The organism is Parazoarcus communis, from assembly GCF_003111665.1.
GTDB lineage: Bacteria > Pseudomonadota > Gammaproteobacteria > Burkholderiales > Rhodocyclaceae > Parazoarcus > Parazoarcus communis_B.
The window spans coordinates 4,746,723-4,800,736 of sequence record NZ_CP022188.1 but is presented as its reverse complement, the minus strand read 5'-3'; the positions used below and the strand labels follow the sequence as shown (position 1 = coordinate 4,800,736).

Below are 54,014 nucleotides of genomic sequence, written 5' to 3'. Positions count from 1 at the left end.
TCGAGCTCGCCTTGCTGTTGCCGCACCTCGCTGTTCTGGCGCTGGTGGCATTCATGTTCTACCGCCGGATGGTGGTGACTCCTTTCTGGCGGTCGCGCTCATGAGCAGGATTCTGACCCGATACCTGGCGCGCGAGATCTATGGCGCCACGGCGATGGTGCTGGTTGCCTTTCTCGGCCTGTTCGCCTTTTTCGATTTCGTAAACGAGCTCGATAGCGTCGGCAAGGACGGCTACATGCTCCATCACGCCATGATCTATGTGGCGATGATTCTTCCCGGGCGGGTGTATGAGCTGCTCCCGGTGGCGGTGCTGATCGGGTCTCTCTATGCGCTGACCACGCTTGCCCGCCATTCGGAAATCACGGTGATGCGTGCGTCGGGCTTGTCGACCTGGCGGATGCTGCGGGTGCTGGGGCTGATCGGAAGCGTATTCGTCGTGCTGACCTTCGTTTTCGGAGAGTACATTGCGCCGCCCGCCGAGAGTGCCGCCCAGCAGTGGCGGCTGACGGCGACCAACTCGACGGTGTCGCAGCAACTGCGCTCGGGCTTGTGGGTCAAGGATGGGCGGCTCGTGGTCAATGTACGCACGCTGCAGCCCGATCGCACGATGGAGAAGGTGCGCATCTATACCTTCGACGACAATACCGCGCTGGCTTCGATCAGCGAGGCGGAGCGGGGTGAGTACACTCAGGACGGATTCTGGCGCCTCACCGGCGTGGTGCAGACCAACTTTCATGCTGACCGTACCGATGTTGAAACCCTGCCCGAATTCATCTGGCACTCGGAGCTGACGCCGGAGGTGCTCAGTGTGCTGATGGTGGTCCCGGAGCGCATGTCGGTCGGCAACCTGTGGGCCTTCATCCGTCACCTGCGCGATAACCAGCAAAGTGCCGAGCGTTACGAAATCGCGCTGTGGAAGAAACTGATCTATCCGTTTGCGGCGCTGGTGATGATTGCGCTGGCGCTGCCTTTCGCCTTCACCCATGACCGTATGGGCGGCGTCAGCGTCAAGGTGTTCCTCGGCGTGATGCTCGGTGTCGGCTTTCATCTTCTCAACGGGCTGTTCTCCAATCTCGGCGTTATCAACGCCTGGTCGCCGGCGATGGCCGCACTGACTCCGAGCATGCTGTTCCTGCTTGCTGCGGCAGTGATGCTCTATATGGTCGAGCGCCGCTGACGCCTTCGGGTTCTCGTCGGGGCTCGGTGGCAAGGAGTTGCGCACAAGCGGGCGGTGTGCGCCGGCTTGCGGAGTTGAAAAGACCCGCCGGACGCGCTGCACAGACATAAAAAAACGGACCCGAGGGTCCGTTTTTTGCGATTCCGAGACTGGTAATCAGCCTTGCTGCTTCTTTGCTGCCGCCGACTTGTAGTCCAGCTTTTCCTTGATCCGTGCCGACTTGCCCGAGCGCTGGCGCAGGTAGTACAGCTTGGCACGACGTACGTCACCGCGGCGCTTCACCTCGATAGAGGCGACCAGCGGGGAGTAGGTCTGGAACGTACGCTCGACACCCTCGCCGGAGGAGATCTTGCGGACGATGAAGGCAGAGTTGAGGCCGCGGTTACGCTTTGCGATCACGACGCCTTCATAAGCCTGAAGGCGCTCGCGCGTACCTTCCTTGACCTTTACCTGCACGACCACGGTGTCACCCGGGGCAAATGAGGGGAAAGTCTTGCCTTCGGAAAGGCGGGCGACTTCTTCCTGTTCGAGTTGCTGAATCAGGTTCATGTGTTTGACTCCATCTCGTCTAATGGCCTTTGGCCTGACATGCAGAGCAGGTCGCCACCTGATGCATGCGGTTTGTCATCGAAGCGTCAGTCGGCGGTGCCGTCCTTCGCTTCAGCTTGCTCCCGCTTGAATTCCTCAAGCAGGCGCAATTCTTCCTTGTTCATCACCCTGTCGGCGAGCAGTTCCGGGCGACGCAACCAGGTGCGTCCGAGTGACTGCTTCAAGCGCCAGCGGCGGATCAAGGCATGGTTGCCGGACAACAGTACGTCCGGCACCCGTTCATTCTCATATACTTCCGGCCGCGTATAGTGCGGACAGTCCAGCAAGCCATCGGCGAAGGAGTCCTCCACCGCCGAATCGGCATCGTTCAGTGCGCCGGGCAGTTGTCGCACGATGGCATCGAGCAGCACCATCGCAGGCAGTTCGCCGCCCGAGAGGACGAAGTCGCCAAGCGAGACTTCTTCATCCACGCAACGGTCGATCACACGCTGATCGACTCCTTCATAGCGCCCGCACAGCAGGATCAGGCCTGGCGCCTGAGCCAGTTCCATCACCCGTTCGTGCTGCAGCGTGCGGCCTTGCGGTGAAAGATAGATCACCGGTCCGGCACTGCCCACCGCGTCCCGCTGCTGTTGCCGGGCCCGTGCGATGCTCTGCTCCAGAGGAGAGGGCATCATGACCATTCCCGGGCCGCCGCCATAAGGCCTGTCGTCCACCGTGCGATGTGCGTCGGTGGCGAAATCGCGCGGGCTGTGAAAGGCGATCCGGTAGAGATCGCGGTCCAGTGCCCGACGGGTAATGCCGCTGCCGGTGAGGGCTGCGAACATTTCCGGGAACAGGGTGATCACGTCATAGCGGCGCGGATCGCCGTATGCCTGAATCACCAATCTTTTTCCCAGGCAACCCGGATTGTCCGGCCTGCCAGGTCTACATCAAGGACATAGGCGGCAACAAAGGGCACGAGCCGTTCGGTGTCTCCGTCCTGAATCTGCAGCACGTCGTGTGCGCCGGTAGAGATCAGTCCGCTGACGGTGCCCAGGGCCTCGCCGGCTTCATTGCTCACTTCCAGACCGACCAGGTCGCCCCAGTAGTATTCATCGGCGGCAGGCTTCGGCAGGGCCTCGCGGGGCGCGCCGATGTACCAGCCTTCGATGGCTTCTGCAGCGTTGCGGTCGGGTACGCCTTCGAGCGTCGCAACCAGCCCCTTGCCATGGGCACGGCAGCCGCGCAATTCGCGCTGCGACCATGCTTCTGCAGGGGCGTCGGGATCGTTCGAAACCCACCAGTTCGGCATGTTCCGCCACGTAAGCGGATCATCACCGAAAGGGTGGATCTTGAGCCAGCCCTGAACGCCGAAAGGGGCGACAATGCGCCCCAGTACGATCATGCTTTAAGCTTCCTGAAAATCAGGCAGCCTTGGCGGACTGCTTCACCAGACGGGCAACCGTCGGGGAAAGCTGGGCGCCGTTTTGCTCCCAGTAGGCCAGGCGCTCGGTATTGATGACCAGCGCGTTTTCGGCGCCGGAGGCAACCGGATTGTAGAAACCGACGCGCTCGATAAAGCGACCGTCACGACGGTTACGCGAATCGGCAGCAACGATGTTGTAGAACGGGCGCTTTTTGGCGCCACCACGGGCAAGGCGAATGACGACCATCTGAGTATCCTGAGATCGGTAGAGACGAAAAGCGCACGATTGTAGGGCAGATAGCGTTATTCGGCAAGGTGCTTGTATGTTTTTCAGGCTTTCCCGGATTCGGTTGCGGGCGCGATGTGCTCGTCCTCTGTGTACAGGGCGGTGCACTGTTCCAAAGTTGAATAGAATGGTAGGCCACATAACCCATAGCGACAGTCGATGTCAGAGCCCGATCAACCCTCCGCAATCCATGAAGCCGCGCTGGCCTGGCTGAACGGCGAGCCGGATGACGACCCGGTTGCCGACCTCGCCGCACTGCGTCATCACGAACCCGTGGCGGGCGACAGTACGCTCACGGTGGCGCAGCGCGAGGAATTGCTCGCGCTGCTGCGGACACGCGCAAAAGACATCTGCGGACGTTTCCGGCCGCGCCTGCTGACCGCAAGCCTGCCACTGAGCCGGGATGTTCATCGTCCCGCAATGGCGCTGATCGATAGTCTGATTGCCATTTCCGATCACTACCGCGTGCTGGCGGCGGAGTTGCAGCGGCGCTGGCTGTGGGCACGCAGGCAGGAACTGGTGGATCTGAGTACGCAGGCGCTCGAACTCATCGGCGAGGCCTGCATTCTTGGCAGCATGGCTGGTGCGGTGGTCCCGTTTGGCTTGTGGCAGCATGCACATGTTCTGTGGCTTGCGGCCGGCATGCGCGAACAGCTGGCGGGTGGCGCAGGCGCTGACGCGGGGGTGGCTGCACTGTGTGTGCAGTACCGGCGTGTGATGACCATTGCCGTGAGCCAGCCCGAGAGCCTCACTGCGCGTGAATTGCAATGGCTCTTCGATTATCTCGATACGGCAGCGTGCGACGCAGACCTGTCGACCGAGCCGCTGCAGCCGGAAACCACGTCCTACTGGATCGACCTGGCGCAGGACAATCCGCCAATTCCGGTGTCGCGGCACAAGCCGCAGGCAGGGCGCGACATCATCTATTTCAGTCCGCAAGGGATTTGCCGGCGTATCAGTGAGCAGATCACGTGGCTGGAGGAGCGGGTTCTTGAGGCCGAGGTCGTCGGGCTTGAGCGCGACGGCGAGTTGCTCGATCCGGAAACGTCCGGTCTCCCCGAAGGGCTGACGCCGGTCGAGGTGCTTTCGCTGCTGCGTCGTCTGCGCGACCGCTGGGCCGCACCGCCGCAGCGGGCGCAGCCTCGGCGCAAGCATCAGTACTCGGTGCAGGTCTGTGCCGGTCTGAAGGCGATCTGGGATATCGGTCGTGGCACCGGCACCGAGGTGGCGGAGTGGATGGTCTTCAACGAGAGCCCCGGGGGGTATGCCATCCTGTGCGTGGGGGGCGTTGATTCCGCGCTGTCGGCAGGCATGCTGCTGGCGCTGCGTCGTGAGTCCTCTCTGGGCTGGTCAGTCTGCGTGGTGCGCTGGATTCGCAGCGACAACCCGGATCAGGTCGAGCTCGGTCTGCAGGTGGTCTCCCAGGGCTTCAGCGCGGTCCAGGTGGGCTTTCGTGGCAGCGATGTGCGCAAGATGACACCCGCGCTGATGCTGCCCCCCCTGGCGGCCGTCAGGCAGCACCAGGCACTGGTGGCGCCGGCCGGGACCTATGTGTCGCGACGTTTTGCGCTGGTCAACGACGGTGAGCACCTTTACGTTGCACAGGGGCGGGTACTCGGGCTGGATATGCAGACGGCCAGCATCGAGCTCTTCCGCTACGAAATCGATCCCTATCCGATCTGATCTGTGCGCTGGCCGGGCGGTACTTGGTCCGGTGCGCCGGTTTCCTGTGCCGAGATCAGGCTGGCGATCGTTTCTCCTTCCATCCGGAGGCTGTGCCCGAGGCGCTGCGCAAGGGCCGAGATGCTCCCCTCCGACGCGGCTTGCCACGCGACATCGTCGAGAGCGAAGCGGCGAATGACCTCGCTCAACGGAATACGCTCCGGCGCCTGGGTCAGCACCCATTCGCCACTTTCGGCGCGTGTCGTCCATCCGGTTTCGCCAAGTTTTCCCAGCAGCGTTTCAGCCTCGGGTTCGGAGAGCCCGGTGTGGTCACGGAGTTGGCTGAACGGTGTGGTTCTGCCGGCCTGCTGGGCCCGTGCGAGTTCGAGCAGCACGCTGACCGCAGCCCAGGCGTCGCTGCCGGGAAAGCATGGCGCGTGCAGACGTCGCTCCAGAAAGGCGGGCAGGGTGGCTGTCACCAGGGCGCCAAGCAGGATCACGATCCACGACAGATAGAGCCACACCAGAAAGATCGGCAGCACGGCGAAGGTCCCGTAGATCAGCGTGTAGGTGGGGAACTGGGCGAGGAACATGCCGAAGGCCCGCTGCATCAGGAAGAACACGACCGCAGCCGAAAGCCCACCGGTAATTGCGTGCAGCGGGCGGATCGGGTGATTGGGTACGGCGTAGTAGAGAAAACTGAACAGGGCCCCCAGTAGCAGCGGTGGCAGTGTGCGTGCCGAAAGCTCGCTGATCCAGGGCAGATGGGCGGACCACTCCATTGAGGAGCTGACCAGGTAGCCGGTGGCGAAGACGCTGCCGCCCAGGATGACAGGGCCGAGAGTGAGCATGAACCAGTAGACAGTGATCCGCAGCAGCATCGGCCGGGGTTTGCGCACGCCCCAGATGTGATTGAACACGCGTTCGATCGTGGCCAGCAGCATCAGCGCCGTCACCGCGAGCAGGCCGGTGCCGATCAGGGTCATGCGGGCCGCTTTCTGCGAAAACTGGATCGCGTAGGTGGTGATGATCTTGCCCGCGCGGTCTGGAAGCAGGTTCTCGAGCAGGAAGATCTTGAGCGAGATGCCCAGCTGATCCATGCCCGGCAGGTTGCTGAACACCGAAAGTGTGACCGTGATCAGCGGCACCAGGGCAAGCAGGGTGGTGAAAGCCAGGCTGCTTGCAACCTGCGGGCAGCGGGTCGCATTGAAGCGCGCCGAGAAGAGCTCGGCGAAATCGCGGAGTGACTGCAGCGACATGTGGATTGAGCGGTCGGGGCCGGCAGGGAGGGCAGGTATAATCCGCGCATTCTATCCACTTCGGTTCGTCATGCAGGAAATCCTCGTGCTGTATTACAGCCACCGCGGCTCGGTTCGCGCGCTGGCCGAGCAAATCGTCCGTGGTATCCATCAGGTTCCGGGCGTTGCAGCGCGTGTGCGCACGGTGCCCAAGGTGTCGGCCGTGTGTGAGGCGGTAGAGGCGGACATTCCGGCCGACGGCCCGCCCTATGTAGAGGCGCGCGATCTCGAAGAGTGCATCGGGCTGGCACTCGGCAGTCCGACCCGCTTCGGCAATATGGCGGCGCCGGTAAAGTATTTCGTGGATGGCCTTGCGGGCGCATGGGTCAATGGCACGCTCGCAGGCAAGCCTGCCTGCGTGTTCTCATCGAGCGCGAGCCAGCACGGCGGCCAGGAGTCGACGCTGCTGTCCATGATGCTGCCGCTGATGCATCACGGCATGGTGCTGGTGGGGCTGCCTTACACTGAACCCGCGCTCAATGCGACGCGTAGCGGTGGTACGCCCTACGGGGTCACCCATGTCGCCGGTGCGGACGGGTTTTCGCAGCTGAGTGAAGAGGAAATCGTGCTGGCGCAGGCTCAGGGGCGTCGCCTTGCGGAGATTGCATTGAAGCTGGGAGGTGCGCGATGAGCCCACGTCTACTGTCGTTGATATCGAGCGTCACGCTCCTGTCGCTGATCGCGCTGTGCGTGCTGTGGGAGGTGTGGCTCGCGCCCCTGCGTCCGGGCGGTTCGTGGATGATGCTCAAGGTCCTGCCGCTGATGCTTGCCGTATTCGGCATCCTGCGTGGCAAGCGTTATACCTACCAGTGGATGTCGATGCTGGTGTTGCTCTACCTCACCGAGGGCGTGCTGCGCACGAACGATGCCGGGCTCAGCGGCACGCTGGCCTATATCGAGGTGGCGCTGTCCATCGTGCTGTTCCTCAGCACCATGTTCTACGCACGCAATACGGCGCCGTCGCGCCAACCGCAGGACTGAAGACTGAACCTGCAGCTGGCGCGGGCCTGGCTTACACCTGCGGATTGAGCTTCTCGCTGCCGGCGTGCAGTTTGTTCAGCGCGTTCAGATAGGCTTTCGCCGAGGCGACGATGATGTCGGTGTCTGAGCCCTGTCCATTGACGATGCGCCCGTCGCGCGCGAGACGCACGGTCACTTCGCCCTGGGCATCGGTGCCGGTGGTGATGGCGTTCACCGAGTACAGCAGCAGTTCGGTGCCGCTGGCTGCGACTGATTCGATGGCCTTGAAGGCGGCGTCGACCGGGCCCGAGCCGCTCGACTTGCTGTGGGTTTCACGGCCACCCGCGGTCAGAGTGATCTCGGCCAGCGGCGTCTCGCCCGTCTCGGAGTGGAAGCGGGTGGATACCAGACGGTAGTGCTCGAACTCGGGGGTGATTGCTTCGTCGCTGGCGAGTGCGTGCAGGTCCTGGTCGAAGATTTCATGCTTCTTGTCCGCCAGTTCCTTGAAGCGGGCAAAGGCGAGGTTGAGCTGTTCTTCGGAACCGATCTCGATGCCGAGTTCCAGCAGGCGTGCGCGGAAGGCGTTGCGCCCAGAGTGCTTGCCGAGCACGAGCTTGTTTGCGCCCCAGCCCACATCCTCGGCACGCATGATCTCGTAGGTTTCGCGATGCTTGAGCACGCCGTCCTGGTGAATGCCGGATTCGTGCGCGAAGGCGTTTGCGCCGACGATGGCCTTGTTCGGCTGCACCGGGTAGCCGGTGATCTGCGACACCAGGCGCGACGCAGGCACGATCTGGGTGGTGTCGATGCGGGACTCGACCGGAAACACGTCGGCCCGGGTGCGCACGGCCATGACGATCTCTTCGAGCGAGGCGTTGCCTGCACGCTCGCCGAGGCCGTTGATGGTGCATTCCACCTGACGCGCACCGGCCATGACTGCAGCCAGCGAGTTGGAGACCGCAAGGCCGAGGTCGTTGTGGCAGTGCACCGACCAGATCACCTTGTCCGAGTTCGGCACGCGCTCGATCAGCGTGCGGATGGTGGCGGCATATTGTTCCGGGACGTTGTAGCCGACGGTGTCGGGTACGTTGATGGTCTTCGCGCCGGCCTTGATCACCTCGTCGAAAATCCGCACCAGGAAATCGATTTCCGAGCGGCCGGCATCTTCAGCGGAGAACTCGACGTCGTCGGTGTATTCGCGGGCCCAGCCGATGGCCTTCACTGCCTGCTCCACCACCTGATCCGGCGTCATGCGCAGCTTCTTCTCCATGTGGATCGGGCTGGTCGCGATGAAGGTGTGGATGCGGCCGCGGGCGGCGGGGCGGATGGCTTCGCCAGAGCGCCGGATATCGTTCTCGTTGGCGCGTGCGAGCGAGCACACGGTGGATTCCTTGATCGCCTCGGCAATGGTTCGAACGGCTTCGAAGTCACCGTTCGAGGCCGCCGCAAAGCCGGCCTCGATCACGTCAACACGCATGCGCTCGAGTTGGCGGGCAATGCGCAGCTTTTCGTCACGGGTCATCGAAGCGCCCGGGCTTTGTTCGCCATCGCGCAAGGTGGTATCGAAAATGATCAAGGCGTCTTTCATGGTCGGCTCCGGCTAAGGTCTGATTGCGTATACGGCTCGACTGCCTGCATGGGTGCGCGGGCAGTGGGGTGTGGCACGAAGGGAGGGGGGAATGTATTCAGCGCGCGGGGCGCAGCAGTCGGGCGTGCAGCAGCACACCCGCCGGCAGGAGGCGAAGCGACGGAGAGGGGCGGTCGCGTTCGGGTTTCATGTGCCGCACTATAAGGCAGCGATTTGCGTCATGGCAAGTCGCAACGCATGGACGGCCGCGATCATCGCCTTCGATCACGCTCGCCCATGCGGTTTCGGCGTCGTTACCGCATCTCGAATGCTTCCTGGTGAAAGCGTACGCCTCGCATCCCGAGGCGGATGACGCCCGTGCGCAGAGCTTCTCCGAATGCGCGCGGACCGCAGAACCAGAGCTCGGTGCGCTTTGCCGAGCCGTGCTGCCGCTGCAGCAACTCGGCGTTCAGCACCGGGTCGCGGTCGGTGCTGACGACATGCAGCCTGACCGACGCGAGGCCCGCGCACAGCGATTCCAGGCGGCTGACGAAGGGATCGTCGTCGCGGCACCGGGTGCTGTAGTAGAGATCGACCTCGGGCGCACTGCCGGGCGCGTCCTGCAGCGATTCGAGCCAGGCGATGAAAGGCGTGACGCCAATGCCACCGGCAATCCAGATCTGCGCTGCCTTGCGTGACGCGCGGCGGAAGTCGAAGCGGCCGTAAGGGCCTTCGACCTGAACCGGCTGTCCGGCTCGCAGCTTTCGCTCCAGACCACGGGTGTAGTCGCCCAGCGCCTTGATCTTGAAATGGACATGATGATCGCCACGGTCGGCGCTGGCGATGGTGAAGGGGTGGGCGCCTTCGATGGCATCGAAGGTCACGAATGCAAACTGTCCGGCGCGATGACCTTTCCATTGCGGGTCCAGCAGACAGTCGAGTTCGCAGATGCCATCGGCCGTGGCATGCACCGACTCGATCGTACCGGCGACGCGGCGGCGTCTGCCGATGCGCCCTGTCAGCGACACCACGCTTGCCGCAACGCCCACCGTGATGAGCACTGCGAGCATCCACCCGACCGGTTGCGACCACCACACCGTGGGTGCAAGAAAGGCGACATGGATTGCCAGCATCAGGTAGAGCACAGGCATCACATGATGCAGATAGCGCCAGAGATGGTAGGGGAATTTGCGCCACAGGGTGATGAGCAGCATGGCCAGCAAGGCATAGATTGCCCATTCGCCAAGATCCTCGCCGACATCCTGCATCAAGGCGACAAAGCCGCCGTCGTGGTTCCCTGGTATGCGGCCTTCGCGGCCGAAGAGGGCCTTGATCACGTCGTCCGCCATCTCGATCAGCCAGTGCGCGGCGGCGAAGAGCACGGCGAGGATGCCTGCCCATTTATGGATGCGATAGATGCGGTCCATGCCGCCCAGTGGCGCTTCAAGCCAGGTGGGCCGTGTTGCCAGCACCATGATCAGCGACATCAGCGTGAAGGACCACAGGCCCGTGAGATAAAGCGCCTGCTGCCGGAACGCCCAGGGCAGCGCGGTACCGGCTGGCGCCGTTTCGACGAGCAAGGCGCCAAACCAGGCGAGTGTGACGGCGCAGAGGAAGGGGAGCAGAACGCGTTTCATGGGTATTGTCCTGGAGAATGAAACGTCACGACCGGAGGCGATCAGTCGTCATCAAAGTAGCCTTGGGTAGCGCCCTCGTGGCAGGCGGCGCAGTTGGCTTTCGATTTCACCTTCGGGTCGGCCCACTCGGCCGCGCGGATCTTGCGGTGCTCGCGCTTCCAGCGTGGGAGATCGGTGATGCGCAGCGGGGCAGCGCCGGGGGGGAGGTCGCGCAGCAGTTTGCCGCTGAAGCGCAGCCCGCTGCTGTCGCCCGCGTTGGAGGTCAGATAGCGGGTGATGATGTCGACGCTTGCGGCGTCGATGCTTGCATCGTCGCCGAAATGCTGGTCGAGTTGTCCCATCATCTTGCGCCACGATGCTGCAGGCAGCATGGAGGGCGGGAAAGCGAGATGGCAGCTGCCGCATTCGTCCGCAGTGGTCTTGTCTGCGACCGGCGGGAAGTAATGCCCGCCGTCGGCAACCGCACCCGCGAGGACGAAAGCGCTGACGGCAAGAATGAGTGAGGCGGATACGAGGGGGCGGACGGGGACGTTCATGGTGGTCTCCTGCAGATTATTGGCTGATCATCCAGGTGAGCCAGTCACCCTTTTCGAGCGGGGTGCATTGGCGGCCGAGGACTTCGTTGCAATTGCGCCTGAACCATTTCTCCACCTTTGCCGGGTCGGTATACCGATCCGGACTGGCCGATAACGCGACAGGGTCGATGGCCTTTCCGGTCGGGGTCTGGCCGGGCGTGCGTGGGTCCTTGGCATGGCACGATGTGCACGCAGGGGTGTCCGGTTTGCCGCCGGCATGGCGGTCGCGATAGAGCGCCTCGCCACGCGCAGCGGAAAACCCGCTGAAACTGGCATCGGCAGTGCGCGCCTCGGCCTTGTAGCGGCTGAGAAGTTCATCGCGCGGGCCTGCCACGGCAAGTGCGGGAAGGGCGAGTGCAAGAAGAAGGGCAGAGATGAAACGATGGCCTGACATGTTTGCTCCCGATGAGCGTGACAAGGAAGATGGCGTCATGGTGGGCTTGGCTGGCTGAACGCATGCTGAAGCCCCCGTTCATGGAGGGTTCAGGCGGTCGCGGCTATAAGTGAGCGAGCTTCCCTCCGGGCAGTCGCCTGCTCGGTCGGTATCATTCGAGCCTTGCCCTGAAAGGAGACCTTCGCAATGAGATCCTTTGCTGCACGCCTTGTCGCCATCCTGCTCGTAGCCGGTGCACTTTTGCCGGCTTCCGGCGGCGCGCCTGCGCTGGCTTCCGACGCGCATGACCACGACCGCGCGCGGCGCGCGCTGGAGGCCGGAGAGGTGATGCCGCTGCGCGACATCATCGACAGTGTGGAACAGTCGCATCCCGGCCAGATCATCGAGATCGAGCTTGAGCGGGACGACGGACGCTGGCTGTACGAGCTGAAGCTTCTGCGTGCCGACGGCAGCATGGCCAAGTTGCTCGTCGATGCGAGAGACGGTCGCGTGCTGTCTGTGACCGGTCGCAGGACCGACGACGAGCGACGTATGGAAGGACGACGCTGATGCGTATTCTTGTGGTGGAAGACGAGCCGACGCTCGCCCGGCAGCTGAAGCAGGCGCTCGATGCGGCGGGCTATGCGGTTGTCACCGCTGACAACGGTGAGGATGGGCACTATCTGGGGGCCGTGGAAACCTTCGATGCGGTCGTGCTCGATCTCGGCTTGCCGCGTATGGACGGGCTCACGGTGCTGGGAAAATGGCGCGCTGACAAGATGACCGTGCCGGTGCTGATCCTGACCGCACGTGACGGCTGGCACGAGAAGGTGGCAGGCATCGATGCGGGTGCTGACGATTACCTGACCAAACCATTTCACATGGAAGAGCTGCTCGCCCGGGTGCGGGCGCTGATTCGGCGCGCGGGCGGGCATGCGAGTGCAAGCCTTGTGTGCGGTCCGATCGTACTCGACACGCGTGCTGGCAGGGTCAGTCTGAATGGTCAGCCGGTGAGTCTGACGAGCCACGAGTTCAGGGTGCTTGCCTATCTGATGCATCACCAGGGCGAGGTCGTGTCGCGCACCGACCTGAACGAACACATCTATGCGCAGGACTACGACCGCGACTCCAACACCATCGAAGTGTTCATCGGGCGGCTGCGGAAGAAGTTGCCGGCGGGCCTGATCGAGACGGTTCGCGGACTGGGCTATCGGCTCGTGACGCCAGAATGAGATCGGTGCTGTCGCGTGTCGGCTCGCTCCGGTTTCGGCTCCTTGCCGGCAGTCTCGTATGGATTCTCGCAGCGCTTACGCTGTCGGGTTTCTTTCTCGCCGACCTTTTCCGGGAGCATGTCGCCGCCCGTGTGCATGCAGAGTTGCGGGTACAGCTCGACCAGCTCACGGCCAATGTGGAGGTTGGGGATGAGCTGCGTCCCAAACTCCTGTCTGCGTTGAGCGATCCGCGCCTGCAGAAGCCGTACTCGGGACTCTACTGGCAGGTCGATGGCGAAGGCGCTAACGGTGTCGGACTGCTGCGCTCGCGCTCGCTGTGGGACACGGTGCTGACCGTGCCGGCTGACCACCTTGATGACGGGCAACTGCACAGACACCTTATCGGCGGTCCGGGTGGCGCCATGCTGGTCATGATGGAGCGCGTGGTCAGGCCGGCCGATCACCCGGATCTGCCCTTGCGCCTCATCGTGGCGGTGGATGAGCAGACGATGGAAGGCCCCGTGCGCGAATTCGTCGGCTTGCTCGTGCTGGCTTTGTGCATTCTTGCCGCCGGCCTGGCCGCCGCGGTCTTCATTCAGGTGTGGGCAGGCCTGGCTCCGTTGCGCCGTTTGCGCAGCGCTCTCGCCGACGTGCGGGACGGTCGTGCCCGCGCGCTGGAGGGGCGCTTTCCGGATGAGGTCCATCCGCTGGTCGACGAATTCAATGCGGTGCTGGGGCGCGACGCCGAGGTCGTCATGCGGGCGCGCACCCAGGCGGGAAACCTGGCGCATGCGGTCAAGACCCCGCTGGCCATCCTTGCCAATGCGGCCGCAGCGGAGGACAGCGCCCTTGCACGCCTCGTCGCTGAACAGGTCGGTGCCGCACGTCGTCAGGTGGATTACCACCTCGCCCGCGCGCGCGCCGCTGCGGCGGTGCAAGTGCCAGGGGTGCGCACCCCCTTGCGACCGGCGCTCGAGGCGCTGCTCAGGGTCATGCGGCGCCTGCATCCGGATCAGGCGCTGTCGGTCGAGTGGCGCGGTGCGGCGGGCGACGCGGTGTTCCGCGGAGAGGAGCAGGATCTGCAGGAAATGCTCGGCAACCTGCTCGATAACGCCTGCAAGTGGGCCGCTTCACGGGTTGACGTCAAGGTGTCGGTAATCGGGCAGGGGCTTGTCGTGAGTATCGATGACGATGGTCCCGGCCTGGCGCCGGAGGCGAGGCAGGCCGTATTCGAGCGTGGGGTGCGCACCGACGAACTGGTGCCGGGATCCGGTCTCGGCCTGGGTATCGTGGATGATCTCGCCCGGCTGTACGGTGGGGCCGTTGTGCTCGAAGCATCGCCCGGTGGCGGGCTGCGCGCGGTCCTGAGCCTGCCAGCCGGATGAGTATTGCGCCCCGGGTCGCGATTTCCGCACGGGGCGCAAGCGGTTCAGGCTTCGATACGCTCGAACAGCGCGAGATGCAGGGTGTGAATGAAGGGGCTGCGGGCGAAGTCCTTTACCAGACGGAAGCCTGCGCGTGCAAAGTAGGTTTCTACCTCACGCAGCGAGGTCGCATGTTTCTCCGAGGCGCGTCCGCCACGAAGCACGCGGATCCGGCGCTTGATTGAAGTAACTGAGTACGGGCTGAAATAGGACATCGCCACATACCTGCCCGAAATCCGGCACAGCTCGCTGACCGCACGCTGGCGAATGTCGGCGTTGGGGAAGTGATGGAAGAGGCGGAAGGAGAACACCGTGTCGAAGGCCCGGTCGGCGTAGGTGGTGTGCTCGATGTCCTGCTTGTCGACATCTTGCGTCAGGCCGTGTGCGTGCAGCGTGCTGCCCGCGATGGCGATCATGGCATCCGACAGGTCCGCCGCGGTGACCTGGTAGCCACGCTGGCTCACATGAAGGCTCAGGCGGCCGCCACCGCAAGGCAGATCCAGCACGCGGTGGGCGGGCGGCACCATCGACAGGGCCTTGTCCACCAGGCGCATTTCAGCCTGATGCTTGTCCGGATCCACCTGCTGGTAAGCAGTCGCGGTGCGGCTGTCGTACTTGAAGCGTCCGCGGTAACCGGCGGTGAGGCTGTGCATGGTGCTGTTCCCTGAGTGGTGAAGGTGTCAGGGAGTCTGAGCTGGCGATCGTCAGCGAAGTGTGTCGCCGCTGTGAAGAAAAGCTCAAATGCCGGTGTTTTCGACCAGGGCCTGCCGATGCGACGCAAGCATCATTTCCCACTGAGCAGGGGTCAGAATTGACTGGTGGCGTTGCAACTGGTCAAGGTCGCGCTTTGCCGCGGCATCCGCACTGAAGCGGCGGCGCATTTTCTCCAGGTCGAGCAGGGCCACGTCGGGTTGCTCGCCCTGCCAGCGGACCATGACGTGCTTGTCATAGAGGCAGCCGTGCTGAAGGCGCGCGCGATGAAGCACGCCGAGCACGCGGCCGAGCTCGGTTGCCAGCGTCTCGCGTTGCGCTTCGCTCAATCCTGTGTGCTCGGACAGCGCGGTAAAACCATCAAGCGCACGGGTGGCGAGAACGGCTTCGGTTCCGCGTGAATACTTGCGCACCCCGTGGTAAACCGTTTCCGGCACTCTCAAGCCGAGGTTGCGCACCGCGTCGAGAAAGTGCGCTTCCCTGCTCGCCGTCGGCCAGCCCAGCGGGTGGCTCAGCGTGCGGCACAGGTGGTTGCGCTGGCGCTTGACGTAACACAGGGTGTGATCGGTGAGGGCGCGAATCACGCCGCTCCAGCCGTCACGCCTTTCATTGGGTGTTTCCACCCATTCGCCCGGCAGTGTCCACCAGTGCTCGAAGTCGTCCTGCTTTCCGGTTGTGGCAGACAGTGAGGGTGCGAGTCTGTTCATCTATCGATCCTGCGCAGTACATAGGTCCGCCACATAGCATACAGCGGCAGAAAGTCGTAGTGGCCAAGAATCTCGAAACCGTTACTGCGAAACTCGCTTTCGATCTGTTTTGCCGGGATCACGAAACGGTTCTGGGGGCCGCGCTCTTCCCTGCGATCGCGCTTGTGCTCGAGCCGTGCGCGCTTCCATGCCTTGTAGTTGCCGTCCACCCACAGGGACAGAATGACGGTGTCGCGGGTGACACGATGGAACTCTCTCAGCATCTCCAGACGGTGCTCGGCTTCGCCGATGTGGTGCATCAGGCGCATGCAGAAGATGCTGTCCACAGCGCGATCCGGGAGATCGATGTCGAATGCCGAGGTCTGGAAAGTCTTTACCCGCTTGACGATCTCCGGTGCCTGAGACTGAGTTGCGATAGTGAGCATGTCCGGCGAGTTGTCTGCGGCAAGAATCACCCGGTTTGGCTGTTCCGCCAGCAGTGGCCAGAATCGTCCGGCACCGCAGGGCAGATCCAGCACCAGGGTCGGATCGCCTGCGAGGTGCAGGGCCTGACGGGCGACCTGGATGTCACGATTGTGCGAAAGGCGGCGTGCAAGGCCGTCCTGATGCTTCTCGAAGTAGGCCGCTGCGTGGCGGAGGTCGTACTTTTCCGAGAAGGGCAACTGGGTCGGTGACTGGTTTGACGTATGCACGGGCGGGCTCCGCAGTGATTCAAAATGCGGAGTCTGGCGGCGCGGCTGTGACCCCGCCGTCGTTCATGCGTCAAATTTTCGTGAAGTTCGCCAGGTCGACTTCAAATACGCAACCGCCACCGGCAGCGTCAGAGAGTTCGATCTTCCAGCCCTGTTGGGTGCAGATGCGCTGAACGAGCGAGAGGCCGATGCCGATGCCGTCTCCGCGCGTGCGCCCCCCGCGCACGAAGGGGCGGAAAACGCTCAGCCGCTCCGAGACCGGAATGCCGGCTCCACTGTCGATGACCCGGAAGCGCTTGCCCTGCAGCACGAGCTGAACGCCGCCCTTGTCGGTGTAGTGCAGGGCGTTGCGCAGCAGGTTGGCAATGACTGCGCGCAGCATCGGGGTTGGGTAGGGCGTTTCGTCGGGTACTTCCACCGTCAGCTGCAAGGTGAGGTTGCGCTGCACGGCTTCGGGGCGCCAGCGCCGGAACTGCTCCTCGGCGATGTGCTGCAGTGTGTTCATCGACGCGGGTTGTCGCGTGGCCTGTTCGCCACGGGCGAGCCACATGAAGGTTTCGACGAGCTCCCGCATCTCCTCGCTGGCATGCTGGATGCGTTTGATCTGCTTTCTTTCGCGGGCTTCTGCCGGCAGGGTTTCGAGCAGTAGTTCGCAGGAGCTGGCGATGACCATCAGTGGCGTGCGCAGTTCGTGGCTGACGTCGCTGGTGAACAGGCGTTCGCGGTCGAGCGCTTCGCGCAACTGGTTCAGGGTGTCGTCGAAGGCCGCCGCCAGTTGTCCCACCTCGTCCGCCGGATAGTCGGCTGCAAGTGGTGGCGCCAGCGACAGCAACTGGTCGCGATGTCGCACCTGGCCAGACAGGCGGATGACCGGGGCGATGACCTTGCCTGCGGTCAGCGTGCCGATGATGAATGCGGCCAGCAGGCTCAGCGCGAAGCCGGAGACGGCCGCAATGTAAAGGCGGTTTTCACGCTCTTCGAACTCAACCTGGTCGAGAACCAGGATGAACCGCTTCCCGGCCTCGTCGCGGGCCAGCACATGCCAGTCGACGTCGTCGTGTTCGATCTCGCTGAAACCGGGCGTCAGGCTGCGCAGCCAGTCGGGCAGGGTCGCGTCGTCTGCCGAGGGCGCGCGGTACAGCGTCAGCTCCGGCCCCAGATAGGGTTTCTCTCCTTCGCTGACGGTGGAGATGATGACATCGAGCTGGCGGTTCAGGCCTTCTGCTACCAGCTGTACCTCAGCCTGGTTGATGAAGATCACGATGGCCAGCGCGAACAGGCCGGCGACGACCGTCGTCATCAGCGTAAACGCCGTGACGATGCGCCCGGAAAGGCTTCTCTCAGCCATCGCCTGCAAGTGCAGCGAGACGGAAGCCCACACCATGAACAGTCTGCAGCAGGGGGGAGGGGAAGGGTTTGTCGAGTTGCTGGCGCAGGGCGTGAATGTGGCTGCGCAGGCTGTCGCTGTCGGGGGGCTCATCTCCCCAGAGCGCGGTTTCGAGCACTTCGCGGCGCACCACTGCAGGGCTCTTCTGCATCAGCACGGCGAGCAGCTTGAGGCCGATCGGCCCCAGATGGAGCATCTGGCCGCCACGGGTGACTTCGAGTGTGTCGAGGTCGTAGCTGAGGTCGGCGACCTTCAGCATTCGCCTGCCGCCGCCGCGGCTGCGCTTGAGCACCGCCTCAATGCGGGCGGCAAGTTCGGACAGTGCAAAGGGCTTGGTCAGGTAATCGTCGGCTCCGGCGCGAAAGCCGGTCAGGCGGTCGTCGAGTGCGTCGCGTGCGGTGAGCATGATGACTGGCGTGTCACTGCGCTCGCTTTCGCGCAGGCGCTGGCACAGGGTAAAGCCATCCATCCCGGGCAGCATCACGTCGAGCACGATGAGTTCGTAGTGATTGACTGCGGCAAGGTGCAGGCCTGTCAGCCCGTCCTGGGCGCAGTCTACCTCGTAGCCCTTGAGCGTGAGGTAGTCGGCAAGGTTTGCGAGGATGTCACGGTTGTCCTCGATCAGTAGCAGCCGCATGGTCATGCCTTCATTGCCGCGCTTCAGCCCGGCGCACGTGTGAAACGTGTGAGTGTATCCATGATTTCGACCATCGGCTTGCGGATCGCCATTCGTGCGACATCGCCGTCGGCGAGCGGGTTGTCGTCACCGTCGGTGATCTCATTGCGCGCAGCGCCTACGGCATTGATCGGGAAGGTGACCTTGTAGTTGTTTCCGATATAGGCGATCCGGTTCCAGTCTGCGGCTACGGCGTAGTCGCGGTGAAAGTCGCTCGAAAGGAGGTTGTGGCCGTTGGAGTAGTCCTCGGGCGGGTTGCTCACGCCGAGCAGCGGCAGCAGCGTGGCAGGAATGTCGAGGTGGCTGCTGATGCCGGTGATCACGCGCGGTGCCGCGCCGGGCACGTAAATGACCCCGGGCGTGCTGGTCTGGAAGCGGTTGAACTCGGCACTGTGGCCCCAGCGCTTGCGCTCCATGAACTCCTCGCCGTGATCACCGAGTACGATCACCACGGTGTGCTCGAGCAGGCCCTTGTCCTTCAGGTGCTTGATTACGCGACCGACCTGCGAGTCGACGTGATGTGCGGCGTTGATGTAGCGGTTCTTGATGGAGCCGATCTGCTCCGACAGATTGGTGGTGATGTAGTTGAAGTCCTCGAGATATGGACTCGCGATCACCGCCTCTTCCGGGAAGTCGTAGTTGGCATGCGTCGATTCGAAGAACATGTAGGTCATGAAGGGCCGGGCCGTATCCCGTCCGTCAATGAAGCCGAGCATGTTGTCGATGTTCTGCACGTCGCGCTGCCAGGGCGGCGCGCCGTTTTCGATGGGGTGGAGGTCTTCGGCGCGCATGTTGGCGAAGACGGTCTTGTCGAAGGCGGGATAGGTGAAGCGCTGGCTGGTGTGAAGGCTGAACTGGTAGTTCTGCTGCTGCATCACGTCCATCAGCACCGGTGCGCGGCGGGCGGCGAGCATCGGGAACCAGTTGTTTCCGTACAGCCCGTAGAACATTGAAAACACGCCCATCTGGGTCATGTTGCCGCCGCTGAAATGCTTCTCCAGACGTAGCGCCTCGTTCGAGAACTGCCACGTTTCAGGCATGATCTTCGGGTCGAGCATGTCGAAGCGCAGCGACTCCGCAACCAGCCACACGATATTGAGCGGTGCGGCAGGCGCAACCGTTTCGAGCGGCTTGCGCGGGTAACTCAGCGAGCCACTGCGGATGCGGACGCCGTTGCTCTCGGCCGCTTCCGCTTCGATTCCCATCTTGCGGGCGAACTTGTCGAAGGTCATGGGCTGGTAGAGCGGGTAGCGTTCGCTGGCGAAGAGCACCGGTTCGTAATGCATCACGGCGCTGAAACCGTAGGCAATCCGTTCGCCGAGCGTGAGGGCGAGAAATGCCGCGAGCACCCAGCGCCAGCGTCCGCTGCGCGCAGGCGTGCTGCCGGTGTTTGCACGCAGGGCAAGCAGATAGGCGCCTGCCTGGGCGAGGAGGAGGGCGACAACGATGGCGGTGGCCGTGAGTTCGGTGCTGCGACTGGCCCCGAGCGATGCAATCCCGCCCGGCGTGGACACCAGGTCGATGACGAAGCCGTTGATATGGAAGCCGTACATGCCGTAGATCATGCGGTCGGCAAACAGCAGCACCTGGGTGAGCCCGGCCAGGCCGACAGCAAGCATCGCCATCAATACCGGTGCCGACTTCAGACCCGGCATCATTCTCAGCGCCCGCAGGCCGAGATGGCCGAGCAGCAAGGTGGGCAGAAGGTAGAACGCAGCGTAGCTCAGCGTTGTGGCCAGACTCCAGCTGGCCACGGCGGGTTCGGAGAACTCACGCGCGGTCTGGAACAGCAGCACCTGGGCAAAGCAGATCAGCCATGACAGCAGAAGGAAGCGGTTGAACTGGGCAGTGCTGGGGAGGCGGGACCGCGCTGGCTGCATTCGGAACTCCGGAGACATGGACCGCGGATAATGCGGTCCGCGGTGTCGTGCGAAGTTCAAAAGAATGTGAAAAATTTGTGAAAGCCCCCGGTTTACGGGGGCTTGGCAGCGCTCAGTCCTGCGGCGTATCGACCGACTGAGTCTCCGTTGTGGCCGCGGCACTCCTTGCGTCGGAGCGCTGCCGGCGCTTGCGCCAGCGCAACACGTACATGACGTAGCCCGAGAGTGCATAAACGACAAACAGGCCAAAGAGCACGCCCGGCGGATAGCTTGAGACCAGCGCGAACGCGAGCACCAGCGCGATCAGGACAATGAAGGGCACGCTCTTGCGCAGGTTGATGCTCTTGCCGCTCCAGAACAGCACGTTGCTGACCATGGAGATGCCGGCGAACATCGTCAGGATGCACGCGTACCAGCGCACGTCGTGACCGGCAATGCCGTTGTCGATGACCACCCATACCAGTCCGGCAACCAGCGCCGCTGCAGCCGGGCTCGGCAATCCCTGGAAGTAGCGCTTGTCGACGACTTCGATATTGGTATTGAAGCGCGCCAGGCGCAGCGCGGCACCGGCACAGTAGATGAAGGCTGCGATCCAGCCGAGTTTTCCCATGTCCTTGAGGGCCCACTCATACACCACGAGGGCAGGGGCTGCGCCGAAGGAGACCATGTCTGACAGCGAATCGTATTCGGCACCGAACTCGCTCTGAGTATGGGTTAGGCGAGCAATGCGGCCATCGAGTCCATCGAGCACCATGGCAATGAAGATTGCAACGGCGGCAACCTCGAAGCGCTGGTTCATCGCCTGCACAATGGCGAAAAATCCGGCAAACAGCGCCGCAGTGGTAAACAGGTTGGGCAGGATGTAAATGCCGCGGCGGCGCTTCTCGGGTGTGATCAGAGGCATGCGGTCAGTGTGGTCCAGGTGGACAATCGACTTGAGAGAAGCCCCGATTCTAGCCCATCGGACCGCTGTCGCCGGATATCCATTCGATTCGTCGTGTATCGGAAAGTAGCTGAGGCAGGGGCGTTCGCCCGGTGTGGGCATGAAGGTCCGGTTTCATGCTCGCCCTGTTCCCTTTTTGATCTGCGTTCACGAACAATTCACCGATGGTGTGTTAGAAACCCGCTTTGTCATTCTGAGAGCCGGGTTCACCCAATGCGTTTTTTCGAGAACATGGAAGCGCGTCATTATTTCTGGATGTCGACCGCGGCGGCTGTCGTCACCATCGTACTCAAGACGCTCGCCTGGTGGATGACCGACTCGATCAGTCTGCTGTCGGATGCGATGGAGTCCTTCGTCAATCTGGCTGGCGCCAGTTTTGCACTGTGGATGATCACCATTGCCAAGTGCCCGCCCGATGACGAGCACCCCCTCGGGCACGGCAAGGCCGAGTATTTCTCGGCCGGTTTCGAGGGGGTCCTGATTTTCGGTGCTGCGGGTGCAATCATCTGGTCTGCGGTCGGGCGGTTGTTTGCGCCGGTTCCGCTTGAGTCGATCGGGATTGGCCTGGCCTTCTCGGTGGGCAGCAGCCTCATCAACCTCGGGGTCGCGGTGTCGCTCGGGCGTGCTGCAGTTCGTCTGCGCTCGATTGCCCTGGAGGGTAGTTCCAGGCATCTGATGACCGATGTCTGGACCTCGGCAGGGGTGGTGGTCGGCCTGATCCTTGCCGGGTTCACCGGCTGGCTCTGGCTGGATGCGGTGGTCGCCATTCTGGTGGGTTTGCACATCCTGACTGAGGGTTGGGGCCTGATTCGCAGCTCCGCCCACGGCCTGATGGATGCGGCCCTGCCCGAGGAGAGCATCGCCGCGATCGAGACGACGCTTCGCGGCTTTTCCGAGCGTGGCATCGCATATGCGGACCTGCGCACGCGCCGCGCCGGGGCGGAAAGCTTCGTCTACGTCGATGTACTGGTGCCGCCGGACTGGAGCATCGTACGCACGCATGACGCGCTCGATGAAATCGAGTCGGCGATCCGGAAAGCGTTGCCGGGTGCCAGGGTATTCACGCACCCGGAGCCGCTTCCCGACGCCGTTTGACGCGAACGCAGGCGAAAGCCTGCAGGCACGCGTTGGCGCCGTTGACGGGCCCTGCTGCGCAGGTCAGGCCGGCTGAGCCACGCTGGTGGCTTGCGGCAGGTGCAACTCCACCGTACATCCCGGGGCTGCATCGCACAGCTTCAGCTCCCCGCCGTGTGCGCGTGCGACCATGTCTGCCAGCATCAGGCCGAGGCCGGTCTGTCCCGAATAGGTCTGGGCCGAGAGTGCGGACTGCAGGTTCACGCGCTTTGCTTCGGGGATGCCGCTGCCGTTGTCGCTGACGCTGAGCACGATCCCGTGGCCCTTGCGAACCGTGACGCGCACCTGGCTGGCGTGATGACGTGCGGCGTTGTCGAGCAGGTTCATCAGGGCGGCGGCGATGAGGTCGGCGTCAGCATGAATCCACTCGACCCCCTCGACGCTGATTGACAGCCCCTCGAAGGTCAGGTGAGCCACCAGGTCCTTCATGTTCAGGTCCTGCAGTTCGGGTTCAGTCCCGCTGCGAAACAGGGCGAGCAGTGCGGTGACCACTCTTTGCAGCCGGTTTGCCGCCGAGCGCGCCCGTAGCAGCCTTTTACGAAGGTCGGGGGGGCTCTCCCGCAGTGCGACCGCAAGTTGCGCGTCGAGGCCCGCCAGCGGCGTGCGCAAGGCGTGCGCGGCGTGTGCGGAAAAGGCGCGCTCGTTGGAGATGTGCTGAATCAGCCGGCTGCTGAGCGCGGAGATGGCGTGATGCATCGGCTCCAGTTCGGCGCGTGTGACAGGTGGCAGTCGCGAGCGCGTATCGAGCGGGTCGAAATCGCGGACCGCGTCCGACAGTTGTGCGACCGGGCGGAGTTCGTGCTTGAGCCGGCGGCGCAGCCAGAATACGCAGAACAGCCCGATTGCCAGGGCCACTGCGGCGGTGTATTGCGCCGCTTCGATGCTCGCTTCGCGGCGCTCTTCCGCATCCTGGGCAACGTGAAGAATCCAGCCATGCTCGCCCGGAAGCAGCATGGTGATGATCCGCCACTCGTCGCCGACGTCGCCGAATCCGGCGCTGCGCGTACTCAGCAGCGCGGTCTCGGGGGCATTGTGAGAGCGCAGGACGACCTTGTTGTCCGCGTCCGCGAGTTGCCAGATCAGGCGCTCGACATGCTTGGGCGCGGGCATGGAAGCAGGGGCCTCTCCATCAACCGGCCAGTGCTCAAGCCGGTACGAAATCAGCGCGAAGATGATCTGCGCCGATTCCTGCAGGGTGTTGTCGAGGAGTTCGTCGATTTCATGGCGAATGACCGTCCACACCGCTACGGTGACGGCAATGCTCCAGGCGAGCGCAATCACGATCACGCTTCGCGACAGGCGACTGCGAATGGAGGGCGGACCTTTCATGCCCGGATGCGGTAACCCATGCCGCGCACCGTTTCGATCAGATCCTTGCCCAGCTTGCGCCGGAGGTGGCTGATATGGACTTCCAGCGCATTGCTCATCGTTTCGCCGTCGAAGCCGCTCACCAGGGCCTCAAGGTCTGTCCTCGAAACGATGCGTCCGGCCCGCAGCACAAGCGCTTCGAGGAGCGCCCATTCGCGTGCGGTCATGACCACGGGCGTCGAATCGACGCGTGCGCTGCGTGCCGTGAGGTCGACGTCGACGTTGCCGAACCTTCGCAGATGACTGGAAACGCCACTCAGCCGGCGACCCATCGCGCGCACCCGCGCGGCGAGTTCTTCGGGGGCAAAAGGCTTCACAAGGTAATCGTCGGCACCGCTGTCGAGGCCGCGGACTCGATCGCCGAGACGGTCGCGTGCGGTAAGGATCAGTGCCGGCGTCACGTTGCCCCGTCTGCGCAGCGCGGAGATCCAGTCGGTGCCTTCGCCGTCGGGCAGGTTCCAGTCGACCAGCAACAGGTCGAAGGCCTCCTGGGAGAGTCCCCTGGTTTCGGCGAGCGAAGTGAACCAGTCGACCACATGGCCCTCACTGCGCAGAAAGTCGCTGAGCCCCTCGCCGAGGGTTACATCGTCTTCGAGCAGCAGCAGGCGCATGCAGGCCTCCATTGGATGTGGGTCTTGTCAGGATCTGGCAGCTTTCCCGGTACGGGTCTTTACGCCGGAAATCATCGCGCCGATCAGGTTGGTGCCGTCGATGCGGCTCATGATAATCGCTGCCGCAGCATGCAGCACGGCGAGGCCGATCAGTATCGAGCCAAATGCTTCATGCAGCTCCTGCAACCACTCTTCGCCCCAGAATGCGTCCAGGGTCTGCATGAATCCGCTCAACCCGAGCGCGAGCACGAGTGCGATCAAGGTCAGCATCATCAGGGCGCCCATCGGGTTGTGGCCCGGATGAGGGTCCGGCTGGCCCGAAATGACATGACTTATGTGCTGGCGCAGACGGGTGGGCGTCGGGAAAAAGTCCGAAAATCTTGCGTATCGCGTGCCGATGAATCCCCACACGATACGGGCAAGTACGAGCGCGCTGGCGAGGTAGCCTATCCACTGATGGAGGGTCTCGCCGTCATCGATCACAAAGTAGTTGGTGATCACGCACAGCACGAGGCTCCAGTGAAACAGGCGCACGAAGCGGTCCCATACGCGGATGGAGGTGTTTGATTCGCTGCGGGTCATGGTCGTGTGTCCTTGAAGCTCACCGGGTCGGTACGAATTGCAGCCGACCCGTCAAGGTCGATTCAGAGGGTCAGGATTTGGACTCGAGCGGCTCGGCCGTGATCGGGTCGAAATAGATTTCGACCTTCTTGCCGGCCTTGTCGTAGCCGTAGATCTCGTAGCACTTGCCTTTGGAGACCTTGAAGGTCTTGATCTTGTATCCCTGGGCTTCGATCTTCGCCTTGAAGTCGGCCTCATTCATCCACTTGTCTTCGGGGGCGTTGCAGGCGGGGCCGGCGAAGGCGCTGGTCGCAGTAGCGGCGATGATGGCGGCGGCAAAGAGTTTTTTCATGCTGGCTTCCTTTCTCGGTAGAAGTGCCCCGGGTGGGGCGACGGAGTGCATTTAAGCCCGCCAACATGAAGCCAGCCTTAAGCTGGATATTCCAGATGTATCGATTCGTTTCGGCGGCACACAAAGAAAAAGGCCGGAAGCGCATTGCGCTTCCGGCCTTCTGAACCGTGACGAAGACGTCTTAGTTCTTCGACTTGTCGACCAGCGCCTTGGCCTTGATCCACGGCATCATGTCGCGCAGCTGACCACCGACCTGCTCGATCGCGTGCTCTGCATTGAGGCGACGACGCGCGGTCATGCTCGGGTAGTTGGTCTTGCCTTCCTGGATGAACATCTTGGCGTATTCACCGGTCTGGATACGCTTCAGCGCGTTGCGCATGGCGGCGCGCGACTGCTCGTTGATCACTTCGGGGCCGGTCACGTACTCGCCATACTCCGCGTTGTTGGAGATGGAGTAGTTCATGTTGGCGATGCCGCCTTCGTACATCAGGTCGACGATCAGCTTGAGCTCGTGCAGGCACTCGAAGTAGGCCATTTCGGGGGCGTAGCCGGCTTCGGTCAGGGTCTCGAAACCCATCTTGACCAGCTCGACAGCACCGCCGCACAGCACGGCCTGTTCGCCGAAGAGGTCGGTCTCGGTCTCTTCCTTGAAGTTGGTCTCGATCACGCCGCCCTTGGTGCCGCCGTTGGCAGCAGCGTACGACAGCGCGATGTCCTTGGCCTTGCCCGACTTGTCCTGATACACGGCGATCAGCGACGGCACGCCGCCTCCGCGCAGGTACTCGGAACGCACGGTGTGGCCGGGGCCCTTGGGGGCGACCATGATCACGTCGAGGTCGTCACGCGGCACGACCTGGTTGTAATGCACATTGAAGCCGTGGGCAAAAGCCAGCACGCCGCCCTTCTTGATGTTGGGCTCGACTTCTTCCTTGTACACGGTCGGGATGTTCTCGTCCGGCAACAGGATCATGACGACGTCAGCGGCCTTGACCGCCTTGCCGATTTCTTCGACCTTGAGGCCGGCGGCCTTGGCCTTGTCCCACGACGGGCCGCCCTTGCGTACTGCAACGGTGACCTTGACGCCGGAGTCGTTCAGGTTCTGGGCGTGGGCGTGGCCCTGCGAGCCGTAGCCGACGATGGTGACCTTCTTGCCCTTGATGAGGGAGAGGTCGGCGTCCTTGTCGTAATAAACTTTCATGGTTTTCCTTTCAGATATCAAGGGCAGTAATCGCCTGCGGCCGACATCATAAGGGCAGGTCGGCCGGACGCAAAACAGATGGGAGGGGTCAGAGCTTCAAAACACGGTCGCCGCGCCCGATACCGCAGACGCCTGAGCGCACGGTTTCGAGGATCAGCGCCGGATCGATGGCCTTGGTAAAGGCATCGAGCTTGGACTGGTTGCCCGTGAGCTCGATCACGTATGAGGCATCGGTGACATCGATGATGCGAGCGCGGAAGATGTCAGCGGTGCGCTTCATCTCCTCTCGGTCCTTGCCGGTAGCACGGACCTTGATCAGCATCAGCTCGCGCTCGATATGCGCGGCTTCAGAGATGTCCACCACCTTGACCACTTCGACCAGCTTGTTGAGCTGCTTGGTGATCTGCTCGATGATTTCTTCCGAGCCGATGGTGACGATGGTCATGCGCGACATCGACGCATCTTCCGTGGGAGCCACGGTCAGGGATTCGATGTTGTAGCCGCGCGCGGAGAAAAGGCCGGACACGCGTGACAGCGCGCCGGATTCGTTTTCGATCAGCAGGGAAATAACGTGACGCATGATGATTTCGGTCCTGAATTCAGATGATTGACTGGACAGTGGCGCGGATCACAGATCTTCGGCAGACAGGATCATCTCGGTGAGACCCTTGCCGCCCTGAACCATCGGATACACGTTTTCCGTCTGATCGACCTGGAAGTCGAGGAACACGAGATCTTTCTTGTGCGTGGTGAAAGCTTCACGCAGCGCGCCTTCGACGTCGGAGGGCTTGTCGATGCGGAAACCCACATGACCATAGGACTCTGCCAGCTTGGCGAAATCGGGCAGCGAGTCCATGTACGACTCGGAGTAGCGCTGACCGTGGAACAGCTGCTGCCATTGGCGAACCATGCCGAGATAGCGGTTGTTCAGGTTGCAGATCTTGATCGGCAGCCGGAACTGCTTGCAGGTCGACAGCTCCTGGATGTTCATCTGGATGGAGGCCTCACCCGTGATGCAGGCAACCTGCGCATCGGGGTGGGCAAGCTGGGCACCCATGGCATAGGGCATGCCGACGCCCATCGTGCCCAGGCCACCGGAGTTGAGCCAGCGGCGCGGCTTGTCGAAGCGGTAATACTGTGCCGCCCACATCTGGTGCTGGCCGACGTCGGAGGTGACGAAGGCGTCGCCGCCGGTCACTTCCCACAGCTTCTGCACCACGAACTGCGGCTTGATGATGGTGTCCGAATTCTTGTACACCATGCAGTTGCGGCTGCGCCATTCCTCGACCTGCTTCCACCACGCGCTGATATCGGGGCGGGCGGGGCCGGCTTCGAGCTGGCGGATCATTTCGTCGAGCACTTCGCGGACGTCGCCCACGATCGGCACATCCACGCGCACGCGCTTCGAGATCGACGACGGGTCGATGTCGATATGGATGATCTTGCGCGGCTCTTCGGCGAAGTTGGCCGGGTCGCCGATCACGCGGTCGTCGAAACGCGAACCGACTGCCAGCAGCACATCGGAGTAGTGCATCGACATGTTGGCTTCGTAGGTGCCGTGCATGCCTGGCATGCCGAGGTACTGGCGATCGCTCGCGGGGTAGCCGCCCAGACCCATCAGGGTGGTGGTGATCGGATAGCCCAGCAGGCGGGTAAGCTTGGTCAGCTGCTCGGCTGCATCGGACAGCACTACGCCACCGCCGGCGTAGATCATCGGGCGCTTGGCTTCGAGCAGCAACTGCACCGCTTTCTTGATCTGACCCTGATGGCCCTTGACCACCGGGTTGTAGGAGCGCATCGAGATTTCCTTTGGATAATCGAACTCGCACTTGGCGATCGTGATGTCCTTGGGAATGTCGACCAGCACCGGGCCGGGACGGCCGCTCTTTGCCAGATAGAAGGCTTTCTTGATGGTGGTGGCGATGTCTTTGACGTCGCGCACCAGGAAGTTGTGCTTCACACAGGGGCGGGTGATGCCCACGGTGTCGACTTCCTGGAAGGCATCCTGGCCGATCGCGGCCGTCGGCACCTGCCCGGAAATGATCACCATCGGAATCGAATCGCAGAATGCGGTGGCGATGCCGGTAACGGCATTGGTCGCGCCCGGGCCCGAGGTGACCAGTGCAACGCCTACGTTCTGCGTGCTGCGCGCAAAACCATCGGCTGCATGGACAGCGGCCTGTTCGTGGCGTACCAGAATGTGGCGAACCTCTTCCTGCTGGAAAAGTGCGTCATAGATGTACAGCACGGCGCCGCCTGGATAGCCGAATACGTATTCGACCTTTTCTTCCTGCAGGCACCTGATTACAATTTCCGCTCCAGTCAGCACCATCGCAAAGTCGCCCTGTAATTCGTTTGAAGAAACGGATAACAGTACCCGCTCCGAGGGAGTTTGGTCAAGGCTGTAAATGCCGGTCCAATAGGCGCTTCTTTCAAGGATTCCCAGCTGGCCACCCGCACCGAACTCTCCGCGTTTCTTGAAAGCGTTGAAAAACGTGCGTTCAAGCAGGCTGTCTGGTCCCTGCGCGATGACGATGCCGCGCTCGATGCGGTGCAGGACGCGATGCTCAAACTGTCGCTGCGCTACGGTGAGCGTCCAGCCGACGAGTTTCCGATGCTGTTTCAGCGCATCCTGCAGAACGTCATTCTCGATGCGCACAGGCGACTCAAGGTGCGCCGGTTCTGGGTGTCGCCCCTGTCCGTACTCAAGGGCGGAAACGAAGACGAAGGCGACCCGCTCGAGAGCGTGGTCGACGAGCGCGACGGGGCAGAACACGAAACGCCGCACGGGCTGTTCGAGCGTCGCCATGTGCTCGCGCAGATCGAGCGCGAGATCGCCCGTCTGCCAAATCGTCAACGGGAGGCGTTCCTGATGCGTTACTGGGAGGAAATGAATATCGCCGAAACGGCCGAGGCCATGGGATGTTCCGAGGGCAGTGTGAAGACGCACTGCTCGCGTGCCACCCAGACGCTTGCCGCGGCCCTCAGAGCAAAGGGACTCATGCCATGACCGATCAGCATCAGCGCCCACGGGGCGATACGTTGGGCGACGCAGCGGTCGCACGGCGCATTGTCGGCAGTCTTTCGGTTGCTGCCCATCACACCGACGAGCGGGTTGCCGAGCGTCTCAGAGCGGCGCGTCTGCGTGCGCTCGAGGCGCATCGCCCGCGGCGCGGAATGGCTGCCAGGTTCCTTGCGACAATGCGGGCCGCCTGGTCATTGCGTCCGGTGCTGCGTCAGTCGGTGGCAATGGCGGCGGTTGTCGTGCTCGTGTTTGCGGGTGATCACTGGACGACGTCGTCCCTGCTGCTCGAACTCGAAGAGGTCGACGCGGCGCTGCTGACGGACGAACTCCCCATCGATGCTTATCTTGATTCGGATTTTCCGACATGGCTGCAGCAAGATTCCTCGTCCTGATCGTGTGCCTGTTGTGCAGCCCGCTGGCGTCGGCGCGCGTTCTGCCGCTGGCCGCACCGGCTTGGGCCGAGCTCGATGCGCGACAGCATGAGGTGCTGGCGCCCCTTGAGGCAGACTGGAACGGGATGACCCCGGTCAGCCGGCGCAAATGGCTGGGAATCTGCGATCGTTACGATCGTCTGTCGGCGGACGAGCAGGCGCGTATTCAGGTGCGGATGCGGGACTGGGCGCGACTCAATCCGGACGAGCGCAGCCGCGCGCGGATGCAGTACCGTGCAATGCAGAAACTGCCGCCTGATCGACGCAGTAATTTGCATGCGGAGTGGGAACGCTATCAGAATCTGCCCCCTGAAGGACGTCGCCCCGAAGCGGTGACGCCTGCGCCACGCCGGCCCGGTGCGGCGCTTCAAGGACAGGTAGATATATTTCGATGAGTCGTAAAGGCAACAAGACACCGGCGGCCGGAGCTCAGGCGGCAGCACCCGGGCGCTCGCCCACCGTGGTTGAACTTGCCGGTCTGCGCCGCCGGCTGGCGAGCATGCTGTACGAAACGATGCTGCTGCTCGGGGTGCTGGCGCTGACCTTCATGGTGCCCAACCTGTTGATCGGCATGATCTTCGAGGTCGCGCCGCCGGGCTGGCTGGCGTGGATTCACGTGTTCCTGGTGCTGGGCTTCTATTTCGTCTGGTACTGGCACCGACAGGGGCAGACCCTGGCCATGCAGACCTGGCGGCTCAAGGTGGTGGATTCGGTCAGCGGCCAGCCGCTCAGCGCAGCGCGCAGCTGGCTGCGCTATGCACTGGCGTGGCCATCGGTGCTGATCGGTGGCGTCGGTCTGATCTGGGCCATCTTCGATCGCGATCGCCAGTTCCTGCACGATCGCCTTGGTGGCAGCTGCGTGGTCCTGCTGCCGGGTCAGCCGAAGAGGTAGGGGAACAGCCGCTTCCGCTCGTCCTCGCTTAGCTGCTCCATGCGCAGCACATTGCGCTCGGGAATGCCTTCCGGGTCGGGAAAGTGCGCCAGCGCGTGCTCCAGGCTTTCTTCGCGGATCATGTGCAGCAGCGGCCACGGCGAGCGGTTGGTGAGGTTGCCTGCGTCGTCCGCTTCGGTGTCGGCAAACTGGTAGTCGGGGTGAAAGCTCGCGACCTGGAGTTCGCCTTCCCAGCCGAACTGCTGCAGCCACAGATCGACCAGATCCAGAAACTGGTTGTAATCCTCGAAATCGGACAGCATGTCCGGGATCGCAAGAACCGTCGTCTCGAGTTCGCTGGCGGGGGTGTCCGAGAGGCGCTCGAGTTCGGCCTGCATGTCGTCGAGCAGGGCCTCATCGGTCGTGGCGTGGCTCACGCAGATGCGCACCCGGTCTTCGGCACGGGGTTTTGCTGCAAAAGGGCAGAGGTTGAGTCCGATGACGACGTCGTCGAGCCACTGGCGTACGTCGCTGATGATTTGTTGGTCCATTGTGTCCGGTTTCCAGGTGTGTTTCAGGTTTCGAGGCGTTTGAGCGCGGTGTCGCGCACCGCAGTGGCGAGGTCGGGGCGCAGGCAGTCGAGTTCGACCAGCTCCGGCCAGGTATCGCGGAACTGGCGCTGCCAGGTGAGTTGTCGCTTGGCGAGCTGACGGGTTGCGGCAACGCCCTTGAAGCGAAGCGTCTCAAGGTCGTCCTCGCCATCGAGATAGGCCCACGCCTGGCGGTAGCCCACGCAGCGCATCGAGGGCATGGACGTATCCAGCGTGTAGCGCTGGCGCAGCTGCGCGACCTCGTCGATGAGTCCGCCGTCCAGCATCTGCGAAAAGCGATCCGCAATGCGGTCATGCAGCACCTTGCGATCCGAGGGCGCAAGCGCGATTGGAAGCAGGCGAAAGGGCGGGGGCGCCATTTCGCGGCGGGCGTAGCTTTCGGCCAGCGGTCGTCCGGTGACACGAACGATCTCGAGTGCGCGCTGGACGCGCTGCGAGTCGCCGGGTTCGAGTCGGGCTGCGGCCTCTGGGTCGAGGCGGGCAAGTTCCGCATGCATCGCAGGCCAGCCAAGGCGCATGGCGTCATCGTCGATCTGGCGGCGAAGGTCGGCGTCGGCCTGCGGAAGTGCCGACAAGCCGTCGCGCAATGCCTTGAAGTACAGCATGGTGCCACCGGCAAGGACCGGAATTCGTTCACGAGCGGTGATCTCCGCCATCAGGCGCAGCGCATCGTCGCGAAAGCTCGCGGCCGAGTAGGCATCTTCCGGCGAGATGATGTCGATCAGATGGTGCGGACAAACGCCCTGTTCTGCGGCCGTCGGCTTGGCTGTCCCGATGTCCATGTCGCGATACACCAGGGCCGAGTCCACGCTGATGATCTCGACCGGCAGCGCGTGTGCCAGCGCCAGCGCGCTGGCGGTCTTCCCGCTTGCGGTCGGGCCGAGCAGAAGCAGCGCGGGTGGGAGGTTGGAATGCGGCATCGGGACAACGACTGGGAGATGGCCTCGCATTATCCTCGTGCCGCGCCGCTTTGGGGTATCCGGATCGGGGTGAGTCACGCAAGTCCATCTGGAGGCGGGCTCCCGAAGATGCGCCTGGGAAATGATAAGGGCATAATTGTGGGCCTTGTCGGAGGTTCCCAGCGATGCGAACGAAGAAGTGCCCCTTGCCCGGCGGGCAGGCGATTGCCCGTGTTCTGACCCTCGCGCTGCTTGCGCTGTCCTGTTCCGCATGGGCGCAATTGCCCCCGCTGATGCTCGCAGGGCGTTATCACGCGGATGTCGATCCGGCCGCGTACTGGGTCAGCGAGAAGCTGGACGGGGTGCGTGCGCTGTGGAATGGGCAGCAGTTGCTGTTTCGCAGTGGAAAACCGGTGGGCGCACCGGCGTGGTTTGTTGCCGGCTTGCCGCCGGAGCCGCTTGATGGCGAGCTCTGGATCGGCCGTGGCCGCTTCGAGCAACTCGTGGGTGCGGTGCGCACTCACGAGCCCGACGATGCGGCATGGCGGCAGGTGAAGTACATGATCTTCGATCTGCCCGCTCATGGAGGCGCCTTCACCGAGCGCATTTCCGCCATGGAGCGCATCGTAAGCAATGCGGGCCTGCCCTGGCTGCAGTTGGTCGGACAGCACCGCGTCGCCGATCGTGAAGCCTTGAAGCGCGAGTTCGAGCGGATCGTGCGGGCGGGTGGCGAGGGTTTGATGCTGCACCGGGCCGATGCGCTGCGGGTGGCCGGGCGTACCGATGCCATCCTGAAATACGTGCCCTGGCTGGACGACGAGGCCAGGGTGGTCGCCCACGTTCAGGGCAAGGGGAAATACGCAGGCATGCTGGGTGCGCTGCTGGTCGAGGCCCCGGATGGTCGCCGGTTCCGGATCGGAACCGGTTTCACCGATGCCCAGCGCCGCGTGCCACCTGCGCCGGGCTCGCTGGTGACCTACCGCTACCGTGAGCTGACGGGCAAGGGGCTGCCCCGTTTTCCGTCGTTTCTCAGGGTCAGGGACTTGCCCTGACCCGTATCGCTCAGGCGCCGATGAGCAGCATGCCGGCGCCGGCGATTGCCATGCCGATTGCACGTTGTGCGTATTTGCCAAAGCGCGATTCGGGCAGGTGGTGGGCTGCGAGATAGCCGACGCCATGCAGGGCTGCCGTGGCCAGCGCAAAGCCGACCGTGTAGGTCACGAGCGCGTTGCTGCCCATCTCGGCATGGTGCGCATGACCGTGAAACAGGGCGAACACGGAGATCAGCGGCATGGCCGCCGCCAGTGGCAGTCGTGCCGCAAAAGCGATCAGCAGGCCGAAGACGAGCACTGACGTCGCGATGCCAGCCTCGACAGCCGGAAGTTCGACTCCGCCAGTGCTCAGCGCAGCGCCACCCAGCATGGCGGCGACGAATCCCGCAGGCAGCGCCCAGCGCGCGACGCCCTTCTGGCGTGCGGCGAAAAGACCGACTGCCAGCATCGCCAGAAGGTGGTCGAACCCGCCGAGCGGGTGACTGAGCCCACTGGCAAAGCTCATGGCTTCGTGGCCGGGGTGTGCAACGGCAGCGCCGGCTGTGAGCAACAGTGTGAGGGCAACAAGGGCGCGCGGCTTGGACATGTATTTCTCCGGTGAGCGGTCATTCGGGTATTGGATGGCGGCCGGATAAAGTCCGGCCACCTCGCCGTTGAGGTCAGTAACGGATGTGGGGCGCCGGAATCGACTTCATCGTCAGGCGCGGCCACTGCGCGTGGCCCCAACGGCGTGCTTTGCGGGAGGATAGCAAATTGCATGCCGCGCGTTGCACTGAGCTTTCCGGGGGCGCTCAGCGCCGTTCATGCCCGGCATTCTTGGCGATCCGGGGGCGTCGGGGCGCCAGGATGGGCAATTGACACCTGGATATCCGCATCCGGATGCGCCTGTGTGGTGCATTGCACCGCTCTGGTGCGCCCGGATGCGCAGCAAGGATCGTGCAGGCAGTGGGGCCATCGGCAAACAGCCTGGCGGGTGCCCGTTCGTCACTTGCCCGATTTCGCAGCAGCGTGGATTTGAGCTTACCGGTCAGTCACTTGAGGTGCTTATCCACAGCTTGTCACGCATCTTGTCTACGTCCGGTGGGGATAAGACGGGACCTCAGCCCGGCGCGTCTCCCCGTTCTGCGCGGCCGGCGAACTTGTGCACGTACATGGCCCGGTCCGCGCTCTTGAGCAGGCTTTGCGCATCCAGGCCGTCATCCGGATACAGGGCTTCTCCGATCGCGCCGCCGACACTGATCTCGACCGTGCTCTCGGCTTCGATGCAGCACAGGGGCTGACGCAGGACTTCCTCGATCTGGCGGCGGATATGACCCACAGCTTCGCGGCTGGCAACCTGGTCGAGCAGGATGACAAACTCGTCACCGGCGTAACGTGCGACGAGGTCGCCTCCGCGGACGTTGGTCCGCAGGCGCTCGGCGATCTCCTGCAGTGCCAGATCACCGGCGTCGTGTCCGTAGTGGTCGTTGATCTGCTTGAAACGGTTCAGGTCGATGAACAGAACGCCCAGCTTCGCAGAGCGGCGATCGCTGCGAGCCAGTTCAACCCGCTTGTTGAGCTTTTGCATGAAGGCGTCGCGGTTGGCCAGTCCGGTGAGCTTGTCCGTGCGCAAGCGGGTCTGCATGGCCTCGAAGCTGCGTGCCAGTGCGCCGATCTCATCATTGCGCTCCACGCCGACCGGTGCATCGAGTTCGCCTTCGCCCACCTTGCGCACGGCCTCGCCAATTCGCCTCAGATCACCCGCAACCCAGCCGAGGATACGCAGTCCGATAACGATGGCGATCACGACCGCCGCGGCAGCGAGCATGACCGTGCGGCTCGCGTTCTCGGTCACCCCGGACATGAAGTCGCTGGTCGGCATGGCGACGACAGTAATCCAGTTCAGGCCGGCTTCGTCCTGGATGCGGTCGAAGGCGACATGGATCTCCTCGCCTTCTTCGGTGACGAAGGTCAATACCCTTGGCAGTGAGGTGGCATCGGGCGTGGCCAGGCGTTCCTGCACCAGACGGTAGGCGGCCCTGAGCAGTGGATGCGAGCTCTCGCGCGCCTTCAGGCGGGCGCTGCTGCCATCGGGCAGTTGCCGGATGTTGGGGCTGGCCGAGGACGCAATCAGGTTGCCGTCCTGCTCGATGATGAAGGCGATGCCGTTGGGAGAAACCTTGAGCCGGCCAACGAAGTCGTTCAGTGCGCGCAGGGAAATGTCGGTCGCGACCACGCCTTCGAAAGCGCCTGCGCTCGACAGCACTCTGCGCGCCCGTGTGGCGAGCAACTCCCGCGTGCCGAAATCAATGTACACCGAGGTCCAGGTATGGCCTGTGACCCGTTTGCCGTCCTGATACCAGGGGCGGGTGCGGGGGTCGAAAAGCTTCGTTTCGCGCCGTTCGAAATTCAAAGGGCCGTCGATGCCGGTGAAGCGATAGATTGCCCGGTGTTCGTCGGCATTGATCTTCATCCGCAGTTCGGCGTCCTGCAGGGAGTGCCGGTACAGGCCCAGGCCCTGCCCGGACTCGTTGCCGTAATAGACGTAGTTGTTGGGGTCGATATGCAGTGAGGTCGCAATCCAGAAGCGCGTCCGGAGCTCATGGAAATCCGATTCGATCTTCTCCGGCGCTGCCATGCCGTCCGGGAAGGCTGACTCGAGCACCGCGCCCGATCCGACGATGTGACGGTCCACTGCCTGCGCAATGCGTCCCACGGTTTCGAGCAGCAGGTGCTCCGAGACCGTCGACACAGCCCGGTTCCCGGCCGAATACGACAGTGAGCCCACCGCGACCGCAAGCGCAATCACCAGCACGACGTAGGGAACAATCAGGACCAGCTTGAGCGAGAGGGGGGCAGACGGCTTCGACATGATCTGAACTGCCCAGCCGGTTATGGCAAGACACGAAATGTGGAAGGGCTTGATTCTCTACAGGAAAGCCACATTGTGCAATGCCGCGTGATTTTTTGATGATCCTGAAGTGCTGCTGCAATCCCTTGTTGCGCTTTGTGCGCCGGCGCGGACGCCTGCTGCAGTAAGCTGGAGGCTCCTGCTGTGTAGGAAAGGGCAGGCATGGCGCGGAGAGGGTAATGAACCGCAATTGGCTGGCGCTCGGTACGGGAATTCTGATGGCATTTTCGGCGTGCGCGGACGACGCCGAGGTGTTTCGCTGGAAGGACCGCGAAGGTCGCATCAACTACGGCAACATGCCGCCGCCGGGCGTGGACGCGGAGCCGGTCGGAGGCCGGGGCCGGCTGACGGTGGTGCCAGCCCCGGTTCTGCCGCCTGCACCGCCCCCGCCGCCACCGGAATCGCGTCTGGATCGGCTGGAGCGCGAACTCGAAGCCGAACGCCAGCTGCGTCTCGACGCGGAGGCGGCGGAGCAGGCGCGCGAAATTGAACGCGCGCAACTGAAAGCCGAGTGCGAGGCGCGCTACCGGGAGCCCTGCAGCGACGACGGCGAACCGGCCGGAAAGCGATACATTGTGGTGCCGCCGCGCCCGTTTCCGCATCTGCCCGGGATGCCGACCGTCCGACCCTTGCACCGGGATGCGGCACGGGATGCTGGCAGCGCTCGGCGCGATCAGGCGTCCGAGCGGGCATCGCGTCGTGATCAGGGGGGCGGCCGGGAGGCGCAGGAGGGCGAGCGCCGGCGTGGCGCCGAGAGCGATGCCGCGCGCAAACGGGACGAAGTCGGGGAAGGTCGCAGGGAAGCCGGCAATGCCTCCCGCCGCGAAGAGCGGCCGGAGCGCCGGCCCTGATTGCTGCGCCGCGGCATCCAGTGCAATAAGTTTCTTGCCAACCAGCTATCATGGCGGCCGTTTACGGCCCGTGCTGCGTCGCCGGATTTCGAGGATTTTTCGTGAAAATATTTTCGCCGCTCTATCAGCGCGCCATGCAATGGGCGCGCCACCGCCGTGCGCCGTGGTTTCTGGGCGGGCTCAGTTTTGCGGAGTCGTCGTTCTTTCCCATTCCGCCCGACGTGATGCTGGCGCCGATGAGTCTCGCCAATCCCCGGCGGGCACTGTGGTTTGCGCTCATCACCACGCTCGCATCGGTGGCCGGCGGGCTGCTGGGCTACGTGATCGGCAGCTACGCCTTCGAAATGATTGAGCCCTGGTTGCGCACCAGCCGCTACTGGTCGAGCTATTCGACCGCAGTCGAGTGGTTCCACGAATGGGGCTTCTGGGCGGTCTTCGTGGCAGGCTTTTCGCCGATTCCTTACAAGGTGTTCACGATTGCCGCCGGCGCGCTTTCCATGGCTCTGATTCCCTTCACCCTGGCCTCGCTGGTCGGGCGTGGCATGCGCTTCTTCATGGTGGCCGGGCTGATGGCCTGGGGCGGGCAGCGCATGGAGGCCATGCTCCAGCGCTACATCGACCGCCTCGGCTGGGCAACGGTCATTGCGGTCGTGGCGGGCATCGTCCTGTATCGCGCCTGACAGCGGGGTAGCGGGCCGCAGCGTAGTAGCGTGACCTCACTGTCCGCGCATGAAGAAGCGGTCGAGGTCGGACATCGTCAGCTGGGTCCAGGTCGGGCGGCCGTGGTTGCACTGATCGGCGCGCTCGGTTGCCTCCATGTCGCGCAGCAGGGCGTTCATTTCCGGTAGCGTCAGGTGGCGGTTGGCGCGCACCGCCCCGTGGCAGGCCATGGTGGCGAGCAACTCGTTGCGCCGCGCCGTGACCACGTCGGATGCGGGGAATTCGCGCAGTTCTTCCAGCAGCTTTCTCAGGAGTTCGGCCACCGGCGCGTTTGCCAGCAGCGCCGGCACGCTGCGAACCGCGAGCTCCTGCGGCCCCGCGGGGGCGATCTCGAATCCCATGCGCGACAGGACTTCAGCGCACTCGTCGGCTGCGGCCATGTCCTTCGCGCTGACGGAAAATACGGCGGGAATGAGCAGGCGCTGTACCGCAGGCGTGCCATCGAGCACGGTCTTGAGCTTTTCGTACAGGATGCGTTCGTGGGCGGCGTGCATGTCGACCAGGATCAGGCCGTTTGCGTTCTGGGCCAGGATATAGACCCCGTGCAGCTGCGCCAGCGCATAGCCCAAGGGCGCGCCATTGTCGCCCGGTGGCAGGGGCGGCGGCGCGACGGGCGCGGACGATGACCGGGGCGCATCTGCGCCCGCGCCCGCAGGTGCGGGCCGTGCGCTCGCTGCAAAGTCGAAGTAGGCCCGGCTGGCCGAGTCCATCGCCAGTTGCCCCTGCACCGGGGGGCGGTTCCAGGCGCTTTCCGGCGGCCGGCCGTAGGGGCTTGGTGTCTGCGCGGTCGAGTGCGCCGCGGGTTGCACCGATTGCGCAGGGACGGAGGTTTCGGCGGAAAGCGGTTCGTCGAGCGCCCGTCCGGCGCCGGATTCGGCCAGCGCCCGGCTGACGGCATGAAACACGAACTGGTGCACCGCCCGCGAATCGCGAAAACGGACCTCGATCTTGGCCGGGTGGACGTTGACATCCACGCCCGCAGGGTCGAGTTCGAGGAACAGCACATAGGCCGGATGGCGGCTGCCGTGCAGGATGTCGGTGTAGGCCTGACGCACGGCGTGGGTGAGCAGCTTGTCCCGCACGTAGCGGCCATTGACGAAAAAGTACTGGGCGTCGCGGCTGCTGCGCGAATAGGCCGGCAGGGAGGCAAAGCCTCCCAGTGAGAGGATGCTGCCCTCGGCGCGCACTTCACGAGCGTGTTCGAGAAAGTCGTCCCCCATCAGGGTGCCGACACGACGAATGGGCTCGCCTGGCGGCAGGCGGTGCACTACCCGTCCGTTGTGCGAGAGCTGCAGACCGACGTCCGGGCGGGCGAGGGCGACGCGACGGAACATCTCGTCGCAATGCGCGTACTCGGTGCCTTCGCTCTTGAGAAACTTGCGCCGCGCCGGGGTGTTGTAATACAGGTCGGCGACCTCGACCACCGTGCCCTGGTTGAGTGCCGCAGGCGAGAGCTCACCGCTGTCGCCGTCGATGCGCCACGCATGTCCGGCGCCCTCGGCGCGGCTGGTGATGGTGGTGCGCGCCACGGCCGAAATCGCCGCCAGCGCTTCACCACGGAAACCCATGGTGCCGACCCGCTCGAGATCGTCGAGGCTGGCGATCTTGCTGGTGGCGTGACGCTCCAGCGCGAGCGCGAGTTCGTCCTGCTCGATGCCACAGCCGTCATCGCTGACCCGGATGCGGCGCACGCCGCCCTGCTCGAGCTGCACCTCGATGGCACGCGAGCCTGCATCGACCGCGTTCTCAAGAACCTCCTTGAGCACGGAGGCCGGGCGGTCGACCACCTCGCCGGCGGCGATCTGGTTGACGAGGAGGTCTGAAAGGCGGTGTATTGAGGGCATGTGCGGGCAGGGTGGGTGCAACGAACGGTGTTGGACGGAGGATTATACGGGGCAGGCGGCCATGAGCCAGCAAGGGGGTTTGGCGTGCGACCACGCCCGATCCGGTATGATTTGCCCCCAAACTATTCGATATGACCCGGGGCGCGGTCCCCCGCTGGAGGGTGAATGGCTGCTGAGCGCAAGCGCTGGCGTTGTCTGCTGCTGGTCATGGTTGCCGCCGGCCTGACGGCCTGTTCGTCGCCCGGTACCGGGCCAAAACCCGGGCGCTTGCCGGGCTTTGCGGCGCAGCACCTGGTGAAAACGGATTTCAATCGCTTCGCCGAAGCGCATCAGCAGCGGATCTTCATCAGTCTGCGGCGCCTGGCGGAGAAACTTTACAAGCGCAACCCGCGCGAATGGCGAAAGTCCGATGCCCGCAGCGTCGACGCCGCGGTTTCGCGCATCTTCGACGAGCCGCACGGATGGCGTCTGGAGTCGCTCGGTTACCGGCGCGATCTCGATGCGCTGACCGTTGCCCTGCATCCCGCTTATCGCGGCGACCGGGTTCAGGCGTACATTGTCGGACTGGCCAGCATGGTGCAGTCGGCCTTCGGCGATCGTGAGGAGTTTTATCTTCTGGATGATCTTGACGCCCAGCACCTCTACAATGCGGCCCGCAATGTCGAGATTGCCGCCTGGAAACTGGGTAACGCGACTGGCGCGGACGGTCATCTGCTGCTGCTGTCGAATGAGATGGGGGACGTAACCAATCTCAGTTTCGAGCGCGATTTCGGCCGTGTGATCGGTCTGCTCGAAGCGCTTTCGGACGTGGTCGAGGAAAAGACCGAACGTACTGTCACCCGAGTGGTCCAGAACCTTGCAACTGCAGTATTCCTGCCGGTGTATTGAATACACCGCCATCCCTTTCGAGGATCATGAAGTCCATCGTTATTCTAGTTTCCGGTCGCGGCAGCAACATGGAAGCCATCGTGCGGGCCGCCATACCGGGTGCCCGCATTGCAGCGGTGATCAGCAATCGGCCCGACGCGGCGGGGCTCGCCTTCGCCTCCGCGCATGGCATTGCCACCGAGGCCATCGACCACAAGGCCTACGCCGACCGTGCTGCGTTCGATACCGCGCTGGCTGCCGCCATCGACGCGCATCAGCCCGATCTGGTCGTGCTGGCAGGATTCATGCGGGTGCTCACGGATGACTTCGTGCGTCATTACGAGGGGCGCCTGATCAACATTCATCCGTCACTGCTGCCGTCCTTTCCGGGGCTGCACACACACCGCCGGGCGCTCGAAGCAGGGGTGAGGGTGCATGGTGCTACCGTTCACTTCGTGACGGCGACGCTCGACTGTGGACCGATCGTGGTGCAGGCCGTGGTGCCAGTGCATGTCGGCGACGACGAGGCTGCGCTTTCTGCCCGCGTACTCGAGCAGGAACATCGCATCTATCCGCAGGCCGTGCGCTGGTTCGTCGAGGGCAGGATCTCGCTTGGTGCCGATGCCCGCGTCTGCGTTGCCGATGCGGACTTCGCAGTGGCGCCGAGCGCAGTGCCCGCCATCGAGCAGGTGGCAGGCTGAGGACGGGCCGCAAATGATCGATCGAGGCCTGATTGCGGCGCTTGGTCTGTCGGTGCTGGCCCATGGTGCATTGCTCACCGGCGAGGGCTGGCGCTGGGCCGAGCCTGCGGGCGAAGCCGTACATACGCTCAGCGCGGTGTTGCATCCGGTGGCCGTGCCTCCAGTCCCGGTCGCCGCGGTCGCGGCGCAGTCGGCTCCGAAACCTCAGGCCGCACCCGCACCCAAGCAGATGCCGGTCGCGTCCGCGCCGCTTGCCGCGCTAGCACCGCCGAGTGAGGTGATCAGCGATGCGGTGCCCGGGCCGCTGTTTGAGCAGGCAGTAGCGCCCGCGGCGCTGGCGCCTCCGCTCGAACTCGCCGAAGCCGAAGCTGCACCTGAAGCCGATTCCGCTGCGCCCGACCTGGGTGAGTCGTTCGCGCTCGACGGTTGGCCTGCCCACGGAGCCATCGTATATCGCGTCTATCTGGGCTCGGCCGGTCTGCAGGTGGGCGAAGCGCGTCATGACTGGTTTCATGACGATACGAGTTACCGCATGCAGGTCACGCTGGAAACGACCGGGCTGGCGGCCTTGCTCCACGGTTTTCACTACGTGCAGAAGAGCGAGGGCGAACTGGGGCCGGAGGGGCTCAGGCCAAAGCAGTTCACCGTTGCGCAGAAGGGCAAGAAACTGGAAACTGCCCTGTTCGACTGGGACAATGCGAAGGTGAGCATCCGGCGCGGCGAGCGCGAGCGTCGCAATGCCCCATTGCAGACCGGCGACCAGGACGTGCTCAGTCTGTGGCACCAGATCGGTATCGTCGGTACCGCAGGGCTGCCGCGTGAGATCATGGTGGTCAGCAACAAGGAAGCCACACCTGCACTGCTCGAAGCAGTCGGGGATGAAGGACTGAGCCTGCCCATCGGGCGGCTCGAAACCTTGCGGGTCAGGGCGCAGGCGCAGACCGGCGTATTGACCATAGACATCTGGCTGGCGCGCAATTACGGCATGTTGCCGGTGCGCATCAGGATGGTGGACGACAAGGGCGAAGTGCTCGACCAGCAAGCCGTGCAGCTCAGGCTTGCACCGCCGGACGGAAAGGCGAGCGAGACCGCAAGTGCGGTCGACAGTATTGAACTCAAGGAAGAAGCGCCGACAGAACCGTTGGCCAATCTTTATACGAACTGAACGGATATCATGCAGAAAACAGTCAAGGCAGCCGAGGCCATCTCGCGCGGTCTCATCATTCAGACCACACAGGTGCTCGGCACCGTGCTGTCTTTCGAACACCCCGCCGATGCGGTCCTGTCGCGGCATTTTCGTGAGAATCGCGATCTCGGTCACCGCGACCGCGGCTTCATTGCCGAGACCGTCTATGGCATCGTGCGCCGCCTGCGCTGGCTGCGTCGTATTGCCGGCGCCACTGCGACACCGCGTCAGCTGCTGCTGGCCTGGCTGGCTCGTGGCGAAGGCTGGCCGATGCGTCAGTTCGAAGGTCTCGCGTCGGCCACCGAACGCGACTGGATCGAGTCCATCAAGTCGGCCACGCTGGACGAGGGTACGGTTGCCGAGCGCGCCGACCTCCCCGACTGGCTGACCGAGCGCCTGCTCGCCAGCCACGACGAAGCAGCGGTGCTGCAGCTTGCCTACAGCCTGAACAGGCCGGCGCCGCTCGATTTGCGGGTGAACGTGCTCAAGGCCGACCGCGATGCCGTGCTCGCGAAGCTGAACGAGGATGGCTTCGCCGCGGAAGCCTGCACGATGTCGCCGCAAGGTATCCGGCTTGCGGGCAAGCCCGCGCTGCAGAAGTACCCGCTGTTTCTGGAAGGTGGCTTCGAGGTTCAGGACGAAGGCAGCCAGCTCCTTGGTTTGCTGGTGCAGCCCAAGCGCAGCGAGCTGGTGGTGGATTTCTGCGCCGGCGCTGGCGGCAAGACCCTGCAACTGGGCGCGATGATGCGTTCGACCGGGCGCCTGTATGCCTTCGACGTGTCCGAGAAGCGTCTGGCCAAGCTCAAGCCGAGGATGGCGCGTTCGGGGCTTTCCAACGTCCATCCGGTGCTCATCGCGCACGAGAACGATGCCAAGGTAAAGCGCCTGGCAGGCAAGGCCGACCGCGTGCTGGTGGATGCACCCTGCAGCGGGCTGGGCACCCTGCGCCGCAATCCCGACCTGAAGTGGCGCCAGACGCCCGAGTCGGTGGATGAAATGGTCGTCAAGCAGGGCTCGATCCTTGCCGCTGCGGCCCGGCTCGTGCGCCCCGGCGGACGCCTGGTCTATGCAACCTGCAGCCTGCTCACCGAAGAAAACGATGCAGTGGTCGACGCTTTTCTGGCTGCGAACCCGGCGTTCAAGGCCGTGTCCGCCCAGGAAGTGCTTGAGCGTCAGGGTGTGACCCTGGCCACCGGCGAGCGTCTGCGCCTGTCGCCGCACGAGCACAATACCGACGGCTTCTTTGCCGCGGTGCTTGAACGCCAGTCTTCAGTACCCGAAGCTGCCGATGCCTGATGGCTGGCGGCGCGTGGCGCTGGCGGTGTCGCAGGTGTTTCTGCTCGTGGCGCTGGCAGGCAGCGCATCCGCTTCGCAGACCTTTCGTGCGCAGGGCGAGATCGAACTCGCCTTCTCGCCCTGGGACGATCCGGAGAAGCTGTTGCTCGACGTGGTGAGAAAGGCGCGCCACAGCGTGCTGGTGCAGGCCTATGCCTTTACCAGCCGCACGTTTGCCGATGCGCTGGTGGCCGCCCATAAGCGCGGTGTTCGCGTTGAGGTGCTCGCCGACGCCGGCATGAACCGGCGCGAGCGCGGCAACGCGGTGCCACGCCTGCTCGCGGGCGGGGTGCCGGTCGCCTTTGAGACCCGCTATCGCGCAGCGCATAACAAGGTCGTAATTGCCGATGCGGAAGGGCCGGGCTGCACCGTGGTGACCGGTTCATACAATTTCACCTGGTCGGCCAACAACCGGAACGCGGAAAATCTGCTGGTGATGCGTGCGCATTGCCCGCTGGCACGCAGTTACCGCGACAACTGGCGGCGCCATCGCGCCGAAGCGACGCCTGTCAAACGCTTGCCCTGGAAACAGTAAACATGCAGCAAGGTCCAAACCTGATCGCCCTGGCCGACAATATTGCGCGTGCCTGGGCGGGGCTCGGCCAGGCGGCCATGCTGCGCCAGCTCGCCGTCATCGTCTGTGCCCTGGTCGTGGGCTGGTTCATTCAGCAGGCCTGGGATCGCCGTTTGCTGCAACTCGATCCTGAACCGCTCAACTCCGCACGGCGCTTCGGGCAGCATGGCGCCAAGCGCGTGCTGTTTCCCTTGTCTGCCTTGCTGCTGGTGGTTGCGGCGCGGGGTGTGCTGGCGCGCTATCAGCCCGTCCATCTGCTCGACCTGGCCGTGCCCTTGCTGACTTCGCTGGCGGTGATCCGCTTCGTCGTGTTCACCCTGCGGCAGGCGATCGGTCGCACGAGCTGGCTGGGCGCGCTGGAGAGGTTTGTCTCGGCCCTGGCCTGGAGTGTGGTTGCGCTCTATATCCTGGGCTGGCTGCCCGAGGTGATCGAGGGGCTGGACTCGATGTCCGTCACGCTGGGCGGCCAGAAACTGTCGGCCTGGACCCTGATGAAGGGTCTGACAATGGTCTTGCTCACCTTGCTCGTCGCCATGTGGCTGGCCGGTGTGCTCGAACGCCGGATGGCCGGGGCGACGGGGCTCGATGCCAGTGTCCGCCTGGTGCTGACGCGGGTGATGCGCGCGCTGCTGATCCTGGTCGCGTTTCTGGTGGCCTTGCCGATGGTCGGTATCAATCTCACCACGCTGTCGGTGTTCGGCGGCGCGCTTGGCGTCGGCCTCGGTTTCGGCATGCAGAAGATCGCTGCAAACTACGTATCGGGTTTCATCATCCTGATCGATCGCTCATTGCGTATCGGCAACCTGATTTCGGTTGGCGCCGAGCGGGGTGTGGTCAAGGAGATCACCACTCGGTATACCGTGATCAGGGCGCCGAATGGCATCGAATCCATCGTGCCGAACGAAGTGCTGGTGAGCTCGGTGGTGCAGAATGAAACGTTCAGCGATACCCAGGTGGCGCTGCCGCTTGTGTTTCAGGTGAGCTACGATGCGGATCTCGATCGGGCGCTGGCGATTCTCGTTGCTGTGGCGGGGACGCAGCCACGGGTGCTTGCCGACCCGGCACCGAAGGCCTTTCTGACGGGTTTCGGCGACAATGGCATCAACCTGCGGCTGGGGTGCTGGATTGCAGACCCGCAGGAGGGTACGCTAGCCATTACCTCCGAGATCAACATGGAAGTGTGGCGCCGATTCAAGGCTGCGGGCATTGGCATACCGTATCCGCAGCGAGAAGTGCGTCTGCTCCCGCCACTTTCTCCCGCGCCCGCTGTCGAAGGGTTAGCAGAGCCGGTCTGAATGCCGGCAAGGCCACTGTTTGGTGGTTTGCTGTGGCTCGTGTAGTGTCGCGGGCGCACAGGTTTCTCTTGTACAAGGATTTCTAAAGAATGTATTCCGGGCTTTTCGAGCTTCCCTGGTGGGGCTATGTCGTTGTCGCGCTGGTGATGACCCACATCACCATTGCGTCAGTCACCATTTATCTGCATCGCCATCAGGCTCACCGCGCGCTTGAGCTGAGCCCGTTGCCAAGCCATTTCTTTCGCTTCTGGCTGTGGCTGACCACCGGCATGGTGACGGGTGAGTGGGCTGCGGTGCATCGCAAGCACCACGCCAAATGCGAGACGCCCGAAGACCCGCACAGCCCGCAGACACGCGGCATCCGCAAGGTGTTGCTGGAAGGCGCCGAGCTGTACCGGATCGAGGCCGACAACAAGGAAACCCTCGCACGCTACGGCCACGGCACGCCCACTGACTGGCTCGAGCGCAACGTCTATCGTCGCTCCGTGGTCGGGGTGTCGCTGATGCTGATCATCGACGTGGTGGCCTTCGGCGCGATTGGTCTGACGATCTGGGCCGTGCAGATGATGTGGATCCCGATCTGGGCCGCCGGCGTCGTCAATGGCCTGGGTCATTACATCGGCTACCGCAACTTCGATTGCACCGACGCATCGACCAATCTCGTGCCCTGGGGCATCCTGATCGGCGGCGAGGAGCTGCACAACAACCACCACAGCTTCGCCACCTCGGCCAAGCTGTCGGCCAAGTGGTACGAGTTCGATATCGGCTGGATGTACATCCGTATTCTCGAGATCCTCGGTCTGGCCAAGGCGAAGAAGGTCATTCCGCTGCCGAAGTTCGGCGAAGCCAAACATCAGCCCGATCTGGATACCCTGCAGGCCATCATCACCCACCGCTATGACGTGATGACGCGCTACATGCAGTCACTCAAGCACACCTGCAGCGAGGAGATCGAGCGTCTCAAGAAAAGCCATGCAGGCAAGTTCGACGCTCGCGCGCTGCGGCGCTGGGTGCTGTCGGGTGAGGAACGGCATCTGTGTGCCGAGCAGAAGGCGCAGCTTGCGGTGGTAATCGGTGACAGCAAGGCCCTGGTCACCGTGGTGTCCATGCGTGAGGAGCTGGCGGCCATCTGGGCGCGCTCCACCGCGACGCACGAGCAGCTGCTCAAGCAATTGCATGAATGGATCGAGCGCGCCGAGCAGAGCGGCATCCAGCAACTGCAGGACTTCTCCATGCGGCTGCGACGCTACGCAGTCTGAGGCGACATAATGCAAACGGGCGGAAATTATCCGCCCGTTTTTTTTCTGCTGTTGAATGCTGCGATCCCGCAGTGTCGGTCGTGCTTCGGCTCAGCGCTCTCCGCGCACCGCGTCCGCCCAGCAGTTCGGCGTTTCGTAAAGCCTCACCCGTTCGAGCTGGAGCTGGTTCCCGTACACATCCTGATAGGCACCGTCCAGAACGCGGAAGGCCTCGGCCGCCAGGTTCTCGGCGGTCGGCACCACATCGAGGGTGACGGTCTTGTGCCCTGGCATCGAGGCGAGGAACGCGGCCACCTGGGTATCATCGCGGTACACCAGAAACGCATGGTCCCAGCGGTCGACGATCATTTCGTTGGCAACTTTCTTGACGTCGGCGAAGTCCATCACCATGCCGTTGACCGCCTGTCCTGCGGCGTCGATGATGTTGCCTGACAGCGTCACCTCCAGCGCGTAGCGATGGCCGTGCAGATGCCGGCACTGGCTGGCGTGATCCGGAATCCGGTGTCCAGCGTCGAATTCGAGACGACGGGTGATGCGCATGGTTAACCTCGCTTGAAAGGCGGCGGATTATAGCATTTGCCGGAACCCGGTCCTGCTGCCTGTGCGAACGCAACTTACTGAGCCCAAAATGATTTCGACTTCCCAGATCCTGACCATCCACAATCATGACCGTGAGCTCGCCGGACTGACCTATGTCTATCCGGTGCTGTCCCGGCGTGCGGGCGGGGTTTCAATCGGGATCAACCTGAATCCCAACAACGCCTGTAACTGGCACTGTGCCTACTGTCAGGTGCCTAACCTGGTGCGTGGCAAGGCGCCGGACATCAATCTCGCGCAACTCGAGTCGGAGTTGCGCGGTTTCCTCAACGTACTGGTGCACGGCGACTGGCTTGAGCACAATGCGCCTGAGGGGCTGCGCGAGATCCGCGACATCGCATTTTCGGGAAACGGCGAGCCGACCAGCGCGGCGGTGTTCCCCGAGGCGGTCGCGCTGGTCGCACGTCTGCATGACGAGTTCGGACTGGGGGCTGGCGTTCCTGTGCGTCTGATCACCAACGGCAGCCTCATGGCGCAGGCGCGGGTGCAGGAGGGAGTGAGCCTGCTCGCAGCGGCGAACGGTGAGGTCTGGTTCAAGGTCGATGGGGGCGATGCGGACGCAATCGAGCGTATCAATGGCGTGCGTCTCGAGCCCGAGGCCATTGCCCGTCACCTGGCGCTGTGTGCTGCACGCTGTCCGACCTGGGTTCAGACCTGCATGTTCCGCTGGGATGGCGAGTTGCCATCACGGCATGACATCGACGCCTATCTCGAGGTGCTGATGGCGGCAGGTATCGAAAACCTGCAGGGAGTGCTTCTGTACGGCATCGCGCGCGAGTCAAGGCAGCCCGAGGCATCGCACCTTTCGGCGCTGACGCTCGATGAGCTCGAAGAGATCGCTGCTCGCATCAAGGAAAAAGGGCTGACGGTTCGCGTCAGCCCCTGATTCATGCATGCGCCCGGCTTGCGGGCGGCACTCCCGACCATTAGCCAGCCTTGCGCTTGGCCTTGGCTTCCTTCTTTAGGGTCTTGTACAGCTCCGGGTTGCTGGCCTTCAGGTACTCGGCCACATCCACGTCGTCGCGCTTGACCTTGTTGATGTCGATCTGTTCGACGTGAACCAGGCGCAGCAGGGCCTGAACCGGGCGCGGAATGTTGCGGCCACTCTCGTAGCGGGAACCACCACTCTGGGTGACACCGATCTTGGACCAGAACTGGGACTGGTTGAGGCCGAGCTTGCGGCGGATTTCGCGTACATCAAGGGTATCGGAGTTTTTCATGACTTTGTCCTTTGTCGAGTTGCCAGACATATATTGAGACTGAATTTGCCTGTAAGTGGTTCCTACAACTTAAGTTGTAGGATGTTCAGAGTATAGATCAAGCCCAACCAAATATACAACGGTGATAAATCACGAATCGGGGTTAACCACAATCCATAAGCGCACAAACCCCCGGGTTTGTTGCAGTTCTGCAAAACGACCGCCATCGAATAGAATCAAGCCCTTTCCCGACAGGTACTTGGGTACAAAGATGGCCCTGATAGTCCAGAAGTATGGCGGCACGTCGATGGGTACGCCTGAGCGCATTGGAAGTGTTGCCCGCAGGGTGGCGAAGTTCCGTAAACAGGGGCATCAAGTGGTGGTTACCGTGTCGGCGATGAGCGGTGAAACCAACCGGCTGATCGCGTTGTCCAGGGCGGTTTCGTCGAATCCGGGTCCGCGTGAACTCGACGTGGTCATTTCGACCGGCGAGCAGGTCACGATCGGCCTTTTGTGCATGGCGCTGCAGCAGATCGGCATCAGGGCGAAGAGTTACACCGGCGGCCAGGTAAAGATCCTGACCGACAGCGCCCACACCCGCGCGCGCATCCTGAGCATCGATGAAGCGTCCATTCGCAAGGATCTTGCGCAAGGCATGGTCGTGGTCGTGGCGGGCTTCCAGGGTGTGGATGCGGAAGGCAACATCACCACGCTCGGGCGCGGTGGCTCGGATACCACCGGGGTTGCACTGGCCGCTGCACTCAAGGCCGAGGAGTGCCAGATCTATACCGACGTCGATGGCGTCTATACGACTGATCCGCGCATCGTTCCCGAAGCCCGCAAGCTCGACACCATCACCTTCGAGGAAATGCTGGAGATGGCCAGTCTTGGCTCCAAGGTGCTGCAGATCCGCTCGGTCGAGTTCGCCGGCAAGTACAAGGTCAGGCTGCGTGTCCTGTCGAGCTTCGAGGAAGAAGGCGAGGGCACGCTCATTACCGTTGAGGAAGACAGCACCATGGAAAGGCCCGTCATTTCCGGCATCGCCTTCAATCGCGATGAAGCCAAGCTCACCGTTGTGGGCGTGCCCGACAAGCCGGGCATTGCGTACCAGCTACTCGGTCCGGTCGCCGAGGCCAACATCGACGTGGACATGATCATCCAGAACGTCGGCAAGGACGGCTGCACCGACCTCTCCTTCACGGTCGGTCGCGCCGACCTCGACAAGGCAGTGGCACTGCTCGAAGGCGTGAGAGCGCATATCGGCGCGGCTGCCATCTCGGCCGACAGAACCATGTGCAAGGTCTCCGTTGTCGGCGTGGGCATGCGCTCGCATCCGGGCGTGGCATCGAAGATGTTCCGTGCGCTGGCCGAGGAGGGCATCAATATCCAGATGATCACGACTTCCGAAATCAGAATCTCGGTCGCGATCGAAGAGAAGTACCTCGAACTGGCTGTGCGCGTGCTGCACAAGGCCTTCGAACTCGACTCCGTAGCGTGATCGAAAAATATCGTGAACTGAAATTGACCGCGAGGCAGGGAGTCTATATAGTCCCGCCTTCGTGATGGAGACGTGGCCGAGAGGTCGAAGGCACTCCCCTGCTAAGGGAGCAGACGGGCAAAACCTGTCTCAAGGGTTCGAATCCCTTCGTCTCCGCCATCACGGAAATATTGTGGAAAAACCGCCTCTTAGGCGGTTTTTTTACGCCTGCGTCTTTTTGGGGCCATACCGCGACATATCCTGAGATACCGGCTTATCTATAAGCTCGCTGTCCCATTTGTGTCCCACGGGACACTTCACTTCCTGTGACGGAGGTGATTTTTCTTCGTGCGGGTCGATGGAGCCCACAGTTTTCTGCATAGGTGTGTAAACCCACCAGGTTGTTCGTAATCGGCAGTCGGCTGATCGGCGGTAGATATTTCAATCCGGCGTGCGGTCTGTGCCAGTTGTAGTGATGCAACCAGAAGGGCAAATGGGCTGCGCGCTGGTCTGAGGATTCGTGGGATCGGGCGTAGGCCCACTCGCGCAGGGCGGTCTGAATTAAGCGCTCCGCTTTCCCGTTGGTGCGCGGCGTGTATGGCTTGGTGCGCAGGTGCCTGAGTCGCAGGCGCCGGCATAATCGCTTGAACATTCGGGACTTGTAGCACGCACCGTTGTCGGTCAGTACGCGCTGGAAGCGAACGCCAAGGCTGGCGCAATAGCGCACCGCCAGAAGCAGAGCGATGCAGGCGCTGCGCCCGCTCTCGTCTGAGCAGATGGTGCTGAAGGCGATACGCGAATGATCGTCGATCGCACATGGACGTACTCCCAACCGGCCCCGGGTGAGTCTTGCCGACGATCGCCGGTTACCCGGTGCCCAAGGCGACGAAAGCGCCCAAGTTTCTTGATGTCCAGGTGCAACAGGCCGCCAGGGGCCGGGTACTCATAGCGCAGCACCGGCTTGGCCGGCTCAAGGTTCGCCAGGCGGTTGAGCCCTGCGCGGCACAGGATACGCCCCACCGTGCTGTGCCCGACGCCCAGATCCTGACTAAATTTGATGGTATGGCTGTCGGCTCTTGCGTCGCTCGATGATCATCCGCTGGCGTTCGGTACTCAGTGCATGCGGGCAGCGGTGCGGGCGTGAAGAGCGGTTGTGCAAACCGCCCGGCCGTTCTTCTCAATCGCGCAGGCCATTGATGCAAGCGTCGTTGCCGAAGGCGTGGAGCTGGCAAACCAGGCGCGTTTCGTGGAAACGCTCGAAAACGCCAGCTTGCAAGGCTGGTACGTCGCCCGGCCGATGCCGGTTGCCGAGTTCGAGAAGTGGATGGATGCGCCGCCGCAGCCGAAGGTGAGCAGCCAGTAAGCTGCTCATCCCTTCTGGCCAGGCGTCTGAGCTGGCCTAGTTGACCCGTGCGCCGGTTGCGGGCGGATTGCGCGCGGCCAGCCCGGTTTCCGATTGCAGCAGCTCGACCATGTCACCCAGGATGGCGCTGGCCTCGTCGAGCAGGACGTCGCGCCGGTTCTTGCCCGACTTTTCGGCGTCCAGTTCGGCGCGCAGGCTGCGTTCGCCGGCGATCAGGCCGTCGTCGCGAAGTGCCGCAATGGCGGCCGGGGCGGCTTCAGCGCTGTCGCCGACTGCCGCGGCACGTGCCAGCTCCCTGGCCTTGAGGCGCGCCTCCTGCATGCTTCGTTCGCGACGACGCTCGACTTCGTTGAGCGAGATCTCGTTGCGCTTGCGCAGGGTGTTCAGCTCGGCGACGTCTTCCTCAAGATTGCGGTAACCGATGTCGCTCGTCACCCGGGCTGCGTGACGCAGCGTCAGCGCCGGCAGCAATTCCGCGAACTGGCCTTCGGGGGTGAAGGCGGCCGGCTGCACCTGCGTCCATGGCAAGGCGTTGTCGTAGCTCGACTCGCCAAAGTTCTCCTTGTCTGCCAGCGAGGGCAGGGCGATATCGGGGGTAACGCCCTTCAGCTGCGTGGTGCCGCCAGAGACGCGGAAAAACTGCGCGACCGTCATCTTCAGCTCGCCATACGTGGGCGTCCTGCTGGCGGCCATTTCGTCGAGATCGAGCAGGGTCTGCACCGTGCCCTTGCCGAAGCTCTGCTCGCCGATGATCAGGCCGCGGCCATAATCCTGCACCGCAGCGGCGAAGATCTCGGAGGCCGACGCAGACGCGCGGTTGATGAGCACGCCAAGCGGGCCATCCCAGGCCTGGCCGGGGATCATGTCGCTCTCGACGCGGATCTGCCCCTGCGCGTTGCGCTGCTGAACCACCGGGCCGGTGTGGATGAAGAGACCGGTCAGGGCGATGGCTTCGTCGAGCGAGCCGCCACCGTTGTTGCGCAGGTCAAGCAGCACCGCATCGACCGATTCGGCTTTTAGTTCGGACAGCAGCCGTGCCACGTCGCGGCTCGCGCTGCGGTAGTTGTCGTCGCCGTTGCGCCGCGCGCCGACGTCCTGGTAGAAGGTCGGCAGCGTGATCACGCCGACGCGCTTCCTGGCATCTGCGTTGCCGACGTCGAGGATGGTCTTGCTTGCCGCCTGCTTCTCAAGGGTGATGGTGTCGCGCACCATGACCACCCGCTTGTGTTCGGCGTCCGGGCCGGCGTCGGCGGGGAGGATGTCGAGCACGACCGTCGTGCCCTTTTCGCCGCGGATCATGCCCACCACATCGTCCACTCGCCAGCCCACCACGTCCACAAAGGGGGTGTTCTCGCCCTGGGCGACGCCGGCGATGCGGTCGCCGACCGCAAGGCGCTCTGAGCGGCTGGCCGGCCCGCCTGCCACCAGTTCGCGGATGGTGACGTAGTCGTCGCGCTCCTGCAGCACCGCGCCGATACCCACCAGCGACAGCTTCATCGAGATGGCGAAGTCCTCGGAAGCGCGCGGTCCGAGGTAACTGGTATGCGGTTCGATCGACGCGGCGTAGGCGTTCATGAAGACCTGAAAGACGTCGCTGCTCTTCGCGCGCAAGGAGCGGGCGAGGGCGGTTTCGTAACGCCTGTCGAGCGTGGCGCGGATCTCTTTCTCGTCCTTGCCGGCGAGCTTCAGGCGCAGCCAGTCGTTCTTCACCCGTTTGCGCCAGATGTCGTCGATCTCGGCCTGGGTAGCGGCCCAGGGCAGATCGGTACGCACGTAGCGGTATTGTTCATCGAGCTCGAAGTCGAAACCCTTCTCCAGCAGCCTGCGCGCCAGGCCCAGCCTTTCCTGCACGCGCTCCACATAGCGCGTGTAGATGGTGAAGGGCATGTCGAGCTGCTGCCCGGCGATGGCATCGTCGAGCAGGGTGCGGGCGACAGAGAACTGATCGATGTCAGCCTGCAGGAAAAACACGCGCTCGGGGTCGAGCGACTTCAGGTAGCGGTCGAAGATCTTCTCCGACATGCGGTCGTCGAGCGGTACTGCCTCGTAATGGTAGCGGCTGAGCAGTCTCGCGCTGACCGCAGCTGCCTCCGCCTGTGTCTGGTCCGGCTGCAGCGTGATGGGCGCAGGTGCCGGCGTGGCCGCCTGCACCGCGGTGGCCAGTGCCAGCAGAATCCAGGGGATGTTTCGCTTCATGTCGGGTGCTCCAGTGCAGTGTGCGTGATGCGTACAGCGGCCTTGCGTAAGCCCCTGCCTCGGGTGGCGGGGCGACAGACAAACGGCCAGCGCGTCGAATTCCGCAAGCTTACCAGCCGGGACTGACGCGAATAAGACTCACGAAGGCTGAATCAGTTCGTGGCGGGGACTTTGTTCACGCTGCCGCTCCAGCCCGACGGCAGCCATTCCAGATCCTGTGCTTCGTCAATGTCGTGCTGTTCCGGGAGCCGCGCGACGCGCCAGCCGATGCGGCCGATGCGCTCGAGGGTTTCGTCGGCGACCGTGGGCACACTCCAGCGCATGTTGTCGAACAGCGAAGCGTGAAAGCGGTTCAGCCCGAGCAGCGCATAGCCGCCGTCGGCGGTCGGGGTGATGGCCGCGTCATGATCGGTCAGCGCTTGCG

The 54,014-nt window shown here is 63.4% G+C and carries 58 protein-coding genes, 1 tRNA gene and 1 pseudogene (2 of these 60 cut by a window edge); 27 read left to right on the top strand and 33 right to left on the bottom strand.

The annotated features are described in order from the left end of the window. Positions 1 to 104, top strand: partial view of an LPS export ABC transporter permease LptF gene (gene lptF, locus CEW87_RS21875; protein ID WP_108976687.1) — the end only. 976 nt of this gene lie to the left of the window's left edge; the window shows 104 of its 1,080 coding nt (coding positions 977-1,080); its start codon lies beyond the left edge, outside the window; the stop codon is at positions 102 to 104. Then, the gene (gene lptG / locus CEW87_RS21870) at positions 101 to 1,177 is read left to right on the top strand and encodes an LPS export ABC transporter permease LptG (RefSeq protein WP_108976685.1); all 1,077 of its coding nucleotides are present in this window, start codon (positions 101 to 103) and stop codon (positions 1,175 to 1,177) included. Before lptF ends, lptG begins: the two co-directional genes overlap by 4 nt. Before the next feature lie 156 nt (positions 1,178 to 1,333). On the opposite strand, the gene rplS is transcribed toward lptG, so the two are convergent. The 4 genes from rplS to rpsP form a co-directional block, all read right to left on the bottom strand. Then, positions 1,334 to 1,726 (bottom strand): 50S ribosomal protein L19, encoded by a 393-nt coding sequence (gene rplS, locus CEW87_RS21865; protein ID WP_108949059.1) that lies wholly within the window; start codon positions 1,724 to 1,726, stop codon positions 1,334 to 1,336. A gap of 86 nt (positions 1,727 to 1,812) precedes the next feature. Then, positions 1,813 to 2,553, bottom strand: a complete 741-nt coding sequence (gene trmD / locus CEW87_RS21860; protein WP_108977485.1) for a tRNA (guanosine(37)-N1)-methyltransferase TrmD — start codon at positions 2,551 to 2,553, stop codon at positions 1,813 to 1,815. A 53-nt stretch (positions 2,554 to 2,606) separates the two neighbouring features. After that, complete coding sequence (rimM, locus tag CEW87_RS21855; RefSeq protein ID WP_108976683.1) at positions 2,607 to 3,113, bottom strand: ribosome maturation factor RimM; 507 nt, start codon at positions 3,111 to 3,113, stop codon at positions 2,607 to 2,609. 19 nt (positions 3,114 to 3,132) lie between these two features. Continuing rightward, positions 3,133 to 3,381 carry a 30S ribosomal protein S16 gene (gene rpsP / locus CEW87_RS21850; RefSeq protein ID WP_108949057.1) on the bottom strand — a complete coding sequence of 83 codons (249 nt, stop codon included), beginning with the start codon at positions 3,379 to 3,381 and terminating at the stop codon, positions 3,133 to 3,135. 198 nt (positions 3,382 to 3,579) lie between these two features. On the opposite strand from rpsP, the gene CEW87_RS21845 reads away from it, so the two are divergent. After that, positions 3,580 to 5,103 carry a hypothetical protein gene (locus tag CEW87_RS21845; RefSeq protein WP_108976681.1) on the top strand — a complete coding sequence of 508 codons (1,524 nt, stop codon included), beginning with the start codon at positions 3,580 to 3,582 and terminating at the stop codon, positions 5,101 to 5,103. Here CEW87_RS21845 and CEW87_RS21840 read toward each other — a convergent pair. Then, the gene (locus CEW87_RS21840) at positions 5,091 to 6,341 is read right to left on the bottom strand and encodes a YihY family inner membrane protein (protein WP_108976679.1); all 1,251 of its coding nucleotides are present in this window, start codon (positions 6,339 to 6,341) and stop codon (positions 5,091 to 5,093) included. The two genes, CEW87_RS21845 and CEW87_RS21840, sit on opposite strands and share 13 nt — an antisense overlap. 70 nt (positions 6,342 to 6,411) lie before the next feature. Here CEW87_RS21840 and wrbA point away from each other — a divergent pair, with 70 nt between their 5' ends. Together wrbA and CEW87_RS21830 are read left to right on the top strand one after the other, a co-directional pair. Then, positions 6,412 to 7,011, top strand: coding sequence for an NAD(P)H:quinone oxidoreductase (gene wrbA, locus CEW87_RS21835; protein WP_108976677.1), 600 nt, complete (start codon positions 6,412 to 6,414; stop codon positions 7,009 to 7,011). After that, entirely contained in the window at positions 7,008 to 7,361 is a 354-nt protein-coding gene (locus CEW87_RS21830; protein ID WP_108976675.1) for a DUF2069 domain-containing protein, read from the top strand. The genes wrbA and CEW87_RS21830 overlap by 4 nt, the downstream gene beginning before the upstream one ends. A gap of 31 nt (positions 7,362 to 7,392) precedes the next feature. Here CEW87_RS21830 and CEW87_RS21825 read toward each other — a convergent pair whose 3' ends face one another. From CEW87_RS21825 to CEW87_RS21810, 4 genes are all read right to left on the bottom strand, one after another. Beyond that, entirely contained in the window at positions 7,393 to 8,928 is a 1,536-nt protein-coding gene (locus CEW87_RS21825) for a 2-isopropylmalate synthase (RefSeq protein ID WP_108976673.1), read from the bottom strand. Between the two features lie 293 nt (positions 8,929 to 9,221). Beyond that, positions 9,222 to 10,544: a ferric reductase-like transmembrane domain-containing protein gene (locus tag CEW87_RS21820; RefSeq protein ID WP_108976671.1), complete on the bottom strand. Its 1,323-nt coding sequence runs from the start codon at positions 10,542 to 10,544 to the stop codon at positions 9,222 to 9,224. Positions 10,545 to 10,585: 41 nt separating this feature from the next. Next, the gene (locus CEW87_RS21815) at positions 10,586 to 11,080 is read right to left on the bottom strand and encodes a diheme cytochrome c (protein WP_108976669.1); all 495 of its coding nucleotides are present in this window, start codon (positions 11,078 to 11,080) and stop codon (positions 10,586 to 10,588) included. Between the two features lie 16 nt (positions 11,081 to 11,096). Further along, on the bottom strand, positions 11,097 to 11,513 hold the full coding sequence (locus CEW87_RS21810; protein WP_108976667.1) for a DUF1924 domain-containing protein: 417 nt from the start codon (positions 11,511 to 11,513) through the stop codon (positions 11,097 to 11,099). Between the two features lie 186 nt (positions 11,514 to 11,699). Here CEW87_RS21810 and CEW87_RS21805 point away from each other — a divergent pair, with 186 nt between their 5' ends. From CEW87_RS21805 to CEW87_RS21795, 3 genes are read left to right on the top strand one after another with little or no spacing between them, the layout of a single operon-like run. After that, positions 11,700 to 12,062, top strand: coding sequence for a PepSY domain-containing protein (locus CEW87_RS21805; protein WP_108976665.1), 363 nt, complete (start codon positions 11,700 to 11,702; stop codon positions 12,060 to 12,062). Further along, the gene (locus tag CEW87_RS21800) at positions 12,062 to 12,724 is read left to right on the top strand and encodes a response regulator transcription factor (protein ID WP_108976663.1); all 663 of its coding nucleotides are present in this window, start codon (positions 12,062 to 12,064) and stop codon (positions 12,722 to 12,724) included. The genes CEW87_RS21805 and CEW87_RS21800 overlap by 1 nt, the downstream gene beginning before the upstream one ends. Continuing rightward, positions 12,721 to 14,088 (top strand): sensor histidine kinase, encoded by a 1,368-nt coding sequence (locus CEW87_RS21795; RefSeq protein WP_108976661.1) that lies wholly within the window; start codon positions 12,721 to 12,723, stop codon positions 14,086 to 14,088. The genes CEW87_RS21800 and CEW87_RS21795 overlap by 4 nt, the downstream gene beginning before the upstream one ends. A gap of 44 nt (positions 14,089 to 14,132) precedes the next feature. Here CEW87_RS21795 and CEW87_RS21790 read toward each other — a convergent pair whose 3' ends face one another. The 7 genes from CEW87_RS21790 to pssA all read right to left on the bottom strand — a co-directional run bounded on the left by CEW87_RS21790 (position 14,133) and on the right by pssA (position 21,084). Next, positions 14,133 to 14,780, bottom strand: a complete 648-nt coding sequence (locus CEW87_RS21790; protein ID WP_108976659.1) for a class I SAM-dependent methyltransferase — start codon at positions 14,778 to 14,780, stop codon at positions 14,133 to 14,135. Between the two features lie 84 nt (positions 14,781 to 14,864). After that, positions 14,865 to 15,545, bottom strand: a complete 681-nt coding sequence (locus CEW87_RS21785; RefSeq protein ID WP_108976657.1) for a lipopolysaccharide kinase InaA family protein — start codon at positions 15,543 to 15,545, stop codon at positions 14,865 to 14,867. Further along, entirely contained in the window at positions 15,542 to 16,237 is a 696-nt protein-coding gene (locus tag CEW87_RS21780; protein WP_108976655.1) for a class I SAM-dependent methyltransferase, read from the bottom strand. Before CEW87_RS21780 ends, CEW87_RS21785 begins: the two co-directional genes overlap by 4 nt. A gap of 70 nt (positions 16,238 to 16,307) precedes the next feature. Beyond that, positions 16,308 to 17,585: a sensor histidine kinase gene (locus CEW87_RS21775; RefSeq protein ID WP_108977483.1), complete on the bottom strand. Its 1,278-nt coding sequence runs from the start codon at positions 17,583 to 17,585 to the stop codon at positions 16,308 to 16,310. Next, complete coding sequence (locus CEW87_RS21770; protein WP_108977481.1) at positions 17,578 to 18,261, bottom strand: response regulator transcription factor; 684 nt, start codon at positions 18,259 to 18,261, stop codon at positions 17,578 to 17,580. The genes CEW87_RS21775 and CEW87_RS21770 overlap by 8 nt, the downstream gene beginning before the upstream one ends. Positions 18,262 to 18,284: 23 nt before the next feature. Continuing rightward, positions 18,285 to 20,180: a sulfatase-like hydrolase/transferase gene (locus CEW87_RS21765; RefSeq protein ID WP_108976653.1), complete on the bottom strand. Its 1,896-nt coding sequence runs from the start codon at positions 20,178 to 20,180 to the stop codon at positions 18,285 to 18,287. Positions 20,181 to 20,292: 112 nt separating this feature from the next. Further along, positions 20,293 to 21,084 (bottom strand): CDP-diacylglycerol--serine O-phosphatidyltransferase, encoded by a 792-nt coding sequence (gene pssA / locus CEW87_RS21760; protein WP_108976651.1) that lies wholly within the window; start codon positions 21,082 to 21,084, stop codon positions 20,293 to 20,295. A 252-nt stretch (positions 21,085 to 21,336) separates the two neighbouring features. Between pssA and CEW87_RS21755 the strand changes: the two genes are divergently transcribed. Then, positions 21,337 to 22,218 (top strand): cation diffusion facilitator family transporter, encoded by an 882-nt coding sequence (locus tag CEW87_RS21755; protein WP_234421616.1) that lies wholly within the window; start codon positions 21,337 to 21,339, stop codon positions 22,216 to 22,218. Between the two features lie 63 nt (positions 22,219 to 22,281). Here the strand turns inward: CEW87_RS21755 and CEW87_RS21750 are convergent, their stop codons facing one another. The 7 genes from CEW87_RS21750 to CEW87_RS21720 all read right to left on the bottom strand — a co-directional run bounded on the left by CEW87_RS21750 (position 22,282) and on the right by CEW87_RS21720 (position 28,679). Then, entirely contained in the window at positions 22,282 to 23,586 is a 1,305-nt protein-coding gene (locus tag CEW87_RS21750) for an ATP-binding protein (protein ID WP_108976649.1), read from the bottom strand. After that, a complete protein-coding gene (locus CEW87_RS21745) occupies positions 23,583 to 24,236 on the bottom strand; it encodes a response regulator transcription factor (protein ID WP_108976646.1) in 654 nt (217 codons plus the stop codon). The genes CEW87_RS21750 and CEW87_RS21745 overlap by 4 nt, the downstream gene beginning before the upstream one ends. 27 nt (positions 24,237 to 24,263) lie before the next feature. Further along, complete coding sequence (locus CEW87_RS21740) at positions 24,264 to 24,818, bottom strand: cytochrome b/b6 domain-containing protein (RefSeq protein ID WP_108976644.1); 555 nt, start codon at positions 24,816 to 24,818, stop codon at positions 24,264 to 24,266. Positions 24,819 to 24,888: 70 nt separating this feature from the next. Beyond that, a complete protein-coding gene (locus CEW87_RS21735) occupies positions 24,889 to 25,149 on the bottom strand; it encodes a PepSY domain-containing protein (RefSeq protein ID WP_108976642.1) in 261 nt (86 codons plus the stop codon). A gap of 181 nt (positions 25,150 to 25,330) precedes the next feature. Next, positions 25,331 to 26,347, bottom strand: a complete 1,017-nt coding sequence (ilvC, locus tag CEW87_RS21730; RefSeq protein WP_108976640.1) for a ketol-acid reductoisomerase — start codon at positions 26,345 to 26,347, stop codon at positions 25,331 to 25,333. An 88-nt stretch (positions 26,348 to 26,435) separates the two neighbouring features. Next, positions 26,436 to 26,927 carry an acetolactate synthase small subunit gene (ilvN, locus tag CEW87_RS21725; RefSeq protein ID WP_108949034.1) on the bottom strand — a complete coding sequence of 164 codons (492 nt, stop codon included), beginning with the start codon at positions 26,925 to 26,927 and terminating at the stop codon, positions 26,436 to 26,438. A gap of 48 nt (positions 26,928 to 26,975) precedes the next feature. Next, complete coding sequence (locus CEW87_RS21720) at positions 26,976 to 28,679, bottom strand: acetolactate synthase 3 catalytic subunit (RefSeq protein ID WP_108976638.1); 1,704 nt, start codon at positions 28,677 to 28,679, stop codon at positions 26,976 to 26,978. Positions 28,680 to 28,739: 60 nt separating this feature from the next. Here CEW87_RS21720 and CEW87_RS21715 point away from each other — a divergent pair, with 60 nt between their 5' ends. Genes CEW87_RS21715 through CEW87_RS21700 form a run of 4 tightly spaced genes read left to right on the top strand, consistent with a single transcriptional unit; the run spans position 28,740 to position 30,695 of the window. Next, a complete protein-coding gene (locus tag CEW87_RS21715; RefSeq protein WP_234421615.1) occupies positions 28,740 to 29,357 on the top strand; it encodes an RNA polymerase sigma factor in 618 nt (205 codons plus the stop codon). Continuing rightward, positions 29,354 to 29,764, top strand: a complete 411-nt coding sequence (locus CEW87_RS21710) for a DUF3619 family protein (RefSeq protein ID WP_234421614.1) — start codon at positions 29,354 to 29,356, stop codon at positions 29,762 to 29,764. The genes CEW87_RS21715 and CEW87_RS21710 overlap by 4 nt, the downstream gene beginning before the upstream one ends. Next, positions 29,737 to 30,198, top strand: coding sequence for a DUF3106 domain-containing protein (locus CEW87_RS21705; protein WP_108976636.1), 462 nt, complete (start codon positions 29,737 to 29,739; stop codon positions 30,196 to 30,198). The genes CEW87_RS21710 and CEW87_RS21705 overlap by 28 nt, the downstream gene beginning before the upstream one ends. Continuing rightward, complete coding sequence (locus CEW87_RS21700) at positions 30,195 to 30,695, top strand: RDD family protein (RefSeq protein ID WP_108949031.1); 501 nt, start codon at positions 30,195 to 30,197, stop codon at positions 30,693 to 30,695. The genes CEW87_RS21705 and CEW87_RS21700 overlap by 4 nt, the downstream gene beginning before the upstream one ends. Here CEW87_RS21700 and CEW87_RS21695 read toward each other — a convergent pair. After that, positions 30,680 to 31,225: a DUF1415 domain-containing protein gene (locus CEW87_RS21695; protein ID WP_108949030.1), complete on the bottom strand. Its 546-nt coding sequence runs from the start codon at positions 31,223 to 31,225 to the stop codon at positions 30,680 to 30,682. The two genes, CEW87_RS21700 and CEW87_RS21695, sit on opposite strands and share 16 nt — an antisense overlap. A gap of 23 nt (positions 31,226 to 31,248) precedes the next feature. Continuing rightward, entirely contained in the window at positions 31,249 to 32,205 is a 957-nt protein-coding gene (gene miaA / locus CEW87_RS21690; RefSeq protein WP_108976634.1) for a tRNA (adenosine(37)-N6)-dimethylallyltransferase MiaA, read from the bottom strand. Positions 32,206 to 32,369: 164 nt separating this feature from the next. Between miaA and CEW87_RS21685 the strand changes: the two genes are divergently transcribed. Continuing rightward, positions 32,370 to 33,236, top strand: coding sequence for a DNA ligase (locus CEW87_RS21685; RefSeq protein WP_108976632.1), 867 nt, complete (start codon positions 32,370 to 32,372; stop codon positions 33,234 to 33,236). Between the two features lie 10 nt (positions 33,237 to 33,246). On the opposite strand, the gene CEW87_RS21680 is transcribed toward CEW87_RS21685, so the two are convergent. Next, positions 33,247 to 33,822 (bottom strand): HupE/UreJ family protein, encoded by a 576-nt coding sequence (locus CEW87_RS21680; protein WP_108976630.1) that lies wholly within the window; start codon positions 33,820 to 33,822, stop codon positions 33,247 to 33,249. A gap of 513 nt (positions 33,823 to 34,335) precedes the next feature. Then, positions 34,336 to 36,087, bottom strand: a complete 1,752-nt coding sequence (locus CEW87_RS21675) for a diguanylate cyclase domain-containing protein (protein ID WP_108976628.1) — start codon at positions 36,085 to 36,087, stop codon at positions 34,336 to 34,338. Between the two features lie 218 nt (positions 36,088 to 36,305). Here CEW87_RS21675 and CEW87_RS21670 point away from each other — a divergent pair, with 218 nt between their 5' ends. Both CEW87_RS21670 and CEW87_RS21665 read left to right on the top strand, forming a co-directional pair. Further along, positions 36,306 to 36,977 (top strand): DUF4124 domain-containing protein, encoded by a 672-nt coding sequence (locus CEW87_RS21670; protein ID WP_108976626.1) that lies wholly within the window; start codon positions 36,306 to 36,308, stop codon positions 36,975 to 36,977. Positions 36,978 to 37,078: 101 nt separating this feature from the next. Continuing rightward, on the top strand, positions 37,079 to 37,657 hold the full coding sequence (locus CEW87_RS21665) for a YqaA family protein (RefSeq protein WP_108976624.1): 579 nt from the start codon (positions 37,079 to 37,081) through the stop codon (positions 37,655 to 37,657). Between the two features lie 36 nt (positions 37,658 to 37,693). On the opposite strand, the gene mutL is transcribed toward CEW87_RS21665, so the two are convergent. After that, positions 37,694 to 39,541, bottom strand: coding sequence for a DNA mismatch repair endonuclease MutL (gene mutL, locus CEW87_RS21660; protein ID WP_108976622.1), 1,848 nt, complete (start codon positions 39,539 to 39,541; stop codon positions 37,694 to 37,696). A 165-nt stretch (positions 39,542 to 39,706) separates the two neighbouring features. Here mutL and CEW87_RS21655 point away from each other — a divergent pair, with 165 nt between their 5' ends. The 7 genes from CEW87_RS21655 (at position 39,707) to CEW87_RS21625 (ending at position 46,758) form a co-directional block, all read left to right on the top strand. Continuing rightward, entirely contained in the window at positions 39,707 to 40,429 is a 723-nt protein-coding gene (locus CEW87_RS21655) for a hypothetical protein (RefSeq protein ID WP_234421613.1), read from the top strand. A 26-nt stretch (positions 40,430 to 40,455) separates the two neighbouring features. Further along, the gene (purN, locus tag CEW87_RS21650) at positions 40,456 to 41,109 is read left to right on the top strand and encodes a phosphoribosylglycinamide formyltransferase (protein WP_108976620.1); all 654 of its coding nucleotides are present in this window, start codon (positions 40,456 to 40,458) and stop codon (positions 41,107 to 41,109) included. A 13-nt stretch (positions 41,110 to 41,122) separates the two neighbouring features. Next, on the top strand, positions 41,123 to 42,274 hold the full coding sequence (locus CEW87_RS21645) for a DUF3108 domain-containing protein (RefSeq protein ID WP_108976619.1): 1,152 nt from the start codon (positions 41,123 to 41,125) through the stop codon (positions 42,272 to 42,274). A 9-nt stretch (positions 42,275 to 42,283) separates the two neighbouring features. Further along, a complete protein-coding gene (locus CEW87_RS21640; protein ID WP_108976617.1) occupies positions 42,284 to 43,591 on the top strand; it encodes an RsmB/NOP family class I SAM-dependent RNA methyltransferase in 1,308 nt (435 codons plus the stop codon). Next, on the top strand, positions 43,584 to 44,165 hold the full coding sequence (locus CEW87_RS21635) for a phospholipase D family protein (RefSeq protein ID WP_108976615.1): 582 nt from the start codon (positions 43,584 to 43,586) through the stop codon (positions 44,163 to 44,165). The genes CEW87_RS21640 and CEW87_RS21635 overlap by 8 nt, the downstream gene beginning before the upstream one ends. Positions 44,166 to 44,167: 2 nt before the next feature. Next, positions 44,168 to 45,499: a mechanosensitive ion channel family protein gene (locus CEW87_RS21630; protein WP_108976613.1), complete on the top strand. Its 1,332-nt coding sequence runs from the start codon at positions 44,168 to 44,170 to the stop codon at positions 45,497 to 45,499. Between the two features lie 89 nt (positions 45,500 to 45,588). After that, a complete protein-coding gene (locus tag CEW87_RS21625) occupies positions 45,589 to 46,758 on the top strand; it encodes a fatty acid desaturase (RefSeq protein WP_108976611.1) in 1,170 nt (389 codons plus the stop codon). A gap of 90 nt (positions 46,759 to 46,848) precedes the next feature. On the opposite strand, the gene queD is transcribed toward CEW87_RS21625, so the two are convergent. After that, the gene (gene queD / locus CEW87_RS21620; RefSeq protein ID WP_108949016.1) at positions 46,849 to 47,298 is read right to left on the bottom strand and encodes a 6-carboxytetrahydropterin synthase QueD; all 450 of its coding nucleotides are present in this window, start codon (positions 47,296 to 47,298) and stop codon (positions 46,849 to 46,851) included. Between the two features lie 88 nt (positions 47,299 to 47,386). On the opposite strand from queD, the gene CEW87_RS21615 reads away from it, so the two are divergent. Beyond that, positions 47,387 to 48,241, top strand: coding sequence for a radical SAM protein (locus CEW87_RS21615; RefSeq protein WP_108976609.1), 855 nt, complete (start codon positions 47,387 to 47,389; stop codon positions 48,239 to 48,241). 40 nt (positions 48,242 to 48,281) lie between these two features. Here the strand turns inward: CEW87_RS21615 and CEW87_RS21610 are convergent, their stop codons facing one another. Beyond that, on the bottom strand, positions 48,282 to 48,575 hold the full coding sequence (locus tag CEW87_RS21610) for a helix-turn-helix domain-containing protein (RefSeq protein ID WP_108951297.1): 294 nt from the start codon (positions 48,573 to 48,575) through the stop codon (positions 48,282 to 48,284). 250 nt (positions 48,576 to 48,825) lie between these two features. Here CEW87_RS21610 and CEW87_RS21605 point away from each other — a divergent pair, with 250 nt between their 5' ends. Both CEW87_RS21605 and CEW87_RS21600 read left to right on the top strand, forming a co-directional pair. Next, positions 48,826 to 50,052, top strand: coding sequence for an aspartate kinase (locus CEW87_RS21605; RefSeq protein ID WP_108976607.1), 1,227 nt, complete (start codon positions 48,826 to 48,828; stop codon positions 50,050 to 50,052). Positions 50,053 to 50,118: 66 nt separating this feature from the next. Next, positions 50,119 to 50,211: transfer RNA gene (locus CEW87_RS21600), tRNA-Ser, on the top strand. A 202-nt stretch (positions 50,212 to 50,413) separates the two neighbouring features. On the opposite strand, the pseudogene CEW87_RS21595 reads toward CEW87_RS21600, so the two are convergent. Beyond that, a pseudogene (locus CEW87_RS21595) lies at positions 50,414 to 51,208 on the bottom strand (IS481 family transposase); the annotation flags it as partial. Here CEW87_RS21595 and CEW87_RS21590 point away from each other — a divergent pair. Then, positions 51,185 to 51,394: an EAL domain-containing protein gene (locus CEW87_RS21590; protein ID WP_108976605.1), complete on the top strand. Its 210-nt coding sequence runs from the start codon at positions 51,185 to 51,187 to the stop codon at positions 51,392 to 51,394. The pseudogene CEW87_RS21595 and the gene CEW87_RS21590 sit on opposite strands and share 24 nt — an antisense overlap. A gap of 36 nt (positions 51,395 to 51,430) precedes the next feature. On the opposite strand, the gene CEW87_RS21585 is transcribed toward CEW87_RS21590, so the two are convergent. Continuing rightward, complete coding sequence (locus CEW87_RS21585) at positions 51,431 to 53,590, bottom strand: carboxy terminal-processing peptidase (RefSeq protein ID WP_108976604.1); 2,160 nt, start codon at positions 53,588 to 53,590, stop codon at positions 51,431 to 51,433. A gap of 152 nt (positions 53,591 to 53,742) precedes the next feature. Next, a protein-coding gene (locus CEW87_RS21580; protein WP_234421612.1) for a TIGR04282 family arsenosugar biosynthesis glycosyltransferase crosses the window boundary here: on the bottom strand, positions 53,743 to 54,014 show its final stretch. It continues 376 nt past the right edge of the window; only the last 272 of its 648 coding nucleotides appear in the window; its start codon lies off the right edge, out of view; it ends in the stop codon at positions 53,743 to 53,745.

Coding starts and splice junctions, on each gene's coding strand:
- lptG (WP_108976685.1), top strand. CDS start 101: ATGAGCAGGATTCTGACCCGATACCTGGCGCGCGAGATCTATGGCGCC.
- rplS (WP_108949059.1), bottom strand. CDS start 1,726: ATGAACCTGATTCAGCAACTCGAACAGGAAGAAGTCGCCCGCCTTTCC.
- trmD (WP_108977485.1), bottom strand. CDS start 2,553: ATGTTCGCAGCCCTCACCGGCAGCGGCATTACCCGTCGGGCACTGGAC.
- rimM (WP_108976683.1), bottom strand. CDS start 3,113: ATGATCGTACTGGGGCGCATTGTCGCCCCTTTCGGCGTTCAGGGCTGG.
- rpsP (WP_108949057.1), bottom strand. CDS start 3,381: ATGGTCGTCATTCGCCTTGCCCGTGGTGGCGCCAAAAAGCGCCCGTTC.
- CEW87_RS21845 (WP_108976681.1), top strand. CDS start 3,580: ATGTCAGAGCCCGATCAACCCTCCGCAATCCATGAAGCCGCGCTGGCC.
- CEW87_RS21840 (WP_108976679.1), bottom strand. CDS start 6,341: ATGTCGCTGCAGTCACTCCGCGATTTCGCCGAGCTCTTCTCGGCGCGC.
- wrbA (WP_108976677.1), top strand. CDS start 6,412: ATGCAGGAAATCCTCGTGCTGTATTACAGCCACCGCGGCTCGGTTCGC.
- CEW87_RS21830 (WP_108976675.1), top strand. CDS start 7,008: ATGAGCCCACGTCTACTGTCGTTGATATCGAGCGTCACGCTCCTGTCG.
- CEW87_RS21825 (WP_108976673.1), bottom strand. CDS start 8,928: ATGAAAGACGCCTTGATCATTTTCGATACCACCTTGCGCGATGGCGAA.
- CEW87_RS21820 (WP_108976671.1), bottom strand. CDS start 10,544: ATGAAACGCGTTCTGCTCCCCTTCCTCTGCGCCGTCACACTCGCCTGG.
- CEW87_RS21815 (WP_108976669.1), bottom strand. CDS start 11,080: ATGAACGTCCCCGTCCGCCCCCTCGTATCCGCCTCACTCATTCTTGCC.
- CEW87_RS21810 (WP_108976667.1), bottom strand. CDS start 11,513: ATGTCAGGCCATCGTTTCATCTCTGCCCTTCTTCTTGCACTCGCCCTT.
- CEW87_RS21805 (WP_108976665.1), top strand. CDS start 11,700: ATGAGATCCTTTGCTGCACGCCTTGTCGCCATCCTGCTCGTAGCCGGT.
- CEW87_RS21800 (WP_108976663.1), top strand. CDS start 12,062: ATGCGTATTCTTGTGGTGGAAGACGAGCCGACGCTCGCCCGGCAGCTG.
- CEW87_RS21795 (WP_108976661.1), top strand. CDS start 12,721: ATGAGATCGGTGCTGTCGCGTGTCGGCTCGCTCCGGTTTCGGCTCCTT.
- CEW87_RS21790 (WP_108976659.1), bottom strand. CDS start 14,780: ATGCACAGCCTCACCGCCGGTTACCGCGGACGCTTCAAGTACGACAGC.
- CEW87_RS21785 (WP_108976657.1), bottom strand. CDS start 15,545: ATGAACAGACTCGCACCCTCACTGTCTGCCACAACCGGAAAGCAGGAC.
- CEW87_RS21775 (WP_108977483.1), bottom strand. CDS start 17,585: ATGGCTGAGAGAAGCCTTTCCGGGCGCATCGTCACGGCGTTTACGCTG.
- CEW87_RS21770 (WP_108977481.1), bottom strand. CDS start 18,261: ATGCGGCTGCTACTGATCGAGGACAACCGTGACATCCTCGCAAACCTT.
- CEW87_RS21765 (WP_108976653.1), bottom strand. CDS start 20,180: ATGCAGCCAGCGCGGTCCCGCCTCCCCAGCACTGCCCAGTTCAACCGC.
- pssA (WP_108976651.1), bottom strand. CDS start 21,084: ATGCCTCTGATCACACCCGAGAAGCGCCGCCGCGGCATTTACATCCTG.
- CEW87_RS21755 (WP_234421616.1), top strand. CDS start 21,337: ATGCGTTTTTTCGAGAACATGGAAGCGCGTCATTATTTCTGGATGTCG.
- CEW87_RS21750 (WP_108976649.1), bottom strand. CDS start 23,586: ATGAAAGGTCCGCCCTCCATTCGCAGTCGCCTGTCGCGAAGCGTGATC.
- CEW87_RS21745 (WP_108976646.1), bottom strand. CDS start 24,236: ATGCGCCTGCTGCTGCTCGAAGACGATGTAACCCTCGGCGAGGGGCTC.
- CEW87_RS21740 (WP_108976644.1), bottom strand. CDS start 24,818: ATGACCCGCAGCGAATCAAACACCTCCATCCGCGTATGGGACCGCTTC.
- CEW87_RS21735 (WP_108976642.1), bottom strand. CDS start 25,149: ATGAAAAAACTCTTTGCCGCCGCCATCATCGCCGCTACTGCGACCAGC.
- ilvC (WP_108976640.1), bottom strand. CDS start 26,347: ATGAAAGTTTATTACGACAAGGACGCCGACCTCTCCCTCATCAAGGGC.
- ilvN (WP_108949034.1), bottom strand. CDS start 26,927: ATGCGTCACGTTATTTCCCTGCTGATCGAAAACGAATCCGGCGCGCTG.
- CEW87_RS21720 (WP_108976638.1), bottom strand. CDS start 28,679: ATGGTGCTGACTGGAGCGGAAATTGTAATCAGGTGCCTGCAGGAAGAA.
- CEW87_RS21710 (WP_234421614.1), top strand. CDS start 29,354: ATGACCGATCAGCATCAGCGCCCACGGGGCGATACGTTGGGCGACGCA.
- CEW87_RS21705 (WP_108976636.1), top strand. CDS start 29,737: ATGGCTGCAGCAAGATTCCTCGTCCTGATCGTGTGCCTGTTGTGCAGC.
- CEW87_RS21700 (WP_108949031.1), top strand. CDS start 30,195: ATGAGTCGTAAAGGCAACAAGACACCGGCGGCCGGAGCTCAGGCGGCA.
- CEW87_RS21695 (WP_108949030.1), bottom strand. CDS start 31,225: ATGGACCAACAAATCATCAGCGACGTACGCCAGTGGCTCGACGACGTC.
- miaA (WP_108976634.1), bottom strand. CDS start 32,205: ATGCCGCATTCCAACCTCCCACCCGCGCTGCTTCTGCTCGGCCCGACC.
- CEW87_RS21685 (WP_108976632.1), top strand. CDS start 32,370: ATGCGAACGAAGAAGTGCCCCTTGCCCGGCGGGCAGGCGATTGCCCGT.
- CEW87_RS21680 (WP_108976630.1), bottom strand. CDS start 33,822: ATGTCCAAGCCGCGCGCCCTTGTTGCCCTCACACTGTTGCTCACAGCC.
- CEW87_RS21675 (WP_108976628.1), bottom strand. CDS start 36,087: ATGTCGAAGCCGTCTGCCCCCCTCTCGCTCAAGCTGGTCCTGATTGTT.
- CEW87_RS21670 (WP_108976626.1), top strand. CDS start 36,306: ATGAACCGCAATTGGCTGGCGCTCGGTACGGGAATTCTGATGGCATTT.
- mutL (WP_108976622.1), bottom strand. CDS start 39,541: ATGCCCTCAATACACCGCCTTTCAGACCTCCTCGTCAACCAGATCGCC.
- CEW87_RS21655 (WP_234421613.1), top strand. CDS start 39,707: ATGGCTGCTGAGCGCAAGCGCTGGCGTTGTCTGCTGCTGGTCATGGTT.
- purN (WP_108976620.1), top strand. CDS start 40,456: ATGAAGTCCATCGTTATTCTAGTTTCCGGTCGCGGCAGCAACATGGAA.
- CEW87_RS21645 (WP_108976619.1), top strand. CDS start 41,123: ATGATCGATCGAGGCCTGATTGCGGCGCTTGGTCTGTCGGTGCTGGCC.
- CEW87_RS21640 (WP_108976617.1), top strand. CDS start 42,284: ATGCAGAAAACAGTCAAGGCAGCCGAGGCCATCTCGCGCGGTCTCATC.
- CEW87_RS21635 (WP_108976615.1), top strand. CDS start 43,584: ATGCCTGATGGCTGGCGGCGCGTGGCGCTGGCGGTGTCGCAGGTGTTT.
- CEW87_RS21630 (WP_108976613.1), top strand. CDS start 44,168: ATGCAGCAAGGTCCAAACCTGATCGCCCTGGCCGACAATATTGCGCGT.
- CEW87_RS21625 (WP_108976611.1), top strand. CDS start 45,589: ATGTATTCCGGGCTTTTCGAGCTTCCCTGGTGGGGCTATGTCGTTGTC.
- queD (WP_108949016.1), bottom strand. CDS start 47,298: ATGCGCATCACCCGTCGTCTCGAATTCGACGCTGGACACCGGATTCCG.
- CEW87_RS21615 (WP_108976609.1), top strand. CDS start 47,387: ATGATTTCGACTTCCCAGATCCTGACCATCCACAATCATGACCGTGAG.
- CEW87_RS21610 (WP_108951297.1), bottom strand. CDS start 48,575: ATGAAAAACTCCGATACCCTTGATGTACGCGAAATCCGCCGCAAGCTC.
- CEW87_RS21605 (WP_108976607.1), top strand. CDS start 48,826: ATGGCCCTGATAGTCCAGAAGTATGGCGGCACGTCGATGGGTACGCCT.
- CEW87_RS21585 (WP_108976604.1), bottom strand. CDS start 53,590: ATGAAGCGAAACATCCCCTGGATTCTGCTGGCACTGGCCACCGCGGTG.